General features: G+C 73.0%; 39 protein-coding genes (1 of these 39 running past the window's edge). 24 read left to right on the forward strand and 15 right to left on the reverse strand.

What is annotated here, in order from left to right; all coding sequences use genetic code 11:
• Nucleotides 1–286: 286 nt before the first annotated feature.
• The gene (locus QSK26_RS39715; protein ID WP_285780538.1) at nt 287–538 is read right to left on the reverse strand and encodes a hypothetical protein; all 252 of its coding nucleotides are present in this window, start codon (nt 536–538) and stop codon (nt 287–289) included.
• Nucleotides 539–549: 11 nt separating this feature from the next.
• Here QSK26_RS39715 and QSK26_RS39720 point away from each other — a divergent pair, with 11 nt between their 5' ends.
• The 8 genes from QSK26_RS39720 to selD all read left to right on the forward strand — a co-directional run bounded on the left by QSK26_RS39720 (nt 550) and on the right by selD (nt 10772).
• Entirely contained in the window at nt 550–672 is a 123-nt protein-coding gene (locus QSK26_RS39720) for a helix-turn-helix domain-containing protein (protein ID WP_352244483.1), read from the forward strand.
• A 350-nt stretch (nt 673–1022) separates the two neighbouring features.
• Complete coding sequence (locus QSK26_RS39725) at nt 1023–1496, forward strand: formate dehydrogenase subunit gamma (protein ID WP_285780539.1); 474 nt, start codon at nt 1023–1025, stop codon at nt 1494–1496.
• Nucleotides 1493–3049 carry a formate dehydrogenase beta subunit gene (locus QSK26_RS39730; protein WP_285780540.1) on the forward strand — a complete coding sequence of 519 codons (1557 nt, stop codon included), beginning with the start codon at nt 1493–1495 and terminating at the stop codon, nt 3047–3049. The genes QSK26_RS39725 and QSK26_RS39730 overlap by 4 nt, the downstream gene beginning before the upstream one ends.
• A complete protein-coding gene (gene fdhF, locus QSK26_RS39735) occupies nt 3046–5856 on the forward strand; it encodes a formate dehydrogenase subunit alpha (protein WP_285780541.1) in 2811 nt (936 codons plus the stop codon). Before QSK26_RS39730 ends, fdhF begins: the two co-directional genes overlap by 4 nt.
• Before the next feature lie 3 nt (nt 5857–5859).
• Complete coding sequence (locus tag QSK26_RS39740; RefSeq protein ID WP_285780542.1) at nt 5860–6084, forward strand: formate dehydrogenase subunit delta; 225 nt, start codon at nt 5860–5862, stop codon at nt 6082–6084.
• A 362-nt stretch (nt 6085–6446) separates the two neighbouring features.
• Nucleotides 6447–8975 carry a hypothetical protein gene (locus tag QSK26_RS39745; protein WP_285780543.1) on the forward strand — a complete coding sequence of 843 codons (2529 nt, stop codon included), beginning with the start codon at nt 6447–6449 and terminating at the stop codon, nt 8973–8975.
• A 63-nt stretch (nt 8976–9038) separates the two neighbouring features.
• Nucleotides 9039–9659, forward strand: a complete 621-nt coding sequence (locus QSK26_RS39750; protein ID WP_285780544.1) for a hypothetical protein — start codon at nt 9039–9041, stop codon at nt 9657–9659.
• A gap of 138 nt (nt 9660–9797) precedes the next feature.
• Nucleotides 9798–10772: a selenide, water dikinase SelD gene (gene selD, locus QSK26_RS39755; protein ID WP_285780545.1), complete on the forward strand. Its 975-nt coding sequence runs from the start codon at nt 9798–9800 to the stop codon at nt 10770–10772.
• Here the strand turns inward: selD and nrfD are convergent.
• The 3 genes from nrfD to fdh are packed head-to-tail and all read right to left on the reverse strand — an operon-like array spanning nt 10723 to nt 15762.
• Nucleotides 10723–11808 (reverse strand): NrfD/PsrC family molybdoenzyme membrane anchor subunit, encoded by a 1086-nt coding sequence (nrfD, locus tag QSK26_RS39760; RefSeq protein ID WP_285780546.1) that lies wholly within the window; start codon nt 11806–11808, stop codon nt 10723–10725. The genes selD and nrfD overlap by 50 nt on opposite strands.
• A 20-nt stretch (nt 11809–11828) precedes the next feature.
• Nucleotides 11829–12575, reverse strand: a complete 747-nt coding sequence (locus QSK26_RS39765) for a 4Fe-4S dicluster domain-containing protein (protein WP_285780579.1) — start codon at nt 12573–12575, stop codon at nt 11829–11831.
• A 4-nt stretch (nt 12576–12579) separates the two neighbouring features.
• A complete protein-coding gene (gene fdh / locus QSK26_RS39770) occupies nt 12580–15762 on the reverse strand; it encodes a formate dehydrogenase (protein ID WP_285780547.1) in 3183 nt (1060 codons plus the stop codon).
• Between the two features lie 300 nt (nt 15763–16062).
• On the opposite strand from fdh, the gene QSK26_RS39775 reads away from it, so the two are divergent.
• Together QSK26_RS39775 and QSK26_RS39780 are read left to right on the forward strand one after the other, a co-directional pair.
• Nucleotides 16063–16407, forward strand: coding sequence for a hypothetical protein (locus tag QSK26_RS39775; protein ID WP_285780548.1), 345 nt, complete (start codon nt 16063–16065; stop codon nt 16405–16407).
• 118 nt (nt 16408–16525) lie between these two features.
• Entirely contained in the window at nt 16526–16780 is a 255-nt protein-coding gene (locus QSK26_RS39780; RefSeq protein WP_285780549.1) for a hypothetical protein, read from the forward strand.
• A 24-nt stretch (nt 16781–16804) separates the two neighbouring features.
• On the opposite strand, the gene QSK26_RS39785 is transcribed toward QSK26_RS39780, so the two are convergent.
• From QSK26_RS39785 to QSK26_RS39815, 7 genes are all read right to left on the reverse strand, one after another.
• Entirely contained in the window at nt 16805–17017 is a 213-nt protein-coding gene (locus tag QSK26_RS39785; protein WP_285780550.1) for an MbtH family protein, read from the reverse strand.
• Nucleotides 17014–29067: a non-ribosomal peptide synthetase gene (locus QSK26_RS39790; RefSeq protein ID WP_285780551.1), complete on the reverse strand. Its 12054-nt coding sequence runs from the start codon at nt 29065–29067 to the stop codon at nt 17014–17016. The genes QSK26_RS39785 and QSK26_RS39790 overlap by 4 nt, the downstream gene beginning before the upstream one ends.
• Nucleotides 29064–32423 carry a non-ribosomal peptide synthetase gene (locus QSK26_RS39795; RefSeq protein WP_285780552.1) on the reverse strand — a complete coding sequence of 1120 codons (3360 nt, stop codon included), beginning with the start codon at nt 32421–32423 and terminating at the stop codon, nt 29064–29066. The genes QSK26_RS39790 and QSK26_RS39795 overlap by 4 nt, the downstream gene beginning before the upstream one ends.
• Nucleotides 32420–33739 (reverse strand): lysine N(6)-hydroxylase/L-ornithine N(5)-oxygenase family protein, encoded by a 1320-nt coding sequence (locus QSK26_RS39800; protein WP_285780553.1) that lies wholly within the window; start codon nt 33737–33739, stop codon nt 32420–32422. Before QSK26_RS39800 ends, QSK26_RS39795 begins: the two co-directional genes overlap by 4 nt.
• The gene (locus tag QSK26_RS39805) at nt 33736–34338 is read right to left on the reverse strand and encodes a GNAT family N-acetyltransferase (RefSeq protein ID WP_285780554.1); all 603 of its coding nucleotides are present in this window, start codon (nt 34336–34338) and stop codon (nt 33736–33738) included. Before QSK26_RS39805 ends, QSK26_RS39800 begins: the two co-directional genes overlap by 4 nt.
• Nucleotides 34339–34503: 165 nt before the next feature.
• Nucleotides 34504–35559, reverse strand: coding sequence for an MsnO8 family LLM class oxidoreductase (locus QSK26_RS39810; RefSeq protein WP_285780555.1), 1056 nt, complete (start codon nt 35557–35559; stop codon nt 34504–34506).
• A 209-nt stretch (nt 35560–35768) separates the two neighbouring features.
• Nucleotides 35769–35942: a hypothetical protein gene (locus QSK26_RS39815; RefSeq protein WP_285780556.1), complete on the reverse strand. Its 174-nt coding sequence runs from the start codon at nt 35940–35942 to the stop codon at nt 35769–35771.
• 9 nt (nt 35943–35951) lie between these two features.
• Between QSK26_RS39815 and QSK26_RS39820 the strand changes: the two genes are divergently transcribed.
• Both QSK26_RS39820 and QSK26_RS39825 read left to right on the forward strand, forming a co-directional pair.
• Nucleotides 35952–36392, forward strand: a complete 441-nt coding sequence (locus tag QSK26_RS39820; protein ID WP_285780557.1) for a hypothetical protein — start codon at nt 35952–35954, stop codon at nt 36390–36392.
• Between the two features lie 273 nt (nt 36393–36665).
• Nucleotides 36666–37442: a L,D-transpeptidase family protein gene (locus QSK26_RS39825; RefSeq protein WP_285780558.1), complete on the forward strand. Its 777-nt coding sequence runs from the start codon at nt 36666–36668 to the stop codon at nt 37440–37442.
• Nucleotides 37443–37540: 98 nt separating this feature from the next.
• Here the strand turns inward: QSK26_RS39825 and QSK26_RS39830 are convergent, their stop codons facing one another.
• Nucleotides 37541–39646 carry a catalase gene (locus QSK26_RS39830; protein ID WP_285780559.1) on the reverse strand — a complete coding sequence of 702 codons (2106 nt, stop codon included), beginning with the start codon at nt 39644–39646 and terminating at the stop codon, nt 37541–37543.
• A 256-nt stretch (nt 39647–39902) separates the two neighbouring features.
• Here QSK26_RS39830 and QSK26_RS39835 point away from each other — a divergent pair, with 256 nt between their 5' ends.
• Together QSK26_RS39835 and QSK26_RS39840 are read left to right on the forward strand one after the other, a co-directional pair.
• Entirely contained in the window at nt 39903–40124 is a 222-nt protein-coding gene (locus QSK26_RS39835; RefSeq protein ID WP_285780560.1) for a hypothetical protein, read from the forward strand.
• A gap of 94 nt (nt 40125–40218) precedes the next feature.
• On the forward strand, nt 40219–40845 hold the full coding sequence (locus QSK26_RS39840) for a nucleoside/nucleotide kinase family protein (RefSeq protein ID WP_285780561.1): 627 nt from the start codon (nt 40219–40221) through the stop codon (nt 40843–40845).
• A 121-nt stretch (nt 40846–40966) separates the two neighbouring features.
• Here QSK26_RS39840 and QSK26_RS39845 read toward each other — a convergent pair whose 3' ends face one another.
• Nucleotides 40967–41779 carry an SAM-dependent methyltransferase gene (locus tag QSK26_RS39845; protein ID WP_285780562.1) on the reverse strand — a complete coding sequence of 271 codons (813 nt, stop codon included), beginning with the start codon at nt 41777–41779 and terminating at the stop codon, nt 40967–40969.
• A gap of 181 nt (nt 41780–41960) precedes the next feature.
• Here QSK26_RS39845 and QSK26_RS39850 point away from each other — a divergent pair, with 181 nt between their 5' ends.
• The 9 genes from QSK26_RS39850 (at nt 41961) to QSK26_RS39890 (ending at nt 52480) form a co-directional block, all read left to right on the forward strand.
• The gene (locus tag QSK26_RS39850) at nt 41961–42896 is read left to right on the forward strand and encodes a sulfite exporter TauE/SafE family protein (protein ID WP_285780563.1); all 936 of its coding nucleotides are present in this window, start codon (nt 41961–41963) and stop codon (nt 42894–42896) included.
• Nucleotides 42897–43021: 125 nt separating this feature from the next.
• The gene (locus QSK26_RS39855) at nt 43022–44752 is read left to right on the forward strand and encodes a S8 family serine peptidase (RefSeq protein WP_285780564.1); all 1731 of its coding nucleotides are present in this window, start codon (nt 43022–43024) and stop codon (nt 44750–44752) included.
• A 562-nt stretch (nt 44753–45314) separates the two neighbouring features.
• Nucleotides 45315–46292: a LacI family DNA-binding transcriptional regulator gene (locus QSK26_RS39860; RefSeq protein WP_285780565.1), complete on the forward strand. Its 978-nt coding sequence runs from the start codon at nt 45315–45317 to the stop codon at nt 46290–46292.
• 35 nt (nt 46293–46327) lie between these two features.
• Nucleotides 46328–47533, forward strand: coding sequence for an extracellular solute-binding protein (locus QSK26_RS39865; protein ID WP_285780566.1), 1206 nt, complete (start codon nt 46328–46330; stop codon nt 47531–47533).
• The gene (locus QSK26_RS39870) at nt 47530–48678 is read left to right on the forward strand and encodes an ABC transporter ATP-binding protein (protein WP_285780567.1); all 1149 of its coding nucleotides are present in this window, start codon (nt 47530–47532) and stop codon (nt 48676–48678) included. Before QSK26_RS39865 ends, QSK26_RS39870 begins: the two co-directional genes overlap by 4 nt.
• A complete protein-coding gene (locus QSK26_RS39875) occupies nt 48675–49577 on the forward strand; it encodes an ABC transporter permease (protein ID WP_285780568.1) in 903 nt (300 codons plus the stop codon). The genes QSK26_RS39870 and QSK26_RS39875 overlap by 4 nt, the downstream gene beginning before the upstream one ends.
• Nucleotides 49574–50404, forward strand: a complete 831-nt coding sequence (locus QSK26_RS39880; RefSeq protein ID WP_285780569.1) for an ABC transporter permease — start codon at nt 49574–49576, stop codon at nt 50402–50404. The genes QSK26_RS39875 and QSK26_RS39880 overlap by 4 nt, the downstream gene beginning before the upstream one ends.
• Before the next feature lie 30 nt (nt 50405–50434).
• Nucleotides 50435–50869 (forward strand): TIGR03668 family PPOX class F420-dependent oxidoreductase, encoded by a 435-nt coding sequence (locus QSK26_RS39885; RefSeq protein ID WP_285780570.1) that lies wholly within the window; start codon nt 50435–50437, stop codon nt 50867–50869.
• A 51-nt stretch (nt 50870–50920) separates the two neighbouring features.
• The gene (locus QSK26_RS39890; RefSeq protein WP_285780571.1) at nt 50921–52480 is read left to right on the forward strand and encodes a PucR family transcriptional regulator; all 1560 of its coding nucleotides are present in this window, start codon (nt 50921–50923) and stop codon (nt 52478–52480) included.
• 3 nt (nt 52481–52483) lie between these two features.
• On the opposite strand, the gene QSK26_RS39895 is transcribed toward QSK26_RS39890, so the two are convergent.
• Nucleotides 52484–53611, reverse strand: coding sequence for an oxidoreductase (locus tag QSK26_RS39895; RefSeq protein WP_285780572.1), 1128 nt, complete (start codon nt 53609–53611; stop codon nt 52484–52486).
• Nucleotides 53612–53615: 4 nt separating this feature from the next.
• Nucleotides 53616–54209 carry a DUF1989 domain-containing protein gene (locus QSK26_RS39900; RefSeq protein WP_285780573.1) on the reverse strand — a complete coding sequence of 198 codons (594 nt, stop codon included), beginning with the start codon at nt 54207–54209 and terminating at the stop codon, nt 53616–53618.
• A 204-nt stretch (nt 54210–54413) separates the two neighbouring features.
• On the opposite strand from QSK26_RS39900, the gene QSK26_RS39905 reads away from it, so the two are divergent.
• Nucleotides 54414–57671, forward strand: partial view of a phosphodiester glycosidase family protein gene (locus QSK26_RS39905; RefSeq protein ID WP_285780574.1) — the 5' portion only. It continues 153 nt past the right edge of the window; only the first 3258 of its 3411 coding nucleotides appear in the window; the start codon lies at nt 54414–54416; its stop codon lies beyond the right edge, outside the window.

Below are 57671 nucleotides of genomic sequence, written 5' to 3' on the forward strand. Positions count from 1 at the left end.
CCGCCTGGTCGGCATCCTCCACGGCTGCCTCAAAACACATACCCCCTACGACCAGGCAACCGCCTGGTCACACCGGCAACACGACCTCGCCGCTTGACATTCCGGCTCCAGGGATGTCTGACCCGGCCCGGCGGATCCGGCGGCGTCGAGGTCGTTTCGTCGCCCGCCGCCGGGCCGCGAGGTCAGACCGGCAGCCGCGCCGTGCGGCGGGCGGGCCCGGCGACGGGCTCGGGCGGTGCGGCGCGGCGGGCGATGGCCGGGCCGGTCGCGACCAGCGCCGCCGCGGTCACGACGCCGGTGACCAGGGCGGTCCGTAGACGGCGGGGGAAAGGCCGTCGTCGCGTACGGCGAGCGGCAGCGCCACCTCGGTCAGCGAGTAGATCGCCAGCTGCGCGCCGAGCAGCGGCAGCAGCGCCAGCAGCAGCCGGTCGCGCAGCACCACCCCGTAGCCGGCCCCGCCGCCGTCCGCCGCCGGGCGCGGTGCGGGACGGCCGCCCGGCAGCAGCGCCACGACGATCAGCGCGCGCCGGTGCGGCATGTCGGCGGCGGGTGTCGCAGCATCTGACCGTGCTGCGTGACGCCGGGCTGGTCACCGCCCACCGGGCCGGCCGTTCGGTGCTCTACGCGCGCACCGCGGTGGCCGACTCGCTGCTCGCCGCCGCGCCTGCCTGAGGTTCGTCCCCGGAACATCCGCCGGACACGAGGTACAATTCACTTCATCCCATTTACCTTGTTTATCCGTTTCTCTGATCGGGCGGCGACCGCCGCGCATCCGATCCCCGCACCGCGCATCACCAGGGACCTCACCTGCGCGGGGTCCCCTCCGCAACGCCGTACGAGGCCCGGGTTCCGGTAGGCGGCCGGATATGAGAATCGCCCGGAAGAGACGTCGCAAAGGCATCCACGCCCTGAAAAGCGCTGATAGATAGCGTCTATCAGCCGATAGCAGGAAACGATTGGACGCGTCGGACGGGACGCAGGACGGTGTTCTTGCAAGCGTCCTACGATTGGAAGGCCTGTCCATGGCGTCGTTGCCAGCGCAATCCTTGGAAGATCGGGTGCGTTCGATCGTCGCTCGGCATCGTGACGATCGCGGTGCCCTGATGCCGATCCTGCACGCCGTCATGGAAGATATGGGCTATGTCGATCCGGCGGCGATCCCGATTCTGGCCGAGGAGCTGAACCTGTCCCGGGCCGACGTCCACGGTGTCGTCACCTTTTATCACGACTTCCGGCAGACGCCGCCGGGGCGCACGACGGTGCGGATCTGCCGCGCCGAGGCGTGCCAGGCGGTCGGCGGGCGGACCTTGGAGGAGCGGGCCAAGACCCGGCTCGGCGTCGGCTTCGGCGAGACGACCGATGACGGCGCGGTCAGCCTTGAGCAGGTCTTCTGTTTCGGCAACTGCGCGATCGGCCCCACGGTCCAGGTGGACGAGCGGCTTTACGGCCGGGTCAGCCCGGAGCAGCTGGACCACCTTCTGGAGGTGACCGCGTGAGCGCTTCCGACGACGTCGTGATCGTCTACGTACCGCGTGACTCGGCGGCCAAGTCGGTGGGCGCCGACGCGGTCGCCGCCGGCATCGCCGCCGCGGCCGACCGCCCGGTGCACGTGGTGCGCAACGGTTCCCGCGGGATGCTGTGGCTGGAGCCGATGGTCGAGGTGAGCACGCCGGCCGGCCGGGTCGCGTACGGCCCGGTCGCGCCGCATGACGTCGAAGGGCTGATCGCGGCCGGCATGCTGGACGGCGCCGAGCATCCGCTGCGCCTCGGCCCGACCGAGGAGATCGCCTGGCTGCGCGACCAGACCCGGGTCACCTTCGCCCGGGTCGGCGTCGTCGACCCGCTCTCCGCCGAGGACTACGCCGCGCACGGCGGGCTGGCCGGGCTGCGCCGCGCGCTGTCGCTCACCCCCGCGGAGGTGGTGGCCGAGGTCACCGAGTCGGGGCTGCGCGGACGCGGCGGCGCCGGCTTCCCGGCCGGCATCAAGTGGAAGACCGTCCTCGGGGCGGAGTCGGAGCTGAAGTTCGTCTGCTGCAACGCCGACGAGGGCGACAGCGGCACCTTCGCCGACCGGATGCTGATGGAGGGCGACCCGTTCACCCTCATCGAGGGCATGACCATCGCCGCCTGGGCGGTCGGCGCGAGCGAGGGCTACATCTACGTCCGCTCGGAGTATCCCGACGCGGTGGACACACTGCGGGCGGCGATCGACACCGCCCGCGCGCACGGCTGGCTCGGCAAGCGGGTACTCGACCACGACTTCTCCTTCGACCTGTTCGTCCGGGTCGGCGGCGGCGCGTACATCTGCGGTGAAGAGACCTCCATGCTGGACAGCCTGGAGGGCAAGCGCGGCATGGTCCGCGCCAAGCCGCCGATCCCGGCCCTGGAGGGCCTGTTCGGCAAGCCGACCGTGGTCAACAACGTGCTCACCCTCGGCTCGGTGCCGATGATCCTGGCCGACGGCGCGGAGGCGTTCGCGGCCCACGGCGTCGGCCGCTCCCGGGGCACCCAGGTCTTCCAGCTCGGAGGCAACATCGCCCAGGGCGGCATCGTGGAGACCGCCTTCGGCATCACCCTCGGCGAACTCGTGGACGGCTACGGCGGCGGCACCCGGTCCGGGCGTCCGGTCCGCGCCGTGCAGGTCGGCGGGCCGCTCGGGGCTTACCTGCCCACGTCGCAGTTCGACCTGCCCATGGACTACGAGGCGTTCGCCGCGGCGGGCGCGATGGTCGGCCACGGAGGTGTGGTCGTCTTCGACGACACGGTGGACATGGCGGGCCAGGCGAGGTTCGCCATGGAGTTCTGCGCCGCCGAGTCGTGCGGCAAGTGCACGCCCTGCCGGGTCGGGGCGGTGCGCGGGGTCGAGGTGATCGACCGCATCGTCGCGGGCGAGAACCGCTCGGCCAACCTGAAACTTCTCAACGACCTGTGCCACCTGATGACCGAAGGCTCCCTCTGTGCGATGGGCGGCCTGACACCGATGCCGGTGAAGAGCGCGCTCGCCCACTTCCCGGGTGACTTCGGAACGACGACGGAGGAAAAGCGATGAGCCTGATCAAGGAGCAGGACTACGGCACTCCGGCGAAGCCGGGTGAGGCGACCGTGGCCGTGGAGATCGACGGCAAGAGCGTGCTGGTGCCCGAGGGGACCTCGGTGATGCGCGCCGCCGCGGAGGCCGGGATCGAGATCCCCAAGCTGTGCGCCACCGACAACCTCGACCCCTTCGGCTCCTGCCGCCTGTGCCTCGTCGACATCGACGGGCGCAAGGGCTCCCCGGCGTCGTGCACCACGCCGGTGGCCCCCGGGATGAAGGTACGCACCCAGACGCCCGAGCTGGCCGAACTGCGCCGCGGCGTCATGGAGCTGTACATCTCCGACCACCCGCTGGACTGCCTGACCTGCCCGACGAACGGCGACTGCGAGCTGCAGGACATGGCCGGCGTCGTCGGCCTGCGCGACGTCCGGTACGGCTACGCGGGCGAGAACCACCTCGACCTGGAGACCGACAGCTCCAACCCCTACTTCGACTTCGACTCCAGCAAGTGCATCGCCTGCTCCCGCTGCGTGCGCGCCTGCGGCGAGGTCCAGGGCACCTTCGCCCTGACGATCGAGGGCCGCGGGTTCGACTCGCGGGTCGCCGCGGGCGCCGGCGGCAGCTTCATGGAGTCCGACTGCGTGTCCTGCGGCGCCTGCGTGCAGGCCTGCCCGACCGCCACGCTCCAGGAGCGCTCCGTCGTCGAGCTCGGCATGCCGAACCGCAGCGTGCTCACCACCTGCGCCTACTGCGGCGTCGGCTGCTCCTTCAAGGCCGAGCTGCGCGGCGACGAGGTCGTCCGGATGGTCCCCTACAAGGACGGCGGCGCCAACGAGGGCCACTCCTGCGTCAAGGGCAGGTTCGCCTTCGGCTACGCCTCCCACCCCGACCGCCAGCTCAAGCCGATGATGCGCGAGCGCATCACCGACGAGTGGCACGAGGTGGAGTGGGAGGAGGCCATCGGGTACGTCGGCCGGCGGATGATGGAGATCCAGACCCGGCACGGCATGGGCGCGATCGGCGGCATCAGCTCCTCCCGGTGCACCAACGAGGAGGTCTACGTCGTCCAGAAGATGGTGCGCGCGGCCTTCGGCAACAACAACGTGGACACCTGCGCCCGGGTCTGCCACTCGCCCACCGGCTACGGCCTCAAGCAGACCTACGGCACCTCGGCCGGCACCCAGGACTTCAAGTCCGTGGACAAGGCGGATGTCATCCTGGTCATCGGCGCCAACCCGACCGACGCCCACCCGGTGTTCGGCTCGCGGATCAAGCGCCGGCTGCGCCAGGGCGCCAAGCTCATCGTCGCCGACCCGCGCCGGATCGACCTCGTGCGCTCCCCGCACATCGAGGCCCAGCACCACCTGCGGGTGATGCCCGGCAGCAACGTGGCGCTGATCAACGCCATGGCGCACGTCGTCGTCACCGAGGGCCTCGTGGACCGCGAGTTCGTCGCGGAGCGCTGCGAGGACTTCGACCAGTGGGAGGCGTTCATCTCCGGCTCCGAGCACAGCCCGGAGGCGGTCGAGGAGATCACCGGCGTCCCCGCCGCCGAGGTGCGGGCCGCGACCCGCCTCTACGCCGGCGCGCGCAACGCGACCATCATGTACGGCCTCGGCGTCACCGAGCACAGCCAGGGCTCGACCATGGTGATGGGCATGGCGAACCTCGCCATGGCGACCGGCAACATCGGCCGTGAGGGCGTCGGCGTCAACCCGCTGCGCGGCCAGAACAACGTGCAGGGCTCCTGCGACATGGGCTCCTTCCCGCACGAGCTGCCCGGCTACCGGCACGTGTCCGACGACGCGGTGCGCACCGCCTTCGAGACGCTGTGGGGCCGCACCCTGCAGTCCGAGCCGGGCCTGCGCATCCCGAACATGTTCGACGCGGCGATCGACGGCACCTTCCGGGCGCTGTTCGTGCACGGCGAGGACATCGTCCAGTCCGACCCGAACACCAAGCACGTCACCTCCGCCCTGGAGGCGATGGACCTGGTGGTCGTCCAGGACCTCTTCCTCAACGAGACGTCCAAGTACGCGCACGTCTTCCTGCCGGGCACGTCGTTCCTGGAGAAGGACGGCACCTTCACCAACGCCGAGCGCCGGATCAACCGGGTCCGCCCGGTGATGGCCCCCAAGACCGGCAAGCACGAGTGGCAGATCGTGTGCGAGATCGCGCAGGCGATGGGCTACCCGATGAAGTACGACGACTCCGCCCAGATCATGGACGAGATCGCGATCACCACGCCCACCTTCTCCGGGGTGTCGTTCGCCAAGCTCGACGAGGTCGGCAGCGTGCAGTGGCCGTGCAACGACGCCGCCCCCGAGGGCACGCCGATCATGCACATCGAAGGCTTCGTGCGCGGCAAGGGCAAGTTCGTCGAGACCCTCTACGTCCCGACGAAGGAGCGCAGCACCAGGAAGTTCCCGCTGATCCTCACCACCGGGCGCATCCTGTCCCAGTACAACGTGGGCGCCCAGACCCGGCGCACCGGCAACAGCGCCTGGCACCCGGAGGACCTGCTGGAGATGCACCCGCACGACGCCGAGGTGCGCGGCATCGGCGACGGCGACACCGTCTCGCTGGCCAGCCGGATCGGCGAGACCAGCCTGCGCGTCAAGATCGACGACCGGATGCCGGTCGGGGTCGTCTACACGACCTTCCACCACCCGGTGACCGGGGCGAACGTGGTGACCACCGAGCACTCGGACTGGGCGACGAACTGTCCGGAGTACAAGGTCACCGCGGTCCAGGTGGCGCTCAAGCAGCCGGTCACGGCGCAGTCCGCGCAGACGCGGGCCGTCCCGGCGATGGCGGAGTGAGCCGTGGCCCAGACGCACGAACCCCCGCACATCCGGCTGGCGAACGAGATCGCGGTGCAGTTCAGGCACCGTGACCCGGACATCGCGGCCAAGGAGATAGCCGTCCACATCCAGGCGTTCTGGGACCCCAGGATGCGGACCAAGCTGGTCATCGACGCCGCCGACCCGGCCAGCGGCCTGGACCCGGTGGCCGTCGCCGCCGCGGCCCTGCTCACCCCGCCGCGTTAGAACCCGTCCCGCCACGAGGCCCTTCTCCCCACGGGGAGGAGGGCCTTCTGCTTGCCCGGCCACGCCGGGGAAGTAAGCCGCCACGGTCAGGCCACAGCCACGCCACGGGCCGTACCCGATGATCCTTGTGGCCTCCAAGTCCGCTGCAAGTCGGCTGCTGAAAACTCCGGCTGTCCAGCGAGTACGCCAGCCGACGGCGTCCGCGTCCCTCCCGGCCGGCGGCAGGTCTCTCCGGCGCGGCCCGGGTCCGGCGCGCCCGCCCGTGCCGCGTCTATGCGAGAGGAATCTCATTGAGGCCGAGAATCGGCCGCTTACCCCGCCGGGGGAGAGCGGCCCCGATACGCCGGTTGGTCGCGACGGTGATGACCGTCGTGCTGACGGCGAGTCTGGCGCAGGGAACGCTCGCCCCGTCGGCGCACGCCGACATGTCCCCGGCGGAGCGGGAGAACCTGAACGTCAGGCTGCACGCGCTCGCCGTCCAGCAGAAGAGCAGCGAACGGTACGAGGACGTCGTGCTGAGCGAATACCTCGGTTCGCTCGCCCTCGCGTCGCCCGGACTGACCGAACAGGAGTATCTCAGCCGGTTCCAGGACGCTTCGGCACGGGCCGGGGAGGAACTCGGCGAAGAGCGCGATCCCGTGGACCTCATGGGCGGGATCGCCGAGGTGGGCACGAAGATCCCCGGCATGGAGGGCGTCGCCGCCGCCGTCAGGGGCGGGCTGCGTGACCTGGCGGCCGTGCCGGTCTCGCCGTACAACGCCTGGGACGACGCGCTCGCCACCCCGCAGGACACCGAGCTGGAGATCTCCACGCTGCTGGACCGGCTCTCCCTCGCCGCCGCGGGCCGGATCCGTACGGCGGCGCGGGACCTCGGGGCCGATCATCCGGCGGTGCGGGTGTGGAACTCCCGGATCGGGGTCCGGTCCGGGATCACGGCCACGATGACGACCGAGGAGTTCCTGGCGGACCCCGAGCTGAACCGGGTGGCCGGGCTCACCGAGGTGCTCAGGTATCCCGAGGGCGACCCGCGGCGGCAGGCGGCGATCGACGACAGGATGGCCGAGCTGCTGGCGGCGAACAACGAGCACATCAAGCAGGCGACCGGCGCGATCGACAGGCTGCTGGGCGGGAACGACGGCGCCTTCGCGTGGAAGAGCGACGTCCCCCGGTGCCAGGGGAACGCGGCCTGCGAGGAGACGGTGCGCAAGGCGCGAGAGGAGGCGAAGGAACGCGGGAAGCAGATCGACGAGACGAAGGGCGGGCTCGACGTCCTCGTCGGCGTCATCGAGAGCGAGGACGCGGAGAGCGGCAGGCGGGCGAAGTATCTCGGCGAGGCGGCGATCCGGGTCGCGAAGGCCATCAACGACTACCTGCCGAAGATCGCCGCGCAGGGTCTGTACGACGCGATGTTCTCGCTGGGCTCGGTGATGCTGACCGGGAACATCCTCGGTGCGATCGGGGCGCTGCTGCCGCTCTTCCAGATGGGCAAGCCCAGCCCCACCGCGCAGATCCTGGAGCAGCTCGGCCTGCTCCGCCAGGAGGTGAGCAACCTCCACGTCGCGATGCTCAAGCAGTTCGACGCCGTGAACAAGAACCTCAACGTCGTCTACACCGAGATGCTCGCCCAGTTCGCCGAGGTGCTGCGGCTGGAACAGGTGACGAGGGTGCAGCTCGTCCAGATCCAGGACCGGTTGCACGGGATCGAGCAGAAGCTGGACAACTGGTCGAGCGAAATCATCCGCTCCCTGCAGAACGGCGAACTGCAGACCGCCCGCACGGCGCTCAACCAGCATCTGCGGGCGTCGAGCGGTAAGCCCGTCGCGTCCTACGACGAATACCGCGAAGCCCAGAAGTGGGTGAACTTCGCGGCAGTGACCCAGTCCAGGGAGGCGCCGTTCGTACCGAGTGCGAGCACGTACCGGACCTACGCCGACGACCCCGTCGCGGCCCTGAACCTGTACGAGCGCACCGGCGCGGCCACCGGCTTCCTCACCTGGTACGGCGGCCAGAAGTACGGCTGGCCGGCGGGGGTGAACCCGTCCGCGGCGGAGAGGATCCCGAAGGCGGCCGTCTGGCTGTCCATGTCCAACGGGTTCCGCCGGCTCGCCGCGGAGAGCGACGAGTTCGCCGCCCAGATGTCACCGGACCGCGCCGCGGACATAGCCCTCGTCGGCGAGGAGATCGACGCGGCGGTCGAGGAGCTGAGCCGGCCCACCGGGAGCCCGAATGCGGATGGTTCGCGGACGAATGCGTTGTATCGGGGGTTGGTCGAGGACTACAAGGATGCGGCCGATCATCTGGCGGGCACGTTGAAGGGTTTGCAGGATGAGGTGGTCGGGGGGAAGGGGTACAAGCTTTTCGGCACCGCCGACCAGGCGGTGAGCACTCCGCCGGGGATGCCTGGTAGCGCTGCGACGTGCAGCCCTGGTCCTCTGACGACGCTCAAGCGGCCGGCCAACGTCACCCTCAGGGGAAATGCCGTGCCGGTGGCGTTGCAGGCTTTCCCCGAGGACATGCGGCCCAAGGTGGATGTGTGTCATGAGGTGGCGTTCACGTCGGGTGGGGTGCCGGGGGTGGCGTCGGAGTTCGCGGTGACGATGAGGCTTCGGTTGGTGTGGCCGGTGCCGGTGGGTTCCGCGGAGGGGACGAAGCCGGTGGTCGATGTGTTGCGTACGTGGTATCGGCTGTGGGAGGTGCCGACGGTTTGTGTCGGTCGTCCGCCGGAGGCCGATCCGCCGTGTGATCCGGTGGATTATTACCTGGATCGGTGGGTTGGTGGCGGGTTCCAGCAGTCTTTCGCCGAGTCGGCGTCGGTGGTGGAGAGCCAGGAGGCGCAGGACAAGGTTCGCGCCAAGGTGACGCGGTTTCTGGCCGGTCGGCAGAAGGTGTAATACGACCGGGCGGTCAGCGAGATCGGCACTCCCGGCAAGCCGCTTTTCCAGGCGAACGCCGAGTTGAGTACCGCGCTGCGCCTGCTTCAGGCGTACACCACGGCCGGATTCCCCGCCGCCTATGACGACGACGAGATGCTCCAGGTGTTGCTCAACGGGGCCGAACGCCTCCCCGCGGACACTCCGGGGAACACGGTGATCACGGACATCCTGCGTACCGCGCAGAGTGCGTACGGCACGTGCAAGCCGGTGCCGGGTGTGGACACCTCCTGCACCACGACGGCGACCTTCAACCCGTTCGGTAACCAGGTGTCGTGGCTCGTGCCCGTACCCCAGTGGGAGTGGACGGAGTTCCTGCACACCGACCGGACCAAGCTGAAGCTGAAGCCCTCCACCGGCTACACGCTGACCTACCGGTACCGGATCCTCGGCCCTGCGGACACCCGCGTGCAGAACTACTTCCTGGCCAGGAGCACCGCAGCCGGCCACGCCGGCGACGTGTGGGGCGGTGAGTGGGCCGAGCCCACCGGCTCCGGGGTGAAGACCAGGACGATCAACTTCACCACCGGCCCGCAGGAGGACTACTACCTCATCTGGGGCATCCACGTCCCCGGCGGCGCCGCGGCGGGCGACCAGCGCGCCATGGCGGTGGACAACATCGTCCTCAACGGCCCGGTGGGCTGACCCCGATCCCACGACCCCCATGGACGCCGCCCGGAAGGAGGGCGTGACTCTGGGAGGACGTCCGCGCCGGCGGTGAAACGCGCACGGCCGGCCGGACGCCCGGCGTGGGAGGCGGCACCGGATGGGAACGATACGGAGATGACCATACGACTGACCCGGTACGCGCACGGTGGCGGATGCGCGTGCAAAATCCCTCCCGGTGAGCTGGAGACGATCGTCGCGGGGCTGGTGCGGCCGGCCGACGACCTGCTGATCGGTCTCGACGACGGGGACGACGCGGCGGTGCTGCGCATCGGGGAGGGGCGGGCGGTGGTGGCGACCGCGGACTTCTTCACGCCCGTGGTGGACGACCCCTACACCTTCGGCGTGATCGCCGCCACGAACGCGCTCTCCGACGTCTACGCGGTCGGCGGCGAGCCGCTGCTCGCGGTCAACCTGCTCGGCTGGCCCAGGGACACACTGCCGATGGACCTGGCCGCCGAGGTGCTGCGCGGCGGGGCGGACGCGGCCGGCCGCGCGGGCTGCCACGTGGCGGGCGGGCACAGCGTGGACGACCCCGAGCCCAAGTACGGCATGGCGGTCACCGGGCTGGCCGACCCGAACCGGCTGCTGCGGATCGGCGGCGCACGGCCCGGCGTGCCGCTGTCCCTGAGCAAGCCGCTCGGCGTCGGCGTGCTCAACACCAGGCACAAGGCGACGGGAGAGGTCTTCCCCGCGGCGATCGACGTGATGACCACGCTCAACCGGGACGCCTCGCGGGCCGCGCTGGCAGCCGGGGTCACCTGCGCGACCGACGTGACCGGCTTCGGGCTGCTCGGCCACCTGTACAAGCTGGCCAGGGCGAGCGGGGTCACCGCCGTCCTCGACTCCGCCGCCGTGCCCTACGTGGAGGGCGCGCGGGAGGCGGTGCGGGACGGGTTCGTGAGCGGCGGCACCCGGCGCAACCTCGCCTGGGCGGGGCCGCACGTCGAGTCCAAGGCGGACGAGGAGACGATGCTGCTCCTCGCCGACGCCCAGACCTCGGGCGGGCTGCTCGTCGCCGGGGAGGTGCCGGGGCTGCCGGTCATCGGGGAACTGGTCCCGGCGTCGGGTCCGGCGATTCACGTGCGCTGACCCGTTCCCGCTGGGGGACGACCGTGTACTTCGGGTCCTCCGCCGACGCCCGCCCCGCGCGCAGTACCGCGAACCGGGTGCACACCGCCCCCGCGGCGAGCGCCAGCGCCGACACCCCGCCCAGCACGGCCTGAGCGGGCATCCCGCGAAGTACGGCGGGCAACTCGCGGAGCACGGCGGGCATCCCGCGGAGTACGGCCGGGACGGACGGCGGGCGGGCGGCGCGCGGCGCGGGCCTGAGCGGGGAGAACCGGGCGCGTGCCGGGCGGCGCGGGCGGGGACTCGGCACGGCGGCGGCCTCGGCGAGCGCGGCGAGGGCGCCGCCGGTGACGGTGAGGAGGCGGGCGGCGCGCATCGTGCGCCCGGCCGGGCCCTCGCGGTAGGGCTCGGCGAGCATGCCGAGCCGGTGCTCCATGAGGTGCCCGGCGGCCGTCTCCAGCGTCGCGCCGATCAGCGCGGCGCGGCGGGCGGGACCGGCCTCACCGGGCGGGGTGGCGAGCATGACGGCGGCGCCCGCGCTGGCCAGCGCGCTGCCGGCGAACAGGAAGGGCAGCTCCCGGTGGCCCTCGTGCCAGGCGGGGACGGCGGTGTCGGCGACGAGCACCGCCGTGTACGTGGCCATCAGCGGCCCGGTCACCCCGCCGCCCGCGAACGCCGCGGTGCCGAGGCGGGGGAGCAGGCCGGTGACCGCCGAGCCCGCGGCGAGCCCCGTCATCCCGCTGTGCGCGGCGAGGATCCACGACCCCACGCTCATCGGCGAGGTCAGCTTGAAGACGCGCAGCATGTTGAGGAACCGTTCGGGACGGCCCAGTTCGGCGACGAGCAAGCCGGCGCCCGCGGCGGCGGACAGCGCGGCGGTCACCTCGGCGGACAGCGCGAGCCGGTGCCGGCCGGACAGCCGCGCCCCCGCGCCGAGCATCGACGAAGCCCCGGAGACACCGCCGAGGAACAGGTAGAGCGGCATGTGCGGCTCGTGCCAGATCGGCGCCTTGATGACCGGCCTGCCGTAGTAGGAGCGGAACTCCGCCTTCGGCACCACCGCCTCCTCCCGCGCCATCACGCCCGCCGCGCGAAGGAGAGCGCGACCGCGGCCGCCATGGACAGCGCCGCCGTGCCCGCGAAGGCCCACATCCGGGGCAGGTCCCGGGTGGTGACCACCGGGTCCGGCGGCAGGCCGTACACCTCGGGCTCGTCCAGGAGCAGGAAGAACGCGCCGTCGCCGCCCACGCCGTCGGCGGGGCTCTCGCCGTACAGCCTGGCCTCGGCGACACCGGCCCCGTGCAGCGTGTCCAGCCGCTCCCCGGCCCGCGCGCGCAGCTCCTCCAGCGGGCCGAACTGGATCGAGTCGGTCGGGCACGCCTTCGCGCACGCCGGTTCCAGGCCGCCGCGCAGCCGGTCGTAGCACATGGTGCACTTCCACGCCCGCCCGTCGTCCCGTCTGCGGTCGATGACGCCGTACGGGCAGGCCGGGACGCAGTAGCCGCAGCCGTTGCACACGTCCGGCTGCACCACCACCGTGTCGAACTCGGTGCGGAACAGCGCGCCCGTCGGGCAGACGTCGAGGCAGGCGGCGTGCGTGCAGTGCTTGCACACGTCCGAGGCCATCAGCCAGGAGTCGCCCTGCCGGGTGAACTGCTCGACGAACGCCACATGCCGCCAGGTGTCGGCGCCGAGCCCGCCGGTGTTGTCGTAGGACGTCGCCCGGAAGAGGAACCCGTCGTCGGGCACGTCGTTCCACTCCTTGCACGCCACCTCGCACGCCTTGCACCCGATGCAGACGCTGGTGTCGGTGAAGAAACCCATGCGCTCAGCCACGGCGATACTCCTCGATCAGGTCCAGCAGCGCCCTGCCGTGCGGTCGCCTGCCCGGCAGCAGGTCGCAGGTGGCGGCCTTGCTCTCCTGGATGTAGACGTTCGGGTCCAGGACGATCGGCATCAGGTCGTTCGCCGCGTCGCCGGTGACCACGCCGCCGCCGGCCCAGCCCCAGTGGTACGGCACGCCGACCTGGTGGATCGTGCGCCCCTGGACGCGCAGCGGCCGGATCCGCGGGCTGACCAGGACCCGCGCCTCGATCGCCGACCGGCTGGTGACGATGGTCGCCCACCCGCCGTTGACCAGCCCGACCTCGGCCGCCAGCTCCGGCGACACCTCGCAGAACATTTCCGGCTGCAACTCGGCGAGATAGGGCAGGGTGCGGCTCATCCCGCCCGCCGTGTGGTGCTCGGTGAGCCGGTAGGTGGTGATGACATAGGGGAAGCGCGCCGAGTTGTACGGCGTCTCCGGCCGGCGGTACTCGCGGCGGGCCGGGTTGGCCCGCGTGCCGTACAGGGAGTTGGCGACCGGGGACTCGTGCGGCTCGTAGTGCGCGGGCAGCGGGCCGTCGGCGAGGCCGGCGGGCACGTACAGCCAGCCCTTGCCGTCGCTCTGCATGATGAACGGGTCGGCGCCGCCGATCGCGGCCTGCGCCGTGGCGCCCTCGGGCGGCCGGTAGTCCGGCGGCTTGTCCCGCTCGAAGTCGGGCACGTCGGGGCCGGTCCACTCCCGCTGGTCCCGATCCCACCGGATGTACGCCTTGCGCTCGCTCCACGGGCGGCCCTCGGGGTCGGCGGAGGCCCGGTTGTACAGGATGCGGCGGTTGGCCGGCCACGCCCAGCCCCATTCCAGGGCGACCGGTGACTGCTCGCCGCCCGGCCTGCGCCGGGCCGCCTGGTTCACCTCGTCGGCGTAGACGCCGCAGTAGATCCAGCAGCCGCACGTGGTGGAGCCGTCCGGCCGCAGCTCGGTGTAGCCGGACAGCGCGCGGCCGTCGGGGCCGGTGCCGTTGATCTCGCGCAGCACCGCCTCGGCGGAGGGGTCGTCGTGCGGGCCGGACTCCGGGTAGTCCCAGGTGAGGTCGCGCAGCGGGCGGTCCACGTCGTCCTCGGACAGGCGCCGCCTGATCCGCTTGCCCAGGTGGTGGTAGAACCACAGGTCGCTGCGCCGGTCACCGGTCGGATCCAGGGCCTTCTCCCGCCACTGGAGCAGCCGCTGCGTCTGGGTGAACGTGCCCTCCTTCTCCACGTGGCTGGCCGCGGGCAGGAAGAACACCTCGGTCGCGATGTCCTCGGTGCGCATCTCGCCGGTCTCCAGCTCCGGCCCGTCCTTCCAGAACGTCGCCGTCTCCACCAGCGTCATGTCCCGCACGACCAGCCACTCCAGCCCGGCCAGCCCCAGCCGTTGCGCCTTGCCGCCGGCGGAGCCGATCGCCGGGTTCTCCCCGACCACGAAGTACCCCTTGACCGTGCCGTCGATCTGCCCGAGGACCGTGGCGTAGGTGCCGTGGTCGCCGGTGACGCTGGGCAGGTAGCCGAAGCAGTAGTCGTTGTCCTCGGTGGCCGCGTCGCCCCACCACGCCTTGAGCAGGCTCACCATGTAGGCCCGCTTGTTACCCCAGAACCCGGTGTCGCCGGCGGCGTGCGCCAGATAGCCGTCGAGGTCGCCGTGCATGCGGGCGTCCGGCATCGGCAGGTAACCGGGCAGGATGCTGAACAGCGTCGGGATGTCGGTCGATCCCTGGATGCTGGCGTGGCCGCGCAGGGCCAGGATGCCGCCGCCCGGCCGTCCCACGTTGCCCAGCAGCAGTTGCAGGATCGAGGCGGCCCGGATGTACTGCACGCCGACCGTGTGCTGCGTCCAGCCGACCGAGTAGACCCAGGCGGTGGTCCGCTCCCTGCCGCTGTTGGCCACCACGGCCTCGGCGAGCCGCCGGAAGTCCGCCCGGGGGATGCCGCACAGCTCCTCGACCATCTCCGGCGTGTACCGGGCGAAGTGCCGCTTCAGCACCTGGTAGACGCAGCGCGGATGGCGCAGCGTCGGATCCGTCCGGGCCCGGTGGTGCGCGGTGGCGCCGCCGGACCCGTACTGGTCGGACCGGGCCGAGTCCGCGTGCAGCCGGGCCTGCGCGGCGTGCTCGCCCTCCGACATCGCGCCGGACACGTCCCCGCCGGCCTCGTAGGCCCAGCTCGCCGGGTCGTAGGTCCTGGTCGCCGGGTCGAAGCCGGAGAACAGGCCGTCGAGGTCCTCGGTGTCGCGGAAGTCCTCCGACACGATGGTGGCCGCGTTCGTGTACGCCAGCACGTACTCGCGGAAGTCGTGCTCGCCGGCCAGCACGTGATGGATCAGCGCGCCGAGCAGCACGATGTCGCTGCCCGCCCGGATCGGCAGGTGGGCGTCGGCCATCGCGCTGGTCCGGGTGTACCGCGGATCGATGTGGAAGACCTCGGCGCCGCGCGCCTTCGCCTCCATCACCCACTGGAAGCCCACCGGATGGCACTCGGCCATGTTGGACCCCTGGATGACGATGCAGTCACTGTTGGCCAGGTCCTGCTGGTAGGTCGTCGCGCCGCCGCGCCCGAAGCTGGTCCCCAGACCGGGGACGGTGGAGGAGTGTCAAATGCGCGCCTGGTTCTCGATCTGCACCGCGCCCATCGCGGTGTAGAGCTTCTTCATCAGGTAGTTCTCTTCGTTGTCGAGCGTCGCCCCGCCCAGGCTCGCGATGCCGAGTGTGCGCCGCACGACCATGCCGTCGAAGGTCTGCTGCCAGGTCTCCCTCCTGGTGGCGACGACCCGGTCGGCGATCATGTCCATCGCCGTGTCGAGGTCCAGGCTCTCCCACTCCGTCCCGTGCGGGCGGCGGTACAGGACCGTGCTCGGCCGGTCCGGGCGGGTGACGAGCTGCTTGCTGGCCGACCCCTTGGGGCACAGCCTGCCGCGCGAGATCGGCGAGTCCGGGTCGCCCTCGATCTGGGTGACCCGGCCGTCCTTGACGTAGACGAGCTGCCCGCAGCCCACGGCGCAGAAAGGGCAGACCGACCTGGCGACGTGGTCGGCCTCGGCGGTGCGCGGGCGCAGGGCGTCCGTGCGCGCGGACCGGGCGGCGGCCCCTCGGCCGTCCGCCCCGGTGAGCTGGCGATAAACCGGCCAGCGCGCTATCCACCCGCCCAGTCCCACGATGGTGAACGTTGCCCGCGACGGGAGGTGTTATTCACCTCGTCCGGCAAAGTCTGCGTCGCACACCGAGTCGATCATGGAGTTTTCGTGACGGTCATTCGCCTTTCCGGGCGAACGCGGGGCGCCGGCCGGTGCCTCACGGCGCATAATTCTCGGTTCCGCGACCGAATAAAAGAGCCGCCGGGTGACTTGTCGCGACAATGAGGCGTTTGAAAAACGCGGTGCCGGTTGTAATATGTCCACGCTTCCCTGGGGGTTGGATTGCGACGCTGTTTCTGACGCTTTCACGGAAGGTGTGACATGGTTTCTTCGCAGTTTCTGCCGGGATCCTCCGCTCGGCGGAGATTCGCGGAGCAATTCGCCGACCTGCTGAGGCGGGCCGGGACGTCCCAGGCGGCCTTCGCGCGGCGCCTCGGGCGGCAGCTCGAACAGGACGGCCATCTCGCCGGTCGCGGCGAGAAGAACCTCGCGCCGCGGGTCCACGACTGGATCTCGGGGGTCACCCTGCCCTCCCGCCGGTGGGTGCCGTCGCTGCTGAGCGCCCTCACCGACCTCTGCCGCGAGCGCGGGGTGCCCTTCCGGCCGGGGGTCTTCGCCTGGCAGTGGTCCGCCGCGGCGCGGGAGAGCAGGCGCCCACCGGAGTGATCTCGGACATATAGGGATAAACTTCCCCATTGGCACCAAAAGTCGTCTAGTCTTCCCTTGTGCCAGTCGTCAGGCAGGTGGCCGACGAACAGGCGTGGCGACGAGGTGAACGATGGCGATGCGGTCCGGGCCCCGCCGGTGGGGCGGATTCGACCCGATATGGCCGGCCGACCGGTATGAAGTGCTCTGCGAGCGCCGGGGGCCGTTCGAACCTTCGCTCGACCGCTACCACTCTCCGGCGCTGGCGGTCGAGTCGGCGCGGGCCCTGGAGACGGCCGGTCTGGCCAGCCGCGTGATGGTCGTGCGGCTGGCCGACGGGGTGGTGATCTACGACCGGGTGGAGGGCATCGCGCTGCCCCCGGAGGAGTGGTGAGCTACGCGGCCCACCCGCTCCCGTTCAACGGCCCTCGGTCTCGCGTACGAGGCTCGCCGGGCGCATGTCCGTCCAGTGCGCCTCCACGTACTCCAGGCACCGCGCGCGCGGTGCCGGTCCGTGCACGCCGCGCCAGCCGGCCGGCACCGGCAGGTCCACCGGCCAGATCGAGTGCTGGGCCTCGTCGTTGACCACGACGAGGTAGGTGCCCTCCGCGTCCTCGAACGGGTTCGTCATATCGTCTCCTCGGTCGGCCCCGGAAGCGGGGCGGGGTGCCTGGCCGGGCCCGCGGCGAGCCGCCGCCGCAGGACTCCGGCGATCCGGGCGAGCGGTCCGGGATCGGCCAGCTCGAAGTGTTCGCAGTCGACGCCGTGCTCCTCCAGCACGCCGTCCACGTAGGGCCGCCACCGGCCGGTGTCCAGCGTGGTGCCCGCCTTGTCCGCGGTGGCGGTGAAGAACAGCACGTCGCCCCGGTAGACGGGATGGCCGGCCGGGCGGATGAGCCGTTCCGCGTTCGCGGCGGCGGCGAGCATCGCGGTGACCGTGCCGTCGTCCACGCCGCCGCCGATGTCGCGCAGGACGGCCGCGCGGTCCAGCGGCCCGGTGGCCGTGCGGCCGGCGAGCCGGAGCAGGAAGCCCAGGACGTCCTGCTCGTCGTCGCCGGTCTCCGGCTCCTCGCCGGGGCGCAGCGGGTAGGAGTCGAGCAGCGCCAGCAGTTCGACCTCCTCGCCCTCCGCCTGCAACCGGGCCGCCATCGCGTGCGCCACGACTCCGCCGAAGGACCAGCCGAGCAGCCGGTACGGCCCGGCCGGCCGTACCCGGCGGATCTCCCGCACGTAGTCGGCGGCCATCTCGGCGAGCGTGCCGGGCAGCGGGTGCGGCCCGGCCAGCCCGCGCGCCTGGACGCCGTAGAGCGGCACGTCGAGATGCGCGGCCAGCCCCGTGAAGCACCAGGCGAGGCCGAACAGCGGATGCACACAGAAGAGCGGCGCGCCCTCGCCCCCCGGCCTGATCGGCAGCAGCACGTCCAGCGCACCAGGCCGCCCTCCGCCGCCTGACCGCGTCCCGCCTCCGGCCGGCGTCCCGCCGCCGAGTGGGCTCCCGCCTTCGGATGGTGTCCCGCCGCCGGGTGGCGTTTCGCCTTCGGGTGGCGTTTCGTCGTCCGGTGCGGTGAGGCGGGTGGCGAGACCGGCGGGGGTCGGCTCCTCCAGCAGCGTCATGACCGTCACGCGTACGCCCAGCTCGGTCCGCAGCCGGTTCACCAGCTTCGCCGCCAGCAGGGAGTGGCCGCCGAGCTCGAAGAAGTTCCCCCCGGCCTCCACCTCCGGCACGCCGAGCACCTCGGCGAAAAGCGCCCGCGCCCGCGCCTCCACCACCGCGTACCCGGCCGCGCGGGAAGGCACGAGGGGGGCCGCGGTGGGAACTGCGGTGGGGGTCGCGTCGGCGTCGGTGGGCGGCGGGGCGGGGAGAAGGGCGCTGATCTTGACCAGCGGATCGGCGGCGACTCCGGACAGCAGCGTCGCCAGTGCGTCCGCGAGCAGCTTCGCCCGGTCCGCGGTGAACAGGTCGGTGCGGTACTCGACCACGCCGTCGATCCCGTCGCCGTCCTCCGCCAGGGCGAAGGCGAGGTCGAACTTCGCGGTCGCGGTGCCGGTCTCCTCGGGCGCGACCGTGGTGCCGGGCAGCGGCGTGAGCACCGGCGCGGCCTCCTGCCAGGCCACCATCACCTGGAAGAGCGGATGCCAGGCGGCCGAGCGGACCGGCCGCACCGCCCGTACCACCTCCTCGAACGGCGCGTCGGCGTGGTCGAAGGCGGCGAGGTCGGTTTCCCGTGCCCGGTCGAGGAGTTCGGCGAAGGCGGGGTCGCCGCCGGTGTCGAGGCGCAGGACGAGGGTGTTGACGAAGAAGCCGACGAGGCCGGCGAGGGCGCCGTCGTCCCGTCCGGCGACGGGGGTGCCGAGGGGGATGTCGGTGCCGGCGCCGAGCCGGGTGAGCAGCGCCGCGACCGCCGCGTGCGTCACCATGAACATCGTCGTCCCGGTACGGCGGGCCAGGGCGGCGAGCGCGTCCCTGGTCCCGGCGTCCAGCCGGAACCCGGCGGTGGCCCCCGCGGTCCCGGCCACCGCCGGACGCGGCAGGTCGTGCGGCAGCGGCAGCAGGCCGGGCAGCCCCGCGAGCGCATCCCGCCAGAACCCGAGCCGCCGCTCCAGCCCACCCCTCCCGCCACCACCACCCACGGAGCCGCCCTCCGGGGGGCCGTCGAGTAGGGCGCGTTGCCAGATGGCGTAGTCGGCGTACTGGACCGGGAGTGGGGACCACTCGGGAGGCCGTCCGGCCAGGCGGGACTCGTAGGCGGTGACGAAGTCGTCCCACAGCGGCCCGGCCGACCACTCGTCGCTGCCGATGTGGTGCAGCAGCACCAGCAGCACGTGCTCGTCCTCCTCGGAGAACAGCCACGCCCGGATCGGCGGCTCGGCGGTCAGGTCGAAGGCGTGCGACGCGGCGGCGCGCGCCCGCTCCCCGGCGTCACCCCGGCAGACCACGTGCTCGAACGCGGGCCGCCCCCTGCCCGCGTCCACGACCACCTGGTACGGCTCGCCGTCCGTCTCGGCGATGAGCGTGCGGAGCGACTCGTGCCGGGCGGCCACGTCCTCCAGCGCGGCACGCACGGCCGCCGGGCTCACCGGGCCGCGCAGCCGTACCGCGAACGGCACGTTGTAGGTGGGCGACGGCCCCTCCAGGGTGTGCAGGTACCACAGCCTGCGCTGCGCGGAGGACAGCGGCACCCGCTCCGGGCGGGGCGCCGGGAGGAGCGGCGGCCGGGCCGGGCCGGTGGCGCCGTCCACCCGCTCGGCCAGCGCCGCCACCGTCGGCGCCTCGAACACCGCCCTGATCGTGAGCGGCACGCCGAACTCCGCCCGCACCCGGGCGGCCAGCCGCACCGCGAGCAGCGAGTGGCCGCCGAGGTGGAAGAAGTCGTCGAAGACGCCCGCGCCGGGCGTCTCCAGCACGTCGGCGAAGATCGCGAGCAGCCGTTCCTCGGTGGCGCCGCGCGGCGCGCGGCGCGCGGGCGCCGCCGCGCGGGCGCGCCGGACCGGCAGCGCGCCGGCGAGCGCGGGCACCGCCAGCTCGCCGATCGGCCGGCCTGGCTCCCCGGCGACCTGCTCCAGCACCCGGACCAGCCCTCCGGCGATGAGCCCGGCCGTCTCCCGGTCGAACATGTCCGTCCGGTACTCGACCGCCACGTCGGCGCCCGCCGGGTCGAAAGCCACGTCGAAGGCGAGGTCGAACTTCGCGGCGGCCACGCCGGTCTCCTCGGCGAAGGCGAACCCCGGCGGCGCGGGCGCGGGCGTCCGGCAGGTCACCATGACCTGGAAGAGCGGATGCCGGCCGGGCGCGCGCACCGGGTTGACCGCCTCCACGACCCGCTCGAACGGCACGTCGGCGTGCTCGAACGCGGCCAGGTCGGTTTCCCGCGCCCGGTCGAGGAGTTCGGCGAAGGACGGATCGCCGCCGGTGTCGAGGCGCAGGACGAGGGTGTTGACGAAGAAGCCGACGAGGCCGGCGAGCGCGTCGTCGTCCCGCCCGGCCACCGGGGTGCCGAGGGGGATGTCCTCGCCCGCGCCGAGCCGGGTGAGCAGCGCCGCGACCGCCGCGTGGACCAGCATGAACATGCTGACCCCGGCCCGCGCCGCCAGCGCGGCCAGCGTCTCGGCCACGCCCGCGGGCAGCCGCCCGGTCACCACGTCGCCCTCCGGCCCGCCGCCGCCCGGCCGGTCGGCCGGCAGCGCGATCCGCTCCGGCAGCCCGGCCAGCTTCGCGGTCCAGTAGCCGAGTTGCCGGGCGGCGAGGCTCGCCGGATCGGCCGGGTCGCCCAGCAGGTCCCGCTCCCATAGGGCGTAGTCGGCGTATTGGAGGGGGAGTGGTGGGGTTTGGTGGTGGTGGTAGGCGTTGGTGAGGTCGGTGAGGAGGGGGGTGATGGAGAGTTCGTCGCAGGTGATGTGGTGGAGGAGGAGGAGTGGTCCTTGGGGGGTGTGGCGGGCTCGGATGGGGAGGTCGGTGGTGAGGTCGAAGGGTTGGTGGGGGTTGGGTGGTCCGTGGTCGATGATGAGTTTGTGGTGGGCTTGGGTGGGGGTGAGGATGGTTTGGGTGGGGGTGCCGTGGTGTTCGGTGTAGAGGGTGCGGAGTGTTTCGTGGCGGGTGATGAGGGTTTTGAGTGCGTGGTTGAAGGTGTGTTCGTCGTAGGGGCCGGTGAGTTGTAGCGGGATGTTGTACGCCGCCGACGGGCCTTCCAACCGGGCCAGGAACCACAGGCGGAGCTGGGCCGAGGAGAGCGGCACCCGGTCCGGCCGCGGCACCGGGACGAGCGCCGGGCGCGGCGCGGCGGCGGGCGGCGCAGCGCCCAGCGCGGTGGCCAGCCCGGCCACCGTCGGCGCGTCGAACAGCGTGCGCAGCGGTACGTCGGCGCCCAGCCGGGCACGCACCCGCGCGGCCAGCCTGACCGCGAGCAGAGAATGCCCGCCGAGCTGGAAGAACCCGTCGTCGATGCCGACCTCGGGCACCCCCAGCACCTCGGCGAACACCTCGCACAGCACCCGCTCGGCCGGCGTGCGCGGCCCCCGTGCCACGGCGCCCCGCACCGCGCCCGGCGCGGGCAGCGCCTTCCGGTCCACCTTGCCGTTCACCATCAGCGGCAATGTCTCCAGCGGGACGAACGCCGCAGGAACCATGTACCCGGGCAGCCGCGCGGCCACGTGCCGGCGCAACACGGCCGGATCGGTCTCCGCGCCCGCCACGTACGCCACCAGCCGCTTGTCGCCCGGCCGGTCCTCCCTGGCCACGACCGCCACCTCGCGCACCCCCGGGCAGCCCGCGAGCACCGACTCGATCTCACCCGGCTCCACCCGGAAACCGCGGATCTTGATCTGCCCGTCCGCCCGGCCGGCGAACTCCACCACGCCGTCCGGCCGCCATCTCGCGAGGTCCCCGGTGCGGTACATGCGGGTGCCCGGCTCGCCGTACGGGTCGGGCACGAAACGCTCGGCGGTGAGGCCGGGGCGGCGCAGGTAGCCGCGGGCCAGGCCGGCGCCCGCCACGTACAGCTCGCCGGTGACGCCGGGCGGCACCGGGCGCAGCCGCCGGTCCAGCACGTAGACCCGCTTGCCCACGTCGGGACGGCCGATCGGCACGCTGCCCAGTTCGCCGAGGTCGCCGGCCGCCTCCCAGAGGGTCGAGTTGACCATCGCCTCGGTGGGACCGTACGCGTCGAACACCCGGTGCCGCTTCGACCAGCGCCGTACCAGCTCCGGCGTCACCGTCTCGGTGCCGACGAGCAGCGTGGAGCCCTCGGGCAGCACGCAGTCCTCCGGCAGCGCGGTCAGCAGCGCGGGCGGCAGCGCCAGCACGGTCGCCCCGTGCTCGTGGGCGTAGGAGGTCAGCTCGGCCCCGGCGACCCGCCGCTCGGCCGGCACCACCACCAGCGTCGCCCCCGTGCACAGCGCCATGGTCATCTCCCAGAACGCCACGTCGAAGCTGATCGAGGCGAACTGCAGCACCCGGCTCCCCGGGCCGACGCCGAAGTTCCGCACCGCCGTCGCCACCAGCGCCTCCACCCCCGCGTGCTCCAGCACCACGCCCTTGGGCCTGCCGGTGGACCCCGAGGTGTAGATCACGTACACCGGGTGGCGGGGCAGCGGCGGCACCACGAGGGCGTCCCCGGCCTCACCGGCGGCCGGATCGTCGGCGAGGACCACCGGGATCCCGGTCTCCGGCAGCGCCCGCGCGGTCTCGGCGGTGGCCAGCACCAGCACCGGCGCGGCGTCGTCGAGCATCATCGCGACCCGCTCACCGGGATAGGTGAGGTCCAGCGGCAGGTACGCGGCCCCGGCCCTGGCCACCGCCAGCACGCCCGCGACCATGCCGGCGCCGCGCGGCAGCGCCACCGCCACCACCCGTTCCGGCCCCGCGCCGTGCGCGGCGAGTATCCGGGCCAGCCGGCCGGCCGCCGCGTCCAGCTCCGCGTAGCTGAGCGTCTCGTCCTCGCAGACCACCGCCGCCGCGTCCGGGGTGGCCGCCGCCTGCGCCCCGAACAGCTCCGGCAGCGTCCGGCCCGGCCCGGCGGAGCCGGTGGCGTTCCAGCCGGTCAGGACCCGGTGCCGCTCCTCGTCCGGCATGATCGCGAGTTTGCCGATCCGCTGCCCCGGGTCCTCGGCGACCTGTTCGAGGAGCCGGATAAGGTATCCGCCGATCCGTTCCACCGTGGCCCGGCGGAACAGGCCGCCGCGGTACTCGACGGTCACGTCCAGGCCGTCGGGCGTCTCGGTGAACGCGAACGCCAGGTCGAACTTCGCGGTCACCGCCTCCCCGGGATCACGGTCCTCGCGCAGCCCGGCCGGCAACCTGACCGGCTCGGCCCGCGCCTGATGGGCCACCATGACCTGGAACAACGGGTTGCCCTCGCCCGCGCGCTCCGGGTTGAGCGCCTCCACCAGCAGCTCGAACGGCACGTCCGCGTGCTCGAACGCGGCCAGGGCGGTCTCCCGCACCCGGCCGAGCAACTCGGCGAAGGCCGGGTCGCCGCCGGTGTCCAGGCGCAGCACGAGGGTGTTCACGAAGAAGCCCACCGCGCCTTCCAGCGCCGCGTCGTCCCGTCCGGCGACGGGGGCGCCGAGGGGGATGTCCTCGCCCGCGCCGAGCCGGGTGAGCAGCGCGGCCACCGCCGCGTGCGCCAGCATGAACATGCTCGCGCCGTGCTCGCCCGCCAGCCCGGCGAGCGCCGCCCGCACCCGCTCCGGCAGCGAGAACGACAGCACCCCGTCCCGGCCCGCCGCGCCCGCCCGGCGGTCCGCGGGCAGCTCCAGCCCGTCCGGCAGCCCGGCCAGCCGCTCGGTCCAGTAGCCGAGTTGCCGGGCGGCGAGGCCGGCGGGGTCGGCGGGGTCGCCGAGGAGGCGGTGCTGCCAGAGGGCGTAGTCGGCGTATTGGAGGGGGAGTGGTGGGGTTTGGTGGTGGTGGTAGGCGTTGGTGAGGTCGGTGAGGAGGGGGGTGATGGAGAGTTCGTCGCAGGTGATGTGGTGGAGGAGGAGGAGTGGCCCTTGGGGGGTGTGGCGGGCTCGGATGGGGAGGTCGGTGGTGAGGTCGAAGGGTTGGTGGGGGTTGGGTGGTCCGTGGTCGATGATGAGTTTGGTGTGGGCTTGGGTGGGGGTGAGGATGGTTTGGGTGGGGGTGCCGTGGTGTTCGGTGTAGAGGGTGCGGAGTGTTTCGTGGCGGGTGATGAGGGTTTTGAGTGCGTGGTTGAAGGTGTGTTCGTCGTAGGGGCCGGTGAGTTGTAGCGGGATGTTGTACGCCGCCGACGAGCCGTCCAGGCGGTGCAGGAACCACATCCGCCGCTGCGCGTACGACAACGGGATCCGCTCCGGGCGCGGCACCGGCACGATCGCCGGCCGCCCGGCCGGGGCCAGCAGCGCGGCCAGGCCCGCGACGGTGGGCGCCTCGAACACGTGACGCAACGCCACCTCGGCGCCCATCGAAGCCCTGATCCGGCCGATCAGCCTGACCGCCGGCAGCGAGTGCCCGCCCAGCCGGAAGAAGTCGTCGCCGATTCCCACCTCGGCCACCCCGAGCACCTCGGCGAACAACCGGCACAGCATCCGCTCGGCGTCGGTGCGCGGCTCCCCGGTCCCGGGCGGCCCGCTCCGCACGCCGCTCAGCACCGGCGCGCGCATCGCAGCCGGCGCCAGCTCGCCCAGCGGGCGCGACGGCTCGGCCGCCACCCGCTCCAGCAGCGCCGCCAGCCGGTCGGCCAGGCCCGCCGCGGTGGACCGGTCGAACACGTCCTCGCGATACTCGACCGAGCACCGCAACGTGCCGTCCACCTCGGCGAACGCGAACGTCAGGTCGAACTTCGCCACCGGCAGCCCGACCTCGGCCACGCTCAACGACAGTCCGGGAATGTCCGGCATGTCATCCATTGCATGCTGGTAGGCCACCATGACCTGGAAGAGGGGATGGCGTCCCGGCGCGCGTTCTGGGGCGAGCGTCTCGACGAGGAGGTCGAACGGCACGTCGGCGTGGTCGAAGGCGGCCAGGTCGGCCCGCCGTACCCGGTCCAGGAGCTCGGCGAACGACGGATCGCCGCCGGTGTCCACCCGCAGCACCAGGGTGTTGACGAAGAAGCCCACCAGGCCGGCCAGCGCGTCGTCCTCGCGTCCGGCCACCGGGGTGCCCACCGGGATGTCGGTGCCCGCGCCCAGCCCGGTGAGCAGCGCGGCCACCGCCGCGTGCACGGCCATGAAGGCGCTCGCCCCCCGGCCCCTGGCCAGCTCCGCCAGCCGCTCGAAGACGCCGCCCGGCAGGTCGAACGACACCGTCCCGCCCCGCCACGACATCGCCGCCGGGTACGGCCGGTCCGCCGGCAGGCCGATCTCCGGCGCCAGCCCGTCCAGCGCCTGACGCCAGTAGGCGAGCTGCCTGGCCGCGAGCCCGCCCGGATCGCCGGGATCGCCCAGCACCTCCCGCTGCCACAACGCGTAGTCGGCGTACTGCGCCGCCGGCGGCGCGAACTCCGGCTCCCGCCCGCCGGCCCTGGCCAGGTAAGCCGCCGCCAGATCCGCCAGCAACGGGCGAATCGACCACTCGTCCCCCGCCACATGGTGGAACACCAGCAGCAGCGCCCACTCGTCCGGGGCCTGCGCGTCCAGCCAGACGCGCAGCGGCAGCTCGGCGGTCAGGTCGAAGGCGTGGCCGGGGTCGCCGGGACCGGTCGCCACGACCAGCCGCCGGCGCGCCTCCGCCGGGCCGAGGATCAGCTGGTACGGCTCGCCGTCCTCCTCGGCGATCAGCGTGCGCAGCGCCTCGTGCCGGGCCACCACGTCCCCGACGGCCGCGCGCAGCGCCGCCCCGTCGACCGGGCCGCGCAGCCGCAGCGCGACCGGCATCGTGTACGTGGCCGACGGGCCCTCCAGCCGGTGCAGGAACCACAGCCGCCGCTGCGCGTGCGACAGCGGCACCCGCGCCGGCCGCGGCCCCGGCATCAGCGGCGGGCGCGACGCGCCCGAGCCCAGCCGCCCGGCCAGCTCCGCCACGGTCGGCGCGCCGAACAGCGTCCCGACGCCGGTGTCCGCCCCCAGCTCGGCCCTGATCCGGCTGACCAGCCGGGCCGCCAGCAGCGAGTGCCCGCCCAGCAGGAAGAAGTCGTCGTGCACGCCCACCCGGTCAACCCCGAGGATCTCCGCGAACAGCTCGCACAGCCGCTCCTCCACGACCCCCCGCGCGGCCCGCCCGGTCGCGACCGGGCGGTCCCCCGGAGCGGGCAGCCCGCGCCGGTCCACCTTCCCGCTGGGCAGCAGCGGCAGCGCCGCGAGCGCCACGAACGCGGCCGGCACCATATGCCCCGGCACCCGCGCCTCCATATAGGCCCGCAACTCCTCCTCACCCACCACCCCGGCTTCGGCGGGCGTCACGGCGGGCGTCACGGCGGGCGGCCCGGAGGGCGTCACGGCGGCGACCGTGTACGCGACCAGGCGGCGGTCGCCCGGTCTGTCCTCCCTGACGGTGACCACGGCGTGGGACAGGCCGGGGTGGGCGGCGAGGACCGTCTCGACCTCGCCGGGCTCGACCCGGAAACCGCGGATCTTCACCTGGTCGTCGGACCGGCCGGCGAACTCCAGGACGCCGTCCTCGCGGCGGCGGGCCAGGTCGCCGGTGCGGTACATGCGGTCACCGGGCGGGCCGTACGGGCAGGGCACGAAGCGTTCGGCGGTGAGGCCGGGGCGGCGCAGGTAGCCGCGGGCCAGGCCGGTGCCGGCGAGGTACAGCTCGCCGGTGACGCCGGGGGGCACCGGGCGCAGCATGCCGTCCAGCAGGTACACCCGGTCGCCGAGGGGCGGGCCGCCGGTGCCGTCCTCCCTGCGCACGTAGGCGTCCACGGTGCACTCGGTCGGGCCGTACAGGTCGCGGGCGACGAGTCCCGGCGTCTCGCGCAGCCGCGTCCACAGCGGCTCCGGCACCGCCTCGCCGCCCACCGCCACCACGGCCGGCCGGTGTCCGCCCTCCGTCAGCAGACCGCAGGCCAGCAGCGGCGCCAGGTACGACGGCGTCACGTCCACATAGTCGATCCGCCGCTCGGCCACGTACCCGGCGAGCAGCTCCGGGTCCCGGTAGACGCCGTCGTCGAGGACGTGCAGCTCGTGACCGGCGAGCATCCACAGCAGCGGGTCCACCGACGCGTCGAACGCGAACGACGCCGCGTGCGCCACGCGCAGCCGCCGCCCGCCCACCGCCTCGGTCCCGCGCGCGATCACGTCGTCCCGGTGCGCGTTCAGCAGCGCCACCACCGCGCCGTGCGGCACCACGACGCCCTTCGGCAGCCCGGTGGACCCCGACGTGTAGATGACGTAGGCCGGATGGCCCGGCAGCAGCCGTCGTGCCCGCTCGCCCGGCGCGACCGGCCCGGCGGCGCGGCCTTCCAACTCGGCCACGACGACCGGGTCGTCGAGGAGCAGCGGCCCGGCGGCCGAACCGGACGGCACCGCGGCGGCGGTCTCCGAGACGGCCAGCACGAGTGCCGCCCGGGAGTCCGCCAGCATGAGCGCGATCCGCTCCGCCGGGTACCCCAGGTCCACCGGGAGACAGGCCGCCCCCGCCTGCCACACCGCCAGCATCGCGGCCACCACGTCCATGCCGCGCGGCAGTACCAGGGCCACCACGTCCTCCGGCCCGATCCCGCGCGCGATCAGCGCCCTGGCCAGCCGGTTCACCTGCCCGTCCAGCTCCGCGTAGCTCAGCGCCCCCTCGCCGTCCCGGCGCTCGTCCGGGCCGTGCGGTCGAGGCGGATCAGCGTCGGCGAGCAGGCCGGTGAGCGGGCCGGGGCGGCCGCGCAGGGCGACGGCGGCGGGGGTGGCGGCGACGCGGGCGGCGAAGACGTCGGGCAGGGTGTGGCCGGGCCTGTGGCCGGGCCCGGGGACCACGGGGCCCGCCCAGGCGGTGAGGATGCGGTCGCGTTCGGCGTCCGGGAGCGGCTCCAGGCGGCCCACCGGGCGGTGCGCGTCCTCGGTCAGCAGGCCGAGCACCCGCGTCAGGTAACCGGCGATCCGCCGCACGACGGCCGCCTCGAACGCCCCCTCGCGGTAGGACAGCTCGACCCGCAGCCGCGCACCCGGCCGCACGCACACCGTCAGCGGGTAGTGGGTCGCGTCCCGCTCCTCGGCGCCCTCCACCACCAGGTCCCCGGCGCCGGTCAGCCCGCCGGTGGGATGGTTCTCGAACAGCACCAGCGTGTCGAACAGGTCGCCGCGGACCCCCGCCAGCGCCTGGACGTCGGCCAGCCCCACATGGTGCAGGTCGGCGAGCCCGGCCGCGTCCTCGCGCAGCCGCGCCAGCAGCCCGGCCACCGGCTCCCCGGCCCGCAGCCGCACCCGCACCGGCACCGTGTTGACGAACAGCCCGACCAGCCGCCCGGCATCGGGCAGCTCCGGCGGCCTGCCCGAGACCGTGGTGCCGAACACGACGTCGTCCCGGCCGGTCAGCATGCCGAGCACCACCGCCCAGGCGGCCTGGACGAGCATGCTCGGCGTGCTCCCCGCCCGCCGGGCGAAACCGGTGATCCGGGCGGACAGCTCCGCAGGCAGCTCGGTCACCACCTCGCCCACCGCCCCGCCGGCCCGCCCGGCGGCCAGCAGGGTCGGCCCGTCCAGCCCGGCCAGGCGGTCCCGCCAGGCGTCCCGCGCGGCGTCCCCGTCCCGCGCCGCCAGCCAGGCCAGGTAGTCCCGGTACGGCACGGCGGGCGGCAGATGGGCTCCGCCGTACAGGTCGAACAGCTCGCGCAGCAGCAGCGACAGCGACCAGCCGTCCAGCAGCAGGTGGTGGTTGGTGACCAGCAGCCGGTGCCGGCCGGGGGCGAGCCGCAGCAGTGCGAAGCGCAGCAGCGGCGGCGCGGTGAGGTCGAACGGCGTCTCCCGCTCCTCCCCGGCGACCGCCGAGACCTCCTCGGCGGGCCGGCCGGTCAGGTCCAGGTCCCGCCACGGCGGGCGGGCGTCCCTCAGCACGACCTGCACGGGCCGGCCGTTCCTACGGTGCCGGAACGCGGCGCGCAGATTGTCGTGCCGCCGGACCACCTCCTCGGCCGCCGCCCTCAGCGCCGCCGCGTCCACCGGCCCGCGCAGGTCGACGGCCGTCTGCACGATGTAGGAGTCGCGGGCGCCGTGCAGGGCGTGGAAGAGCAGCCCCTCCTGGAGCGGGGTCAGCGGCCAGACGTCCTGGACCCGGCTCGCCGAGCCTCCTCGGGCGTTCACGAGTACATCTCCTCGAATTCGTCAAGTTCGTCCTGGTCGAGCGGGACCAGGGGAGCGGCCGTGGCCCGCGTCCGGGCCGCCAGACCGGCGAGCGCGTCGGACAGGCGGGCGGACAGGTCGCGGATGTCGTGCTCGTCCAGCAGGGCCGCCGCCCAGGACCAGGTGACGTCCAGGTACGGGCCGTCCGCCGTCTCCCGGACCAGCGCGTCCACGGTCAGCGCGTGCGCGACGGGGAGGTCCGGGTCGGCGGCGTCCACGAAGGCGCCCGGCTCGACCACCATGGACCAGTCCCCGTCCCCGGCCGCGAACCTGCCCAGGTAGTTGAAGCAGACGCCGGGCCGCGGCAGCCCGGCCAGCACCGGCCCGGCGACCGGGTCGAGGTGGCGCAGCAGGCCGAAGCCCACGCCCTTGCCCGGCACCGCGCGCACCTGGGCGGCGACCGCGTCCAGGGCGCGCCCCGCGACCGGCCCGCCCGCGGCGAACTCGTCCCACTCGACGGCACCGGGGTCCAGCAGCACCGGATACATGCTGGTGAACCACCCGACGGTGCGGGACAGGTCGGCCCCGGGCACGATGTCCTCCCGGCCGTGCCCCTCCACGTCCAGCAGCACGCCCCCGCCCGCGACCCCGCCCGCGACCCCGCGCCAGGCGGCCAGCGCGACGGCGAGCGCCGTGAGCAGCTTCTCGGCGGTGTCCGTGAGCAGCGGGACGGTACGCTCCGGCGGCAGCGTCGTCGTCAGCCGTCCGGTGGTCGCGGCGGTGTCCCTGCGCGGGTCCAGCGCCCAGGATGCGTGCCCCGGCTGCTCCCGGCCGCCCGGCGGCGCGGCCCATGAGGAGGCGGCCGCCGCTTCCAGCACGCCCCTCCAGTGGGGCAGTTCGGCCCGCCGGTCCACCTTCGGCAGCGCCCTGGCCCAGGTGCGGAAGGACGTGGAGCGGGTCAGCGGCCCGGTGCCGGCGTAGGCGCGGGCCAGGTCGCCGGCCAGGACGCGCCAGGAGACCCCGTCCACCACGAGATGGTGCACGACCAGGCGCAACAGCCCTCGCCGACCGGGTCCCGGGTCCACCCACACGGCCCGCACCATCACCCCGTCCTCCGGCGCGAGCCGCTCCCACGCCCGCGCCTGCGCCGCGTCGGCGACCCGCAGCAGGGGCACCGCCTGCCCGGCCGGCGCGGGCGGGGGGACCGTCAGCCCGGTGCCGGTCGCGCGGGCGCGCAGCAGGTCGTGGTGGGCGAGCACCGCGCGCAGCGCGGCGGCCAGCCGGGCGGCGTCCACGGCGTACGGCAGGCGGAAGGTCGCCGACTGGCTGAACCCGCCGGAAGGGCCGCCGCGTTCGCGCAGCCAGTGCATGATCGGCGTGGCCGGCACGTCGCCGAGGGCGTCGGCCGGATCCTCGGCCGCCTGCCCCGGACCGGCACCCGGAGTCAGGCTCCGGCCCGCGCCTTGCTCCGTACCGGCGGCCAGGGCGCGGACCGTGCCCGGCTCCGTTCCGGCGGTGGCCGGGGCTCGGCCAGTGCCCGGTTCCGTACCGGCGGCGGCCAGGCGGCGGACCGTGCCCAGCTCCAGCACCTGGCGGGCGGTGATCGGCAGGCCGGCCCGCCGCGCCCTGCCCACCAGGTCGAGGGCGAGGATGCTGTCCCCGCCCAGCGCGAAGAAGTCGTCCTCGGCGCCGGCCGCGGGCAGCCCGAGCACCTCGGCGAACAGCGCGGCCAGCGTCTCCTCCGCCGAGGTGGCGGGCTCCGCAGTCCCCGCCCCGACCCGCGGCTCCGGCAACGCCGCACGATCCAGCTTCCCGTTCGGCGTCAGCGGAAGCCCGTCCAGCACGACGAACGCCGAAGGCACCATGTACTCCGGCAACCTGGCCGCCGCGTACTCCCGCAGCCGCGCGGCCACCCCCTCGTCCCGGAGGCGGAGTCCGTCCTCTCCCCGCCCGCGCGGGGCGTCGAGTGCGTGGTCCCGTCCCGGCGCGTCGAGGACCACGTAGGCGGTCAGGCGGAGGGTGCCGGGGCGGGGTTCGCGGGCGGTGACCGCGGCCCGGCGGACGCCGGGAGCGGTGGCGAGGACGGCCTCGATCTCGCCCGGTTCGACCCGGAAACCGCGGATCTTGAGCTGGTCGTCGGCACGGCCGGCGAACTCGACGACCCCGTCCGCCCGGCGGCGCGCGAGGTCGCCGGTGCGGTACATGCGGGCGCCCGGCGGGCCGTACGGGTCGGGCGTGAAGCGTCCGGCGGTCAGGCCGGGGCGGCCCAGATAGCCCCGGGCGAGCTGGACGCCGCCGATGTAGAGCTCGCCGAGCTCGCCGGGGGCGGCGGGACGCAGGTCGCGGTCCAGAACGTGGACGGCGGTGTTCCACACCGGCCTGCCGATCGGCACCGGCCCCTCGGCTCCCGGGCGGCAGTGCCAGAACGTCACGTCCACGGCCGCCTCGGTCGGCCCGTACAGGTTGTGCAGCCGGTCGCCGAGCACCCGGTGGAAGCGGGCCGCCAGGTCGGCGGGGAGCGCCTCGCCGCTGCAGATCACCCGGCGCAGCGTCGAGCAGCGGGCGGCGGCGGGCTCGTCCAGGAAGGCGCGCAGCATGGAAGGGACGAAGTGGACCGTGGTGACCCGTTCCCGCTGGATGAGCGCGGCCAGGTAGGCCGGGTCGCGGTGGCCGCCCGGTTCGGCCACCACCAGCGTCGCCCCGGTGATCAGCGGCCAGAAGAACTCCCACACCGACACGTCGAAGCCGGACGGCGTCTTCTGCAGCACCCGGTCCCCGGCGGTGAGGCCGTACTCCGCCTGCATCCAGCGCAACCGGTTCACGATCGCCTCGTTCGTGACCACGGCCCCCTTCGGCCGGCCCGTCGACCCCGACGTGTAGATCACGTACGCCGGGTTCCGCCGGTCCGCGCGCATCCCCGGCCCGGCCGGTGCCGGGCTCCGCCCGTCCGGGCCGGGACCGGCCTCCGCGTCAGGGCCGGCGGGGGCCGCCGGGCCGGGGTGGGGCGGGAGCCAGGCCACACCCTCCAGCGGCCGGGTGGCGATCGCCACCGCGGGCGCGGCGTCGGAGAGCATGTAGGCGATGCGGTCGGCGGGGTAGTCCGGGTCCACCGGCAGGTAGGCGGCGCCGGTCCTGAGCACGGCGACCAGGGAGACGACGAGGTCGGCCGAGCGGGGGAGCGCCACCGCGACCAGCCGCTCCGGCCCGGCCCCGAGCGCCGCCAGCCGCCGGGCCAGCCCGCTCGCCGCGCGGTCCAGCTCCGCGTAGGTCGTCGTGGCGTCCCCGAACCGCACGGCCGGCGCGTCCGGCGTGGCCGCCACCTGCGCCTCCACCAGGTCCAGGAGCGTCGCCGCGTCCGGAGGGGTGTGACGGGTCACCGGGCCGGCTCCGCGCTGGGGGTCAGGTCGTGCGCGCGGGTGCGGATGGAGTCGAGGATCTCGCCGGCGCGGACCGCCGTGGTGGACAGGAGAGTGGAGGTGATGCCGTGGGTGTGCTCGGTGGCGCCCTGCAGGTAGATGCCGCAGCGCATGGCCGGTGACGTGGCCACCCGGTGGTCGCGGCCGACCTTCAGCCGGCCCGTCTCGTCGCGCAGGCAGAACTCGCCGGCGGCGCCGAGCAGGTCCAGCGGGTCGACCGGGCGGTAACCGGTGGCGTAGACGACGGCGTCGGCCTGGACCGTCTCGGACTCGCCGGTGACCAGGGACTCGATCCGGGCGGTCACCCCGGCGGAGTCCTCGTCCAGGGCGGTGATCCGGGAGGTGTTCATGATGCGCAGCCGCTCGGTGCCGGCCACCTTCTCCCGGTAGACCCGCCGGTAGAGGTCCTGGAGCAGGTCGAGGTCCACCACCGAGTAGTTCGTGTTCCCGTGGTAGCCCAGCAGCATGCCCTTGACCTCGTCGGAGGCGGTGTAGAAGCGGTCGACCGCCGCCGGGTCGAAGATCCCGTTGGCGAACGGGCTGTCGTCGGCGGGGCTGTAGCCGTACCTCGCGAAGACCGCGCACACCTGGGCGCCGGGGAAGGCGCTGTGCAGGTGCTCGGCGACCTCGGCGGCGCTCTGACCGGCGCCGACGACGAGGAACCTGCGCGGGGACGTGCCGCGCAGGGCGTCCACCCGGGTGAGGAGCTCCTCGCTGTGCCACACCCGCTCGCCGGTGACGACGCCGGGCGGGAGCACCGGGCGCAGGCCGGCCGCCACGGCGACGTTGCGGGCCCGGTAGGTCGCCAGCTCGCCGTGGGTGCCGCCCTTCTGGACCACGATGTCCAGGCACCCGACCTCGCCGTCGGCGACCACCGGCCGGATCGTGACGACCTCGGCTCCGTAGCGCACCTGGTCGGGGAAGTCGGCCGCCACCCATTCCAGGTAGTCGTGGAACTCCAGCCTGGTCGGGTACATCGACTTCTGGTTGATGAAGTCGGCGAGCCGGTCCTTGGCGTGCAGGTAGCTGACGAAGCCGTACCGGCTGGTCGGGTTGCGCATCGTGACGAGGTCCTTGAGGAAGGACACCTGCATCGTGGCGCCCTCGATGAGCATGTCGCGGTGCCAGCCGAACGCCTCCTGCTTCTCCAGGAAGACGGCCTCCACCTCCTGCCCGGTCGCGTCGCGGTGCTCGGCGAGCGCGATGGCCAGTGCCAGGTTGGACGGGCCGAAACCGATGCCGGCCAGTTCGAAGACGGGCTGTGGGGAGTGCGTCACCACTGGGGAAGATCCTCCTCCGTACGCGGGTGAACCAGCAGGGCGGCGGTCTTGTGCGGCAGCGTGACCTCGCCGGCGCGGCGGAACCCGGCCGCGGTGAACGCCCTGATCGAGGCGGTGTTCAGCACGTTCGGCTCGGCGACCACGCGGGTGCACGTCTCCTCGGCGGCCAGCAGCCCGGCCGCGACCGCCGCCAGCAGCGAGCGGCCCAGCCCGCGCCCGATGTCACCCGGCGCCCCGATGGCGATGTGCACGCCGAGGTCGTGCGGCCGGCAGGGGTACAGCGGCGCGAGGCGGTCCCGCAGCACCCGGTACAGCTCCAGGTAGGCGACCGGCTCGCCGTCCAGGTAGGCCAGGCACGGCCGGGAGTGCGCCCCGGCCGCCTGCCGTTCGATCTCCCCGGCCCAGCGCTCGCGCGGCCACGCCTGGTCCCACGCGGCGGCCACGTGCGGGCTGTTCATCCAGCGCCAGACCAGATCCACGTCATCGCCGCCCGGGGTCATCGCCCCGATTCGCCACGGTCCGGAAAGGACGGGGACCGGTGGCGGACCGACCAGGTCCAGCCACCGGGCGACGAGCGTTTCGGTCTCCGATCCCACCACGCCTCCAGGAATTAGCTTTGCCTTACCTAAGATAGGTAAGGCAAGGCTAAGAAAGCATCGGCCGCACACACTGTCAAGGCCGTGCCCCGTGAGCTGGGATTCCGCCCGCCGGTCCGACGTGGCGGGCCGTGCACGGATGGTGAGGGCGCGCGCGCGAGATGCCTAGCGGTGGGCCGCGGGGACCTGCCCGGCGATGCCCGCGAGGCGGGCCAGGCGGCGGTAGGAGTCGAGGCGCCCGGCGTGGTCGAAGGTGTTCAGGGTGACCAGCACCTCGTCCGCCCCGGTCCGGCCGATCAGCGCGTCGAGCGCGGCGGCGACCTGCTCTTCCGTGCCGTGGATCTGCCCCGCCCGCGCCTCCTCGAACCGGGCGCGCTCCCGCTCGGACATGCCGGCGGCGAGGATCTCCGCGGCCGGGGCGAGCGGCGGGAAGACGCCGTGCACCCGCGAGTAGGCGCTGGACCACGCCTCGGGCACCTGGAGCAGGGCGGCCTCCTCGGCGGTGTCCGCGACCGCGACGCTCACCGCGAGCACGAGGTGGGGGCGCGACCGGGCGGAGGGCGTGAAACCGGCGCGGTAACGGCCGATCGCGGCCAGCAGTCGCTCCTCGCCGGCCACCGTCGCGATCACCAGGGGCAGCCCGAGCCGGGCGGCGACATCCGCCCCGGCGCCGGTGGCCAGCACGAAGGCCGGCACCCGCAGGCCCTCCGCGGGCAGCGCGTGCACCCCGGGATGGGCGCGCTGCTCACCGGTGAAGTAACCGAGCAACTCGGTGAGCCGGTCGGCGAAGTCGTCCGCGTCGTTCCCGTCGCGTCCGTCGTTCCCGTTGCGTCCGTCGTGTCCCAGGGCCCGCCGTACGCCGCCGGTGAAGCCGAGCGAACGGCCGAGGCCCATGTCGATGCGCCCCGGATGCAGCGCCTCCAGCACGCCGAACTGCTCGGCGACGACCAGCGGCCGATGGTTGGGCAGCATCACCCCGCCGGTGCCGACCCTGATCACCGAGGTCGCCGCGGCGACCGCCGCGGCCAGCACCGTGGGAGCCGAACCCGCCACTCCCGGCACGCTGTGATGCTCCGACACCCAGAAGCGGTGATAACCCAGCTCCTCCGCGTCCCGGGCGAAACGCACGGTGTCGCGGATCGCCTCGGCGTGCGCCTGCCCGCGCCGGACGAGCGAACGGTCGAGGATGGAGAACCGCGTGCCCCGCGATGCGCTGCTCACACCGATGTCCAACACCGGCGGCGGCGGGAGATTCCCGAAGGCGCCGGACGCGGGAGTGCCGTGCCCGGTGGATCCCGGACACGGCACTCTCGGCATATCGTCAGGCCTCGGATGAGGCTCTTTCGGCGGGTTGGTTCAGCGAGGGCGGCTCAAGGAAATCCGGCCCGCGCCGGTTCTCGGGGAAATTCCGTGACGCGTCGTAATCTGGTTCAGGAGGTCGGCGCCTGGCGGGTGAGGCCCCACAGCCAGCTGTCGTCCTCGGAGTCGTTGTTCTCGTGCTTCGGCCACGTGTCGTGGTGCTTCGGCCAGGTGTGGTGGTGGGACGGGGCGGCCGCACCGCGCGGACCCGCAGGGCCCTGCGGTCCGGGGGGGCCCTGGATCACGATGGGACGGTGGTCGTGGTGGTCGTCCCGGTGGTGGTCCCGGTGGATGTTGACGTCGTGGCAGCCGTGCACGTGGACGCAGGCCTCGACGTGGTGGAAGAAGTGTCCACGGTGGTGGTGATGGTGGTGGTGGTGGTGCCGGTGGTGGTGGCCGTGGCAGTGCCGGTGGTGATGGTGGTGACGGTGGCACCGCCGATGGCAGTTGCGGCAGCCCAGAAGCGGCTTCTCGCCGAGGACGATCTGCTGGACGGCCGTGGACGTGTTGACTGCGACGGCTTCGGCGTTGGTGGCAGTCTGGAACGACGCCGCGAGACCGGCTCCCGCCACCGTCGTGGTGACGGCCACAGCCAGAGTGCGCATACCGGAACGAAGCCCGGGCGCCCATTTCTTGATGTGAGAAGTCATTTGATTCCCATGTCATTCACGATCCCGGGGGACCGACTCGACTAATACTCCGCAATAGCGGGTCAGCTAGGGAGATACCCATGGCCGATGGCGTCACTCGTGCATTTGTCTAGCGATGTAGCAATGGATGCCAAAGCAAATGGAAAAGTCCACCGAACGGCCCCCGAACCCCATTTCCTAATTGCACTCGACTTTCTCGCTTATCGCGCACAATTTCTGGATATGTCCGAATTGTGGGTGTAGGTGGACGGCGATTCTTTGCGATTCGTCGAAGTGTGCTTCATTAGATTTCCGGTGGAAACGGGTAATCAACACTTCGTGATCAGCAACGTTCAGCGCTCTCTTGCCCTTGCCTTTGTCCTCGTCTCCGCGGCTCTCTCCGTGGGGGCCCTGCCCGCCGTCGCGGCGAGTCCCGCCCTCGCCGGGCCGGACGCCCTCGCCGGGCCGGACGCCCAGCGTCCCGCCGAGCGGGGAGTCGTCCTGCGCTTCGGCGACCGCGGGCAGTACGTCCATCTCCTGCAGCGGTGGCTGGAACGGCTCGGGTTCGACCCGGGCAACGTCAACGGGCGCTTCGGCACCGAGACCGAGTTCGCCGTGTGGGCCCTGCAGAAGTCGCAGGGGCTTCGCGCGCGCGGGCGGGTGGACTACGACACCTGGCGCGCGCTCAGCCGGTTCCGCAAGATCCGGCCGCTGGTGCCGGGGGGCGCCCCGCGGCGGCTGGAGATCGACCTGACCCGCCAGTTGATGACCCTCTACACCAACGGCCGTCCCGCGCTCGTCACGCACATCTCCACCGGCGCGGAGGTCCACTACTGCGACAACGGGCGCTGTGGCACGGCCATCACGCCGACGGGCGACTTCCGGGTCTTCCGCAGGGACCCGGGCTGGACCACCGGCCCGCTCGGCTCCATGTACAACTCGCTCTACTTCAGCGGCGGCATGGCCGTGCACGGCTCGTCCAAGGTGCCGCTGTGGCCGGCGTCGCACGGCTGCGTCCGGATTCCGCTGCACGTGGCCAACGAGGTCTACCGGGTGATCCAGCACGGCGACCCGGTGCACATCCGCGGCAATGCGCCCACGGCGCAGAACCGATGACCGGCCGGCCCGTCCCGCAGGCCATCGGGAGGGCCGCCACGGCACGGCGGAGCGCCGCGCGGATCCGTCCGCGCGGCGCTCTCCTCATGCGGTACCGGTCAGGCGGGGACGCGGTCCGTGGGCCTGCTCCACACCCGGTGCTGGGCCAGCGCCGTCACGAAGGCGTCCAGGAACGCCTGGTCCGCCGCGCCCCGGCCCTCCTGGAGCACCACGCCGGCGCCGTCCATCGCCTCCAGCCGGGAGGCCCGCAGCAGGTCGGCGCCGCTGCCGAGCAGCCCGATCGCCTTGCCGTGCTTGTACGCCTCGGCGACGAAGTGCACGGCCAGGCCGTCGCCGGCCAGGGACCGGGTGCTGGCCGCGCCGTCCGGCACCACCACGGCGTCGTAGAGCACCGACGCCATCGTGGACATCGCCCGGTCCACCGGGACGGTCTCGCCCCCGGCGCCCTCGACCTTGCCGTCCCAGGCGGCGAGCACCTCGGGGATCGCCCCGACCCCGGCGAGTGTCTCCCTGAGTGACGCCACGCAGGCGGCGTCGACGCCGTCGGCCACCAGGATCGCGACCTTGCGGGTGGCCACGGAGTCCCGTCGCGCGTTGGCCTGGCTGAGCGCGGGGGAGGAGTCGCCGTGCGGCGAGCGGGACGGCTTCTCGACCTCCTCCACGCCGATGCCCTCGGCGACCCGGGCCGCGAGATCCGGATGCACCTCCGCGAGGTGGGCGACGACCCGCACCCTGATGTGCCGGTGCTCGACCTTGCCCAGCTCGAACCGGTAGGCGGCGACGATGTGCTCCTTCTCCCAGTCCGACATGCTGTTCCAGAACAGCTCCGCCTGGGAGTAGTGGTCGCCGAAGCTCTCGCTCCGCCGGCGGATCTTCGCCCCGTCGACCCGCTCCTGGTAATGCACGTAGCCGCCGTGCGAGGCGTCGGCCACCATCGGGCAGCCCGCGCCGAGCGAGTTCGGGGCGTAGGACGTGGTGCCCTGGTGCACCCGCCGCTGGTTGTAGCCGTCGCGCTGGTTGTTGTGCACCCGGGCGACCGGGCGGTTGACCGGGATCTGCGCGAAGTTCGGGCCGCCCAGCCGGATGAGCTGGGTGTCCAGGTAGGAGAACAGCCGGCCCTGGAGCAGCGGGTCGTTGGTGAAGTCGATGCCGGGCACCACGTTGCCGATGTGGAAGGCCACCTGCTCGGTCTCGGCGAAGAAGTTCTCCGGATTGCGGTCGAGCACCATCTTCCCGATCGGGCGGACCGGCACCAGCTCCTCGGGGATGATCTTCGTGGCGTCGAGCAGGTCGAAGTCGAAGGCGAACTCCCTGTCCTCCGGCACCAGCTGCACCCCCAGCTCGTACTCGGGGAAGACTCCCGCCTCGATCGAGTCCCACAGGTCACGCCGGTTGAAGTCGGGGTCCTTGCCCGCGATCTTCTGGGCCTCGTCCCACACCAGCGAGTGCGTGCCGAGCAGCGGCTTCCAGTGGAACTTCACGAACGTGCCGCGCCCGTTCTGGTCCACGAACCGGAAGGTGTGCACGCCGAAGCCCTGCATCATCCGGTAGCTGCGCGGCAGCGCCCGGTCCGACATCAGCCACATCATCATGTGCATCGTCTCGGGCTGGAGCGAGACGAAGTCCCACAGCGTGTTGTGCGCCGAGGCGGCCTGCGGGATCTCGTTGTGCGGCTCGGGCTTCACCGCGTGCACGAAGTCCGGGAACTTGATCGCGTCCTGGATGAAGAACACCGGCATGTTGTTGCCGACGAGGTCGAAGTTGCCCTCGCCGGTGTAGAACTTCGTCGCGAACCCGCGCACGTCGCGCACCGTGTCCGCCGACCCGCGCGACCCGGCCACCGTGGAGAACCGCACGAACACCGGCGTCCTGGCCGCCGGGTCGCGCAGGAAGTCGGCCCGGGTGAACTCCGTCAGCGGCTCATAGACCTGGAAGTAGCCGTACGCCCCCGCGCCCCGGGCGTGCACGACCCGCTCGGGGATGCGCTCGTGGTCGAAGCTGGTGATCTTCTCCCGGAAGTGGAAGTCCTCCATCAGCGTCGGCCCGCGCGCCCCGGCCGCCAGCGAGTTGTCGGTGTCCGATACGCGCAGGCCCTGGTCCGTGGTGAGGTAGGTGTCGCGAGGGTCCACCCGGTAGGCGTCGAGCTGCCGGTCCTTGGCCGTCCTGTCGGGTCCGCCGTCGCCTGCTCGGTTGTCGGTAGCCATAGCCGTCTCCAGCGTTCGTTCCACTCGAATGTTCTCAACAGCCACCTCACCCCGAGAAAGCAAGCGAAACGCCGCACTGGCGCAAGAAACGGCTAGGGAGATTTTCATGTAAAGCAGGTAGGAAATATTGACATCCGGCGGTGTGTGGTCGTAGCGTCATGCCCAGCCGGGCCGGCCCCGGCAGAGGAAGAGCGCCCGGCGTCCTCTCCGGGAAGATCGCCGGGCGCCTTCTCCCGCCCGGACGAGGAGCGAAAAGGTGGCGATCCCCGTGGCAGAACCCCGGCACGACGCCGCCCGCGCCGCCGCCCTCCCGCCGGCGGCGCGGGACCACCCCGGCGACGTCCACTGGTACGACCTGCCGGACGACGACGCCGCCCCCGAGGACCCGCCCCTTCCGCCGCCCCCCACCCTCCGGGGCGCGCTCCGCCGTACGGCGGGCCGCCTGGAGCACCGCTGGGCGGCCTGGCGAACCGCCTGACCCCCACGGCGGCGCGCCCGCTCGGCCGGGCGAGGCGGCGTACACCGCCTGAGGCCCGGCGGACGGCGGGGGAGATGTCGGCCAAGATGGGATCGTGCAGATACGCCCGATCTCTCCCGCGTTGCTGGCCGAGGAGCTCGCCGACCGGATCGTGGACGCCCCGCGTGACGCCTGGGTGCGGGTGGCCGTGGACGGGGCGCCGGCGGCACGGCCGGACGAACTCGCCGACGCGCTCGTCGATCCGCTGCGGCTGCGCGGCAGGGAGGTGCTGCGCGTCTCCGCCGCCGGCTTCCTGCGCCCGGCCTCCCTGCGCTTCGAGTTCGGCAGAACAGACCCGGACGCCTTCTACGACGACTGGCTGGACACCGGCGCGCTGATCCGGGAGGTGCTCGCCCCGCTGGACCCGGGCGGCACCGGCCGCGTCCTCCCCGCGCTGTGGGACGCCGTCGCCGACCGGGCCACCCGCGCCTCCTACGTCACCGTGCCGCCGGGCGGGGTGCTCCTGCTGGACGGCGCCCTCCTGCTCGGGCGGTGGCTGCCGCTGGACCTGACAATCCATCTGCGGCTCTCGCCCGGCTCGCTCGCCCGCAGGGTCGCTCCGGAACAGAAGTGGACGCTTCCGGCCTACGCCCGCTACGAGGAGGAGGTCGCGCCGGCGGACGCCGCGGACATCGTGGTACGCGCCGACGACCCGAGGCACCCGGCGCTCGTCGTCGGGTGACCGGCGGCCGGAGGACGCGGCGGATGAGCGGGCCGCGGCGCGGGCCGCACGGCGAAGCTGCGGGAACCGAAGTCGCGGGGACCGAAGCCGCGGGGGCCGAGGGCGAGGGCCGCGGCGGCGGTCAGGACGCGGGCTTGCAGGCGACGCCGCCGACCATCCAGGTCTTCTCCGCGCGCTCGTGCGGCGGGACGTCCGGGCGCCAGTCGCGGACGTAGACCAGGCCCGGCTCGACCATCTCCAGGCCGTCGAAGAACTGCTGGATCTGCGGCCGGGTGCGGGTGGCGTCGCCGCCGCGGTTCAGGATGGCGCGGTAGAGGTCGGCGATCGGCTGCGCGAGCTCCGGGCGGGCGTCGAAGGCGACGTGTGAGATCACCAGGTGGCCGCCCTCGGGCAGCGCGTCACGCAGGTGCGCGACCGCCTTGTCGGGGCCGTCCTCGTCCGGGATGTACTGCAGGACGCCGAGGAGCATGACGGCGAAGGGACGGTCCAGGTCGATCAGCCCGCGCACGGCCGGGTCGGCGAGCAGTTCGGCCGGGCGCATCACCCCGCCCTCGACCACCTTGGTCCGCGGATCGGTGGCGAGGAGCGCCCTGGCGTGGGAGAGCACGATCGTGTCGCTCTCGACGTAGACCACCCGGGACTCCGGCGCGAGCGACTGCGCGATCTCGTGCACATTGCTCCGGTTCGGGAGGCCGGGGCCCATCGTGACGAACTGCGTGACCCCCTCGCCGACGAGGTGACGCACCACCCGGCGGCGGAACTCCTGGCCCTCCCTGGCGATGTCCCTCACCTCGGGGGCTATCGCCAGCAGTTTCTCCGCGGCCTCGCGGTCGGCGGCGAAGTTGTCCTTGCCGCCGAGGAGGTAGTCGTTGATCCGGGCGATGTTGGGCACGCTCGTGTTGACCGCCGCGAACGCCCTGCGTGCCTCGCTCACGCCATGTCTCCTCATCTGTCCGCAGTGAGAGGAACTGTAGCGGTTCGGCGCGGGTTCAGGCCCTCTTTCACCTGTCAAACGTGACCCACCGGGCGGCCGGTATTTGCGTGCGCTTGACGTGGGCATGGTGCGTCGGAGAACATAATTCCGATCGATTTAGTAGGAAAGGTGGGATGTTCCGGTGCGTGCGCTCATCCTGCTGGGCCTCGTGGGCCTGGTGGCGCAGCTCGTCGACGGCAGCCTGGGCATGGCCTACGGCGTGACCTCGACGACCCTGCTGCTGGCCGTGGGCGCGAGCCCGGCCGCCGCCTCGGCCACCATCCACCTCGCCGAGATCGGGACGACCCTCGCCTCCGGGGTAGCGCACTGGCGCTTCAAGAACGTCGACTGGAAGGTCGTCGTCAAGATCGGCATCCCCGGCGCGATCGGCGCCTTCGCCGGCGCCACCTTCCTGGCCAGCCTCTCCACCGAAGCGGCGGCGCCGTTCATGTCCCTCGTCCTGCTGGCGCTCGGCGTCTACATCCTGGTCCGGTTCACCGCCTTCGGCCTGCCGCGCGGCAACCTGGGCAAGCCGCTGCGCCGGCGCTTCCTGGTGCCCCTCGGGCTGTTCGGCGGGTTCATCGACGCCTCGGGCGGCGGCGGGTGGGGGCCGGTGGGCACGCCCGCCATCCTGGCCAGCGGGCGGATGGAGCCCCGCAAGGTGATCGGTTCCATCGACGCGAGCGAGTTCCTCGTCGCCGTCGCGGCCAGCGCCGGCTTCCTGGTGAGCCTCGGCTCCCAGGGCATCGACCTGGCCTGGGTGGCGGTGCTGCTGCTCGGCGGCGTGATCGCCGCGCCGCTGGCCGCCTGGCTGGTCCGGATCGTCCCGCCACGGATGCTGGGTTCCGCGGTGGGCGGCCTGATCATCCTGACCAACGTGCGCACCCTGCTGCGCGCCGAGTGGGTCGCCGCCCCCTCCGCCGTGCAGAACGCCTCATACGCCGTCATCGCCGTCGTCTGGGCGCTGGCCGTCGCCCACTCCTACCGCCGGCACCGCGCCGAGCGGGAGACCGAGTCCGCCACGGACCGGCAAACGGCCTCCGATGACGAGGCCACTGTTTCCACCGCAACACGTTGAGTAAGGCGACAGAGGCGCTTCCACTCCTTTAATGTCACGCCTTGGTCGCGATTCTCCGCACATCTGGATCTTCGGCGATCGTGCTTCCAGATTTACAGGGATATCCCGTGACAACGGAGGTGTGTGTGAAACGCAGCATCGTCATCGGCGCTGTGGCAGTCCTTGCCGTGAGCACGTTCACGAGTCCGGCCGACGCGGCCGGGCCGTCGGCTGCCGTGAGCGAGGCGCAGGCCGAGTACGTCGTCCTCTACAAGGAGGGCGCCGACTCCGCGGCGGCCGAGCAGGCCATCACGGGAGCGGGCGGCACCGTACTGAAGGAGAACACCGCGGTCGGCGTGGCCACGATCACCACGACGAACGCCGGGTTCGCGGACGCGGTGCGGGCCAGCGCCGCGATCGAGGGCGTCGCCCGCAACCGGTCGATCGGCCAGGCCCCGCAGAGCGCCAGGATCAGTGCCGCGGCCCGTCAGGCCATCGAGGCCAAGGCGGTGGAGAAGGAGGGTCACCGGGCCGAGGCCAGGTCCTCCTGGGGCAAGCCGGGACCGAAGGCCGAGCCGCTGGCCGAGGCCCAGTGGGACATGAAGCAGATCCACGCCACCGCCGACGGCGCGCACCGGTACGAGCAGGGCGACCCGGGTGTGATCGTCGGTGTCCTGGACACCGGCGTGGACGGCTCGCACCCCGACATCGCACCGAACTTCGACCGCCGGCTGAGCCGCAACTTCACCGTCGACATCCCGGTCGACGCGAACGGCGCCGCCGTCGACGGACCGTGTGAGGAGGAGCCGGACCGCTCCTGCAACGACCCCGCCGACGTGGACGAGAACGACCACGGCACGCACGTCGCGTCGTCCATCGCCGCGCCGATCAACCAGCTCGGCATGGCGGGCGTGGCGCCCAAGGTCAAGATCGTGAACCTGCGGGCCGGCCAGGACTCGGGCTACTTCTTCCTGCAGCCCAGCGTCGACGCGCTGACCTACGCAGGCGACATCGGCGTCGACGTGGTCAACATGAGCTACTACATCGACCCGTGGCTGTTCAACTGCACCGACAACCCGGCCGACTCGGCGGCGGACCGGCTGGAGCAGGCCACGATCATCCGGGCCACCCAGCGGGCGCTGGACTACGCCCACCGCAGGGGCGTGACCCTGGTCTCGGCCGCGGGCAACAACGCCCTCGACTACACGAAGACGGTGCAGGACCCCTCCAGCCCCGACTTCGCGAGCGAGCCCGGTGAGGCCCCCTACAACCGCACCATCGCGCCGTCCTGCGTCTCGCTGCCGAGCGAGGGCGAGAACGTGATCTCGGTCGCCTCGACCGGCATCTCCAAGCGCAAGTCCTACTACTCCGACTACGGCAACGGCTACGTGGACGTGGCGGCCCCCGGTGGCGACACCTACGACACCGCCACCAACAGGCAGGACGTCACCAGGGCGACGCTCGCGGCCTACCCCCGGGCCCTCGCCGAGGCGCGCGGGGAGCTGAACCCGGACGGCACCCCCAACGTCCCGTACCTCGTCCGTGACTGCAAGGGCACGACCTGCGCCTACTACCAGTACCTCCAGGGCACGTCGATGGCCTCGCCGCGCGCCGCCGGCGTGGCCGCGCTGATCGTCAGCAAGTACGGCGAGCGCGACCGCCGGCACGGCGGCAAGACGCTGTCGCCGCGGATCGTGGAGAACGTCCTCAGGTCCACCGCGACCGAGACGGCCTGCCCCAGCCCGGCCGCCTTCACCTACACCCGGATCCTGGCCAACGGCACCACCGTGACCGCCACGCACACCTGCGAGGGCGGGGAGAGCCGCAACGGCTTCTACGGCAGCGGCATCGTCGACGCGCTCAGGGCGGTCCGCTGACCCTGACGTGACCTGGTTCCGAGACGACCCGGTTCCGAGACGACCCGGTTCCGAGACGACCCGGTTCCGAGACGACCCGGTTCTGACGTGACCTGGTTCCGTTGTGACCCGGTTCTGATGTGACCGTGCCGGTCATCCGGCGCCGTCGCCTGGCCCCCGCCTTCCGCGGGGGCCAGGCGCGTTTCCGGCCCGATGCACGCCGCCGTACCGCCGCCGTACGCTGCCGAAACGCCGCCCCCTCCGAAGAGCCATCCCATTTGTCGCCTTATAGCGGTGATCGGCTCAGAGATTGGTGATTTATCCGCTTTCGGCATGTTGCGTGATGTTCGTCCGTTGAATGGCTTGCATTCGCCCCGGGGTTCCCGGCATCCGAAGGACGATCTCCGTCCCACCCTCCATCCCGGCCGTGGCCCGCAAACCTTTTCATGCGCCCGATGACATGCCTGTTTCCGTGACGTAAGCGTGATATGTCGAGACATTGACGGAGTTGTGAAAAGGATTCCATCATGTGCGTCATCGGGCCCTCCGGCGTCCAGGCAGGAGCAACGGTGGCGGTGCGACGATGGCGGTGACGATCCAGGATGTCGCGAAGGCGGCGGGCGTGTCGGTCTCGACCGTGTCCCGCGCGCTGTCCTCGCCCGAGATGGTCCGCGAGGAGACCCGCGCCCGGGTGCGGGCGGTCGCGGAACGGCTGGGCTACCGGCCCAACCTGGCGGCGCGGGGGCTGATCACCGGCAGGACCGCCAACCTCGGCGTGATCGTGCCCGACCTGACCAACCCGTTCTTCCCCAGCATGCTGAAAGGCGTGCAGGCGCGGGCCCGCGAGGCCGCGCACGCGGTCTTCCTCGCCGACTCCCAGGAGGACGGGGCCCAGGAGGCCGGCCTGGTCGCCGCCATGGCCAAACAGGTCGACGGGGTCATCCTGTGCGCCTCCCGGATGACCGAGCCGCAACTGGAGGAGGTGCTCGGCCTGGTGCCGATCGTCTTCATCAACCGCGCGGTGCCCGCCCGGCCATCCGTGATCATGGACAACGCGGGCGGCACCCGGCAGGCCGTCGACCACCTCGCCGCGCTCGGCCACCGGCACGCCGCCTACCTCAACGGCCCGCGCAGCTCCTGGACCAACAGGGAACGCCGGAAGGGGCTGCGCCGGGCCGAGCGGCACGGCATGAAGGTGACCCATCTCGGCCCGTTCGCGCCGCGCTTCGAGGCCGGCCAGCAGGCCGCCGACCTGGTGCTCGCCGCCGGGGCCACCGCCGTGATCGCCTACAACGACGTGATGGCCCTCGGGGTGCTGGCCAGGCTCGCCGAGCGCGGCGTGCCGGTGCCCGCGCGGATGAGCGTGGTGGGCTGCGACGACATCAGCTTCGCCGCGATGGCCACACCCGCCCTGACCACGGTCGACCTGCGCGGCGAGCAGGCCGGGCGGGCCGCGGTGGACACCCTGCTCAACGTGCTGGCCGAACGGGACGGGACGCGCAGGCCCGCCCTGGAGTCCGCCCTCATCGTCCGGGCCTCGACCGGGCCCGCGCCCACCTGAACCCCTTCATCCGCATGCTCCGGAAAGGGACGCTCATGCCCAAGACCCGTCTCGCCGCACTCGCCGCGGCCGCCGTGGTCGGCCTCGCCGCCTGCGGCGCACCAGATGCCGGACCCGCGACCGGCGGCGCCGGCTTCCGGCCCGCTGACGTCCCGGCGAAACCGGCCGAGCCGGTCGTCCTCAACGTCATCGACGTGGCCGGCAACCTCCAGCTCACCCAGGGGATGATCGACGAGTTCGTGCAGCGGCACCCCGACGTGATCTCCCGGGTGACCTACACCAAGGCCACCGCCCCCGAGCTGGCCGGCAAGATCAAGGCACAGCAGGGCGCCGGCCGGGTCCAGATCGGGCTCGTGCTGACCGGCACCGACGGCCTGTCCGCCGGCATCGAGCAGAACCTGTGGCTGCGCACCGACGACTACGCCGCCCGCCTCGGCGCCCCCGCCTACCTGGAGCCCGCGGCCAAGATGCAGGAGCTCGCCCAGGGACAGGGTCAGGTCATCACCTACTACCCGTCCGGGCCGCTCCTGGAGTACGACCCGGAGAAGGTGCCCGACCCGCCGGACACCGCCCAGGAGCTCCTGGCGTGGGCCAAGGCCAACCCCAAGCGGTTCCAGTACGCCCGCCCGGCCAACTCCGGCCCCGGCCGCACCTTCCTGATGGGCCTGCCGTACCTGCTCGGCGACAGCGACCCCAAGGACCCGGCGAGCTGGACGAAGACCTGGGCCTACCTCAAGGAACTCGGCCGGTACGTCGACTACTACCCGACGACCACCACCGACACGATGAAGAACCTGGGCACCGGCACGGTGGACATCGTGGCCAGCACCACCGGGTGGGACATCAACCCCAGGGCGCTCGGCACCGTGCCGGAGGGCGTCAAGGTCACCCCGCTGGAAGGCATGCACTGGGTCACCGACGCCCACTACGCGGTGATCCCCAAGGGCGTCTCCGCGGACGTCGTGGCCGCCAACCTCGAACTCGTCAAATGGATGCTGACCCCGCGGCAGCAGGCGAAGGCGTACGACACCGGCTACTTCTACCCCGGCCCTGCGGTGAGCGGCGTCACGCTGGACATGGCGCCCAAGGAGTCGCAGGACGTGATCGCCAGGTTCGGCAGGCCCGAGTACGACGCCTGGATCGAGGAGTTCCCCAAGGAGACGTCGCTGCCGGCTCCGGCGCAGGTCGCGATGTTCGACCGGTGGGACCGCGAGATCGGCGCCGGAAAGTACGAGCGGTGAGCCTCCCGGCCGCCTCCGGAAGGATCTCCGAGCTGCGGCTGGAGGGCGTCAGCCGCAGCTACGGCGCCAGGCGGGCGCTCGACGGGCTGGACATGACGATCAAGGGCGGGGAGTTCGTCGCCCTGCTCGGCCCCTCCGGCTGCGGCAAGTCGACCGCGCTCAACTGCGTGGCCGGGCTGCTCCCGCTCACCGAGGGCCGCATCCTGCTGGACGGGACGCGCATCGACACGCTGCCCCCCGAGAAGCGCGGCTTCGGGATGGTCTTCCAGAACTACGCGCTCTTCCCGCACATGTCGGTGCGGGCCAACGTGGCCTTCGGGCTGCGGATGCGCCGGACGCCCGCCGCCGAGCGCCGGGAGCGGGTGGCCGAGGCGCTGCGCCTGGTGCAGCTCGGCGAGTACGCCGACCGGCTGCCCGGCAGGCTCTCCGGCGGGCAGCAGCAGCGGGTCGCGATCGCCCGCGCGATCGTGCTGGAGCCGCCGCTCGTGCTCATGGACGAGCCGCTGTCCAACCTGGACGCCGCGCTGCGGCTGGAGATGCGCACCGAGATCCGCCGCATCCACCAGACGCTCGGCCTCACCACGATCTACGTGACACACGACCAGGAGGAGGCCCTCTCCCTGGCCGACCGCCTGGTCGTGCTCCGCGACGGCGTCCTGCAGCAGGCGGGCACCCCGGAGGAGGTCTACACCGAACCCGCCAACCGGTTCGTCGCCGCGTTCATGGGTTACCGCAACGCCTTCGAGCTGCCGGTCGTCGGCGGCGACAGCCGTACCGTCCGGCTGGCCGCGGACGGGCTCGCGCTCACCGGGGTGCGGCGCGGCGAGCTGCCCGGTACGGCTGTCGCGTGCGTCCGGCCCGAGGACCTCACGGTCACCGAAACGGTCACCGAAACGGTCACCGAAACGGTCGCCGGAACCGGGACCGTCGCCGGGACGGTCGCCGGAGCAGGGGGCGGGGTGGCGGGCGCGAACACGCTGAGCGGGACCGTGGAGGTGGTGGAGTACCACGGCAGGGAGAGCGCGGCCCAGGTGCGCACCGACGGCGGGCACCCGCTGTCGGTCAAGACCCCGGCGCGGCTCGCGCCCGGCGAGCGGGTGACGCTGTCGGTGCCGCCCGAGCGGGTCCTGGTGTTCGCGCCGTGACCCCCGGCGCGCCCGCCGGACCGGCCCCCGTCGCGATGCGGCACCGGCTGGCCGAACGCGGGGTCGACCGGATGCTGCTCCTCCTGCTCCCCGCGGCCGTGTTCATCACCGCCCTGTTCCTCTACCCGTTCCTGTACGGCCTCCAGTTGTCCTTCCAGCCGCAGGGCGGCGGCGTGTTCGAGAACTACGCGCGGTTCTTCGGGGACGCCTACCTGCGGGACACGATCGCCACCACCCTCTGGCTCGGCGTGCCGGCCGCGCTGCTCAACGTCGCCGTCTCGGTGCCGCTCGCCTACCGGATGCGTGGCAGGTTCCGCGGCAGGCGGCTGCTCACCACGGTGCTGGTGGTGCCGATCACGCTCGGCACCGTGCTCACCGCGGAAGGGCTGCTCACCTTCCTCGGCCCGACCGGCTGGTTCAACCGGGTGGTCGTCGGCCTCGGGCTCGCCGACGAGCCGGTGCGGCTCACCCACAACTACTGGGGCGTGCTGTTCTCGCTGATCATCACCGGGTTCCCGTTCGCCTTCCTGCTCACGCTCAGCTATCTCAGGGGCATCGACCCGACGCTGGAGTCGGCGGCGGCGACGCTGGGCGCCGGGTGGTGGCAGCGGTTCCGGCACATCACGTTCCCGCTGCTGGTGCCGGGGCTCGCGATCACGTTCTGCCTGTCGTTCGTGCTCGCCTTCTCGGTGTTCCCCTCGGCCATCCTGGTCGGGGAGCCGTCGGGGGAGACCCGGGTGATCTCCATCGCCGCCTACCACGCCGCCTTCGAGCAGTACGACTACTCGATGGGCTCGGCCATCGCCATGATCATGGGCGTGGTGGAGCTGGTGGTCATCGGGCTCGTGCTCGGCTGGCGGGCCACGCTCTACCGGGGTTCGTCGGGAGGCAGGGGATGAGGGGCGCGCCGCGGCCCGGCGCCTGGCTGGTCTGGGGCACGGTCGCCTTCTTCCTGATCTTCCTGGCCGGGGTCGTCGGCTCGGTCGTGGTCAACTCCTTCGCGGTGAACTGGTTCGACACCTGGCTCCCCGGCGGCTGGACCACCCGCTGGTACGGCGCCTCCTGGGCCGACTTCGACCTGCCGTCGGTGCTCGCGGTGACCTTCCAGGTGGCCGTGCTCGTCGTCGCGGTCTCCCTGCTGGCCGGGGTGCCCGCGGCGTACGCGCTGGCCAGGCGGGACTTCCCGGGCAAGCGGGCGCTCACCCTGCTCTTCCTGCTGCCCATCATGATCCCCCCGGTGACGTACGGCATCCCGCTGGCCACGGTGCTCTACAAGTTCCATCTGGCCGGGACGATGACCGGGGTCGTACTGGCCAACCTGGTGCCGTCCATTCCGTTCGTGATCCTGGTGATGACGCCGTTCATCGAGCAGATCGACCCGAAGGTCGAGGCGGCGGCGCGCATGTGCGGGGCGACGACCCGGGCGGTGCTCACCCGGATCCTGGCGCCGCTGCTCGTCCCCGGCATGCTCGCGGCGGGCATCCTCGTGCTGGTGCGCACGGTGGGCATGTTCGAGCTGACCTTCCTCACCGCCGGGCCGGACAGCGAGACGCTGGTCGTCGCGCTCTACTACTCGGTGTCGGCCGCCGGGATCCGGGCCCAGCAGCAGGTGGACGCGATGGCCGTGGTGTACACGATGTCCATGCTGGTGCTGCTCGTCGTCGCGTTGCGGTTCGTCAACCCGACCCAGCTCGTCACCCAGATCAAGGAGACCCCGGGCGACTGACGGCCTGCCCGGGCCGCCTACGCTGGGCGCATGAGGATGCGGCCGGAGCAGGCGCGGCGCGCGTTCGAGGGGGAGCGGGTCGCCAGGCTCGCCACCGTGACCCCGGACGGCGCGCCGCACCTGGTGCCGGTCTCCTTCGCGGTGCGCGGGGACACCGTGGCGATCGCGGTGGACCACAAGCCGAAGGAGACCACCGCCCTGGCCAGGCTGCGCAACATCCGCGCCGAGCCGCGGGTCTGCCTGCTGGCCGACCGTTACGACGAGGACTGGACCCGGCTGTGGTGGGCCCGCGCGGACGGCCTGGCCCGGGTCCGCGCGGAGGCGCCGGCCGCCGCCGGGTGGCTGGCCGAGAAGTACGCCCCCTACCGGGAGCACCCGCCCGAAGGGCCGTACATCGTGGTCGAGGTGCGCCGCTGGTCGGGGTGGTCCGCCGCCTCCGTCCCCGCCCCGCCTCTTGACGGGTAGCCGCTGGACGATCCTCTAGTGACCGGCCGGTTCACTGTCTATATTGACAGCGTGTTCACGTTGACAACGCTGGTGCGGGACGCGGCGCTGAAGCTCAGGATCCTGGTGCCCGGCCCGCCCGGGGCGATGGACGAGCCCGTCGCCTGGGTGCACAACACCGAGCTGCCCGACCCGTCCGAGTACGTCAGGGAGCGCGAGCTCGTGCTCACCAACGGCCTGTGGGCGGGCCGGACGACCCCGGCGGCCTTCGTGTCCGGCGTACGGCGGGCGAACGCGGCGGGCATCGTGTTCGGGCTCCGGGCGGCCGTGCCGCGCACGCCGCGGGGCCTCGTGGCCGCCTGCGCGGAGGCCGGCCTGCCGTTGCTGGAGATCTCCGCCGAGGTGCCGTTCACCGCCGTCTCCGAGGCGGTCGCCGCGATGTACGCGGACCGCCGCCAGGAGACGCTGATCGGCATGGTGCACCGGGGCGACGCGCTGGCCACGGCGATCTCCCGCGGCGCGGGCGCCTCCGGCGTGCTGGACGTGCTCAGGCGCGACCACGACCTGCCGCTCGCCGTGGTCGACCGGATGGGCAGGCCGCTCGCCGCGGCCGGCGCCGACCTGGACGCCGGGCAGCTCGCCGCGGTGGCCGCCGGGCTGACCCGGCGCCCGCCCGCGCTGGAGGCCGACCTCGGCGCCGCCGGGCCCGCGGCCCTCTTCCCGGTGGGCGCGGTCGGCGAGGACGACGCGGCGCTCGTCTGCCTGCGCCCGCTGACGGCGCTGGACCGGGCCGAGCGGGAGGCGCTGGAACAGGCCGCCCGGTTCCTCAGCCTGGAGGTGGCCAGGCGGCAGGCGGTCCAGGCGATCGAGATGCGCTTCGCCGACGAACTGCTGGAGATGGTGCTGTCCGGCGCGCGGCGGGCCGGTGAGGTGCCCGACCGGCTGCGCGCGTTCGGCGTGGACCCCGGAGGGCCGCTCGCCGTCTGCGCGGTCGCCTTCGCCGGGGCGGAGGCGGCCACGCTGGACGGCCTCGCCGAGACGGCCGGCGAGTTCCTCGCCGCGGAGGGCGTGCCCGCCGTGGTCACCGGCGGCACCCAGGACGTCGTCGTCGTGCTGTCCTGGCGGCGTCCGGAGGGCGACCTCGTCCCGCTGGCGGAGCGGCTGACCGGGGCGGTGGGCGGGCGGTTCCCCGGCCGGCGGCCGGTCGCCGGGGTCGGCGGGATCGCCGCGCACGCGGCCGGCCTGCGGGGCCCCCTGGTGCGGGCACGGGACGCCTGCCGGGTGCTCCGCCGCACCCGGGGCGGCCCCGCCGTACGGGCCTTCGCCGAGCTGGGCACCCACCGCCTGCTGCTCGGCACGGCCGACCCGCGGACCCTGCGCGCCTTCTCCCGCGACCTGCTGGCCCCGCTCCGCGAGCACGACGCCCGCCGCGGCGGCGACCTGGAACCCACCCTGCGCGCCTTCCTGGACCACGACGGCCAGTGGGCGGTCACCGCGGCGGCCCTGCACGTCCACGTCAACACCCTGCGCAACCGGCTGGCCAAGGTCGCCGAGCTGACCGGCAGGGACGTCGTCCGCACCGAGGACCGCGTCGACCTCTTCCTCGCCCTGGCGGCCGACGCCCTGGAGTGACCCTCAGCCTCGGCCGGCCCACCGCCGCGCGTTGCTCAGCGTCGCCAGCGGCTCCAGCATCCCGTGGTCGAACGCCTCCAGCGGCGTGCCGCCGGCCAGCCTGCGGGGCAGGTCCGGGTTGGCGAGGGCGCCCCTGGCGATGGACAGCACGTCGGCGTGGCCGTCGGCCAGCACCTGCGCGGCCTGGTCCAGGTCGTGCATGCCGCCGTTGGCGATCACCGGCAGGCCGGTCACCCGGCGGGCCAGACCGGTGATCGTGGTGCCGTCGTCCAGGCGTGCCGTCTCGATCCAGTCCCGGCCCTCGCTGGCGATGTGCAGGTAGGTCGCCCCGGCGCCGGCCACCGCGCGGAAGATCGTCTCCGCGTCCTTCGCGCCGCCCGGCCAGCGGTAGACGTAGTCGTTCACCTTCCCCTGGGACAGCCGGATCCCGACCGGGAACCCGGCGCCCACCTCGGCGCGGATCGCCGCCACCACCTCGGCGGCGAAACGCACCCGGTTCTCCACCGGTCCGCCGTAGGAGTCGGAGCGCCGGTTGGTGTAGTCGGTGAGGAACTGGTCGGGCAGGTACCCGTTGGCGCCGTGCACCTCGACCCCGTCGAAGCCCGCCTCGCGCGCCCTGGCCGCCGCCCCGGCGAAGCCGCGGACCGCCTGCTCGATGTCGGCCGCGCCCATCTCGACGGGGACCGGCCAGGGACCCTGCCCGCCGTAGTCGGACATCTTCTCGCCGAGGGGCTGGACGGCCGAGGGGCCCGCGGTGTCCTCGCGGTAAGCGTTGCCCTGGGAGATCGCGCCCGCGTGCATGAGCTGCGCCACGATCGGCGCCCCCGTGGCGTGCACCCGGCCGACGACCTCCCGCCAGCCGGCCACGTGCGCGTCGGAGGCGAGGCCCGGCTGGTTGAGGTAGCCCTGGCTGTAGGCGGTGTCGGTGTAGGTGCCCTCGGTGATCAGCAGGGCGAAGCCGCCGCGGGCGAAGGCGGCGTAGTAGTCCGCCATCTCCTCGGTGGGGATCCCGCCGGGGGTCGCGGAGACCCGGGTCATGGGCGCGACCGCGAGGCGGTTGGCGATCTCCAGGCCGCCGATCCGCGCGGGCCGCAGCGCCGGGTGCGTGGCGGGGACTGCTGAGGTGGTCATCGGGTCACTCCTTGTCGGGCGCGGCTTGGGGAAGGTCGATCGCCAGCGGTGTCGGGTCGCCGCCGTTGATCTGCACGAGGTCCTGCGGGCAGGCGGAGACCACCAGGAGGCAGTCCATCAGCGCCTCGAAGGTGATCGAGTCTCCGGGCTGGGAGACGGCGGGCAGCCAGCTCAGCCGCCCGTCCCCGGCCACCGGGATGCGCATGAACACGTTCACCGGCTGCGGTGTCACGGGTACGGCGAGGCCCAGCCCGGCGAGCGACTCGCGCAGGTTCTCCGCGCACGACCGGTGCGGCCTCTCCGCGCCGAGCAGCGCGTAGCGGGCCGGATCGCAGGCCGCGATCAGCATGTCGTGCGCGCCGGGGGAGGTGTCGGCCACGAGGCCGAGGATCGGGCGGCGGCGGTCGGTGACGAACTCCTCCCCGATCGCGGGGAAGAGCCGCCCGGTCGAGGCGCGGGTGTGCGCGGCGCTCAGGTGCTCGGCCGGGTCGGCGGCGGCGAACGCGAAGAGGTCGCCCACCTGCCCGCCTTCGACGTCGACGACGCTCACCCGCCGTCCCGCCGGCACGCGCACGGCCCGCGCCTCACGTGCGGGCACGGATGTCCGCAGGGTTGCAGGCGTGAATGTCATGCCGGTAGCCAACCATCGTCCGGTGGCATCCCGCCATGGAGGTTCGCACAGCATGTGCCGCCTCCCATGGCCGATCCTCCAGGTGGTTCTCCTCCCGGCGGCGGATGAAATTTCCTTTCGGTACACCTTTAGGTCTTGAAGGATGTAACCAGCGCGCGGTTAGGTTCGGTCGTGAACCATGGTCTCCGCCCCCTGGGCGTGGTCGCGCTTGCCCTCCTGCTGGCCTCCGGCGCCGCCGCCGGGCCCGCGCTGGCCGAACCCGCCCCACCCTCCACCATCGCGGAGGACGCCCCCAGGGCGTCGTCCTACCCGGCCGCCTCCACCCTGCTCGTCGAACCCGGCGCGCAGAGCCTGGAGACGTCCACGAAGACCCGGCCGGTCGCCCCCGGCGTCACACTCACCTCCTTCGACCGCTACGACGCCGCAGGATGGCTGCGCGCCGACGCCGTCTCCGCCGACCTCGCCGGCGGCGTCAGCGCCGACTACGTCTACTCGGGCGAGGTGTCGAAGACCGAGCCGCTGTCCGGCCCCGCCCGGCGCTCCCGCGCCGTCGCCGCGGTCAACGGCGACTTCTTCGACATCAACAACTCCGGCGCCGCCCAGGGCATCGGCGTGCAGAACGGCGCGCTCGTCCAGTCGCCGACCGTGAACCACAACGCGGCCGTGGCCATCAGCCCCGAGGGCATCGGCCGGGTGCTCCAGATGACCTTCGACGGCACCGCGACCCCCGCCGGCGGCGCCCCCATCAAGCTGACGCAGTTCAACCAGCTCGTCCAGGCCGGCGGAGTCGGGCTGTTCACCCCGCTGTGGGGCTCCTACACCCGCACCCGCGCGGTGGACGGCGCCGTCGTCGTCGCCGAGGTCGTGCTCAAGGACGGCGTCGTCGCCGAGGTGCGCACCGCCGCCGGCGCCGGCCCGATCCCGGCCGGCACCACGATCCTGCTCGGCAGGGACGCCGGCGCCGCCCCGCTCGCCGCGCTCAGGCCCGGCGACCGCGTCGACGTGCGGTACGCGCCGAAGGCGTCCGACGGCGAAGCGGTGAAGGCGGCCATCGGCGGCAGCGCGGTCATCGTCAGGGACGGCGTCCCGCAGCCGAACGGCGACCCCGCCGCCGCGCCGCGCACCGCCCTCGGCTTCTCCGCCGACGGCCGCAAGATGTACATGCTCACCGTCGACGGCAGGCAGGCGGACAGCCGCGGCGTCACGCTCGCCGAACTCGGCCGGATGATGGCCGGCCTCGGGGCGCGCAACGCCCTCAACCTCGACGGCGGCGGCTCCTCCACCATGCTCGCCCGCGAGCCCGGCTCGGCCGACGCCCAGGTGGAGAACAGCCCGTCCGACGGCGCCGAGCGGCACGTGCCCAACGGCCTCGCCCTCTACGCCGCGCCCGGCAGCGGCAGGCTCAAGGGCTTCTGGGTGGAGACCGCGAGCGACCCGGCCAGGGCGCCCGGCGTCGGCCCGGTCACCGGCGGACGCCCCGACCGCGTCTTCCCCGGCCTGACCCGCGAGCTCACCGCGGCCGGCTACGACGAGACGTACGGCCCCGCGTCCGGCGCCCCCACCTGGCGGGCCGGCGGGCTGCTGAACGGCCGGGTGGACCGCGACGGCACCTTCCACGCCCTCCTGCCCGGCAAGGTCACCGTCACCGCCCAGCGCGGCGGCGCCAGGGGCGACATCGACCTGACGGTCCTGCAGCCCCTCGCCCGGATCGGCGGCACCACCGACCGGGTCGGCCTCGGCGGCGCGGACGGCACCGGCACCTTCGGCGTCGTCGGCTACGACCGCAACGGCAACACGGCGCCCATCGAGCCCGCCGACGTGCGACTCGACTACGACCGCACGCTGATGGACGTGACCGCCACCGCGCAGGGCTTCTTCACCGTCAAGGCGAAGAAGGACGTCGGATCCGGCCTGGTGACCGTCACGGCCGGCGGGAAGACGACCGCCGTCCCGGTGACCGTCGGCCTGGAGGAGGTCCCCGTCGCCGCCTTCGACGACGCCGCCTCGTGGACCTTCGCCTCGGCGCGGGCCACCGGCTCGCTCGGCGCCGCCCCCGGGCAGAGCGGCGGCGGCCTGCGGCTCTCCTACGACTTCACCCAGTCCACCGCGACCAGGGCCGCCTACGCCAGCCCGCCCCAGCAGATCACCGTGCCCGGCCAGCCGCAGGCGTTCGGCCTGTGGATCAACTCCACCGGCAGGGGCGAGTGGCCGAGCCTGGAGTTCTACGACTCCCAGGGCCAGTCGCAGATCCTCCGCGGCCCCTACCTGACCTGGACCGGCTGGCGGTACGTCGAGTTCGCCGTGCCGCCCGGCGTGAGCTACCCGCTCAGGCTGCGCCGGTTCTACGTCGCCGAGACCAAGGCCGACCAGTCCTACACCAACGAGATCCTCGTCGACGGCCTGGTGGCCAAGGTGTCCCCGACGGTGAACGCGCCGGAACAGGAGAAGGTCGCCGACCCCGTCGTACGGCCGGGCGCCGAGATCGCCGCCAAGTCGTGGCGGTTCGCGGTCATGTCGGACGCGCAGTTCGTGGCCAGGAACCCGGACAGCGACCTGGTCGCGAACGCCCGCCGCACGCTCCGTGAGATCAGGGCCGCCCGCCCGGACTTCCTGATCATCGCGGGCGACCTGGTGGACGAGGCCTCGCCCGAGGACTTCGCGCTGGCCAGGAAGGTGCTGGACGAGGAACTGGGCGGCGCCCTGCCCTACCACTACGTGCCCGGCAACCACGAGGTCATGGGCGGGGACATCGGCAACTTCGAGGCGGCGTTCGGCGACCCGTACACCAGCTTCGACCACAACGGGACCCGGTTCGTCACGCTGGACACCTCGCGGCTCAACCTGCGCGGCGGCGGCTTCGAGCAGATGGCCATGCTGCGCGAGCGGCTCGACCGGGCGGCGAAGGACCCGAAGATCGGCTCGGTGGTGGTCGTGTTCCACGTGCCGCCGCGCGACCCGATGCCGGTGAAGGCCAGCCAGCTCGGCGACCGCAAGGAGGCCGCGCTGGTCGAGGGCTGGCTCGCCGACTTCCAGCGCACCACCGGCAAGGGCGCGGCGTTCATCGGCGCCCACGTCGGCACGTTCGACGCCTCCCGGATCGACGCCGTGCCGTACTTCATCAACGGCAACTCGGCCAAGACGCCGTCCGCCGCGGCGGATGACGGCGGCTTCACCGGCTGGTCGCTGTGGGGCGTCGACCCGGTCTCGGAGCAGGAGGCGGAGCAGGTGCGGCGCAACCCGTTCGCCGACGCCCCGTCGTGGATCGGCGCGCAGGTCCGCCCGCACGTCGACGAGCTGACCCTCGCCGTGCCCGGCCCGGTCAAGGTCGGCACGCCCGCACGGGTCACCGCCACCGTCACCCAGGGCGCCCGCCAGGTGCCCGTCGCCCACCCTGTCTCGGCCGACTGGTCGGGCTCGTCCAACCTGCAC

Origin of the sequence: Microtetraspora sp. NBRC 13810 (assembly GCF_030268685.1) — a bacterium.
Classification (GTDB): Bacteria; Actinomycetota; Actinomycetes; order Streptosporangiales; family Streptosporangiaceae; genus BSRQ01.

Coding starts and splice junctions, on each gene's coding strand:
- QSK26_RS39715 (WP_285780538.1), bottom strand. CDS start 538: ATGCCGCACCGGCGCGCGCTGATCGTCGTGGCGCTGCTGCCGGGCGGC.
- QSK26_RS39725 (WP_285780539.1), top strand. CDS start 1,023: ATGGCGTCGTTGCCAGCGCAATCCTTGGAAGATCGGGTGCGTTCGATC.
- fdhF (WP_285780541.1), top strand. CDS start 3,046: ATGAGCCTGATCAAGGAGCAGGACTACGGCACTCCGGCGAAGCCGGGT.
- QSK26_RS39745 (WP_285780543.1), top strand. CDS start 6,447: ATGACCGTCGTGCTGACGGCGAGTCTGGCGCAGGGAACGCTCGCCCCG.
- selD (WP_285780545.1), top strand. CDS start 9,798: ATGACCATACGACTGACCCGGTACGCGCACGGTGGCGGATGCGCGTGC.
- QSK26_RS39765 (WP_285780579.1), bottom strand. CDS start 12,575: ATGGGTTTCTTCACCGACACCAGCGTCTGCATCGGGTGCAAGGCGTGC.
- QSK26_RS39775 (WP_285780548.1), top strand. CDS start 16,063: ATGGTTTCTTCGCAGTTTCTGCCGGGATCCTCCGCTCGGCGGAGATTC.
- QSK26_RS39780 (WP_285780549.1), top strand. CDS start 16,526: ATGCGGTCCGGGCCCCGCCGGTGGGGCGGATTCGACCCGATATGGCCG.
- QSK26_RS39785 (WP_285780550.1), bottom strand. CDS start 17,017: ATGACGAACCCGTTCGAGGACGCGGAGGGCACCTACCTCGTCGTGGTC.
- QSK26_RS39830 (WP_285780559.1), bottom strand. CDS start 39,646: ATGGCTACCGACAACCGAGCAGGCGACGGCGGACCCGACAGGACGGCC.
- QSK26_RS39860 (WP_285780565.1), top strand. CDS start 45,315: ATGGCGGTGACGATCCAGGATGTCGCGAAGGCGGCGGGCGTGTCGGTC.
- QSK26_RS39865 (WP_285780566.1), top strand. CDS start 46,328: ATGCCCAAGACCCGTCTCGCCGCACTCGCCGCGGCCGCCGTGGTCGGC.
- QSK26_RS39880 (WP_285780569.1), top strand. CDS start 49,574: ATGAGGGGCGCGCCGCGGCCCGGCGCCTGGCTGGTCTGGGGCACGGTC.
- QSK26_RS39885 (WP_285780570.1), top strand. CDS start 50,435: ATGAGGATGCGGCCGGAGCAGGCGCGGCGCGCGTTCGAGGGGGAGCGG.
- QSK26_RS39895 (WP_285780572.1), bottom strand. CDS start 53,611: ATGACCACCTCAGCAGTCCCCGCCACGCACCCGGCGCTGCGGCCCGCG.